The organism is Flavobacterium azizsancarii, from assembly GCF_027980145.1.
GTDB classification, from domain to species: domain Bacteria; phylum Bacteroidota; class Bacteroidia; order Flavobacteriales; family Flavobacteriaceae; genus Flavobacterium; species Flavobacterium azizsancarii.
On sequence record NZ_JAMZNK010000026.1, the window covers coordinates 1 to 57671 of the forward strand.

Annotated in this window: 57 protein-coding genes and 1 pseudogene (1 of these 58 running past the window's edge); 21 read left to right on the plus strand and 37 right to left on the minus strand. The window is 33.0% G+C overall.

The window, feature by feature from the left end:
* Positions 1-156: 156 nt before the first annotated feature.
* Positions 157-1236, minus strand: coding sequence for a glycosyltransferase family 9 protein (locus tag NJT12_RS15110; RefSeq protein WP_271336748.1), 1080 nt, complete (start codon positions 1234-1236; stop codon positions 157-159).
* Positions 1237-1493: 257 nt separating this feature from the next.
* Positions 1494-2288, minus strand: coding sequence for a DUF2797 domain-containing protein (locus tag NJT12_RS15115; RefSeq protein ID WP_271336749.1), 795 nt, complete (start codon positions 2286-2288; stop codon positions 1494-1496).
* Positions 2289-2535: 247 nt separating this feature from the next.
* Here NJT12_RS15115 and NJT12_RS15120 point away from each other — a divergent pair, with 247 nt between their 5' ends.
* Positions 2536-4044, plus strand: a complete 1509-nt coding sequence (locus NJT12_RS15120) for a GH3 auxin-responsive promoter family protein (RefSeq protein WP_271336750.1) — start codon at positions 2536-2538, stop codon at positions 4042-4044.
* A gap of 680 nt (positions 4045-4724) precedes the next feature.
* Here the strand turns inward: NJT12_RS15120 and serB are convergent.
* The 6 genes from serB to NJT12_RS15150 form a co-directional block, all read right to left on the minus strand.
* Positions 4725-5954: a phosphoserine phosphatase SerB gene (gene serB / locus NJT12_RS15125; protein WP_271336751.1), complete on the minus strand. Its 1230-nt coding sequence runs from the start codon at positions 5952-5954 to the stop codon at positions 4725-4727.
* A 276-nt stretch (positions 5955-6230) separates the two neighbouring features.
* Positions 6231-6677, minus strand: a complete 447-nt coding sequence (locus tag NJT12_RS15130; RefSeq protein WP_271336752.1) for a VOC family protein — start codon at positions 6675-6677, stop codon at positions 6231-6233.
* A gap of 57 nt (positions 6678-6734) precedes the next feature.
* Positions 6735-7142: a VOC family protein gene (locus NJT12_RS15135; RefSeq protein WP_271336753.1), complete on the minus strand. Its 408-nt coding sequence runs from the start codon at positions 7140-7142 to the stop codon at positions 6735-6737.
* 175 nt (positions 7143-7317) lie between these two features.
* The gene (locus NJT12_RS15140; protein WP_271336754.1) at positions 7318-7722 is read right to left on the minus strand and encodes an SRPBCC family protein; all 405 of its coding nucleotides are present in this window, start codon (positions 7720-7722) and stop codon (positions 7318-7320) included.
* Between the two features lie 42 nt (positions 7723-7764).
* Entirely contained in the window at positions 7765-8169 is a 405-nt protein-coding gene (locus NJT12_RS15145; RefSeq protein WP_271336755.1) for an SRPBCC domain-containing protein, read from the minus strand.
* Between the two features lie 11 nt (positions 8170-8180).
* Entirely contained in the window at positions 8181-8591 is a 411-nt protein-coding gene (locus NJT12_RS15150; protein WP_271336756.1) for a VOC family protein, read from the minus strand.
* Between the two features lie 143 nt (positions 8592-8734).
* On the opposite strand from NJT12_RS15150, the gene NJT12_RS15155 reads away from it, so the two are divergent.
* On the plus strand, positions 8735-9700 hold the full coding sequence (locus tag NJT12_RS15155; RefSeq protein ID WP_271336757.1) for a GlxA family transcriptional regulator: 966 nt from the start codon (positions 8735-8737) through the stop codon (positions 9698-9700).
* 164 nt (positions 9701-9864) lie between these two features.
* On the opposite strand, the gene NJT12_RS15160 is transcribed toward NJT12_RS15155, so the two are convergent.
* The 8 genes and pseudogenes from NJT12_RS15160 to NJT12_RS15195 form a co-directional block, all read right to left on the minus strand.
* The gene (locus NJT12_RS15160; protein ID WP_271336758.1) at positions 9865-10530 is read right to left on the minus strand and encodes a murein L,D-transpeptidase catalytic domain-containing protein; all 666 of its coding nucleotides are present in this window, start codon (positions 10528-10530) and stop codon (positions 9865-9867) included.
* A 311-nt stretch (positions 10531-10841) separates the two neighbouring features.
* Positions 10842-11060: pseudogene (locus tag NJT12_RS15165) on the minus strand (ATP-dependent Clp protease ATP-binding subunit ClpX); the annotation flags it as partial.
* 101 nt (positions 11061-11161) lie between these two features.
* The gene (locus NJT12_RS15170; protein WP_271336759.1) at positions 11162-12766 is read right to left on the minus strand and encodes a hypothetical protein; all 1605 of its coding nucleotides are present in this window, start codon (positions 12764-12766) and stop codon (positions 11162-11164) included.
* A gap of 148 nt (positions 12767-12914) precedes the next feature.
* A complete protein-coding gene (clpX, locus tag NJT12_RS15175) occupies positions 12915-14147 on the minus strand; it encodes an ATP-dependent Clp protease ATP-binding subunit ClpX (RefSeq protein ID WP_271336760.1) in 1233 nt (410 codons plus the stop codon).
* A 188-nt stretch (positions 14148-14335) separates the two neighbouring features.
* Positions 14336-15010 (minus strand): ATP-dependent Clp endopeptidase proteolytic subunit ClpP, encoded by a 675-nt coding sequence (gene clpP, locus NJT12_RS15180; RefSeq protein WP_271336761.1) that lies wholly within the window; start codon positions 15008-15010, stop codon positions 14336-14338.
* A gap of 248 nt (positions 15011-15258) precedes the next feature.
* Entirely contained in the window at positions 15259-16581 is a 1323-nt protein-coding gene (locus tag NJT12_RS15185; RefSeq protein WP_271336762.1) for a trigger factor, read from the minus strand.
* Between the two features lie 118 nt (positions 16582-16699).
* Positions 16700-17044: a phage holin family protein gene (locus NJT12_RS15190; protein ID WP_271336763.1), complete on the minus strand. Its 345-nt coding sequence runs from the start codon at positions 17042-17044 to the stop codon at positions 16700-16702.
* A gap of 132 nt (positions 17045-17176) precedes the next feature.
* Entirely contained in the window at positions 17177-17941 is a 765-nt protein-coding gene (locus NJT12_RS15195) for an alpha/beta fold hydrolase (RefSeq protein ID WP_271336764.1), read from the minus strand.
* Between the two features lie 215 nt (positions 17942-18156).
* Here NJT12_RS15195 and NJT12_RS15200 point away from each other — a divergent pair, with 215 nt between their 5' ends.
* Entirely contained in the window at positions 18157-19566 is a 1410-nt protein-coding gene (locus NJT12_RS15200; RefSeq protein WP_271336765.1) for a hypothetical protein, read from the plus strand.
* A 51-nt stretch (positions 19567-19617) separates the two neighbouring features.
* Here NJT12_RS15200 and NJT12_RS15205 read toward each other — a convergent pair whose 3' ends face one another.
* The 3 genes from NJT12_RS15205 to NJT12_RS15215 form a co-directional block, all read right to left on the minus strand.
* A complete protein-coding gene (locus NJT12_RS15205; RefSeq protein ID WP_271336766.1) occupies positions 19618-20469 on the minus strand; it encodes a DUF4249 domain-containing protein in 852 nt (283 codons plus the stop codon).
* 3 nt (positions 20470-20472) lie between these two features.
* Positions 20473-22749 (minus strand): TonB-dependent receptor plug domain-containing protein, encoded by a 2277-nt coding sequence (locus NJT12_RS15210; protein WP_271336767.1) that lies wholly within the window; start codon positions 22747-22749, stop codon positions 20473-20475.
* 344 nt (positions 22750-23093) lie between these two features.
* Complete coding sequence (locus NJT12_RS15215; protein WP_271336768.1) at positions 23094-23807, minus strand: pyridoxine 5'-phosphate synthase; 714 nt, start codon at positions 23805-23807, stop codon at positions 23094-23096.
* Positions 23808-23923: 116 nt separating this feature from the next.
* Between NJT12_RS15215 and NJT12_RS15220 the strand changes: the two genes are divergently transcribed.
* The 8 genes from NJT12_RS15220 to murI all read left to right on the plus strand — a co-directional run bounded on the left by NJT12_RS15220 (position 23924) and on the right by murI (position 32380).
* Positions 23924-24583, plus strand: a complete 660-nt coding sequence (locus NJT12_RS15220; RefSeq protein ID WP_271336769.1) for a CBS domain-containing protein — start codon at positions 23924-23926, stop codon at positions 24581-24583.
* Between the two features lie 128 nt (positions 24584-24711).
* Complete coding sequence (locus NJT12_RS15225; RefSeq protein WP_271336770.1) at positions 24712-25599, plus strand: NAD kinase; 888 nt, start codon at positions 24712-24714, stop codon at positions 25597-25599.
* A gap of 173 nt (positions 25600-25772) precedes the next feature.
* Entirely contained in the window at positions 25773-26456 is a 684-nt protein-coding gene (porG, locus tag NJT12_RS15230; protein ID WP_271336771.1) for a type IX secretion system protein PorG, read from the plus strand.
* A gap of 4 nt (positions 26457-26460) precedes the next feature.
* The gene (locus tag NJT12_RS15235; RefSeq protein WP_271336772.1) at positions 26461-27201 is read left to right on the plus strand and encodes an isoprenyl transferase; all 741 of its coding nucleotides are present in this window, start codon (positions 26461-26463) and stop codon (positions 27199-27201) included.
* Positions 27134-29881, plus strand: a complete 2748-nt coding sequence (locus tag NJT12_RS15240; protein WP_271336773.1) for a BamA/OMP85 family outer membrane protein — start codon at positions 27134-27136, stop codon at positions 29879-29881. Before NJT12_RS15235 ends, NJT12_RS15240 begins: the two co-directional genes overlap by 68 nt.
* Before the next feature lie 47 nt (positions 29882-29928).
* Positions 29929-30930, plus strand: coding sequence for an OmpH/Skp family outer membrane protein (locus NJT12_RS15245; protein ID WP_271336774.1), 1002 nt, complete (start codon positions 29929-29931; stop codon positions 30928-30930).
* A gap of 14 nt (positions 30931-30944) precedes the next feature.
* On the plus strand, positions 30945-31448 hold the full coding sequence (locus NJT12_RS15250) for an OmpH/Skp family outer membrane protein (protein WP_271336775.1): 504 nt from the start codon (positions 30945-30947) through the stop codon (positions 31446-31448).
* A gap of 155 nt (positions 31449-31603) precedes the next feature.
* Positions 31604-32380 carry a glutamate racemase gene (gene murI, locus NJT12_RS15255; protein ID WP_271336776.1) on the plus strand — a complete coding sequence of 259 codons (777 nt, stop codon included), beginning with the start codon at positions 31604-31606 and terminating at the stop codon, positions 32378-32380.
* 12 nt (positions 32381-32392) lie between these two features.
* On the opposite strand, the gene bamG is transcribed toward murI, so the two are convergent.
* On the minus strand, positions 32393-33628 hold the full coding sequence (bamG, locus tag NJT12_RS15260; protein ID WP_271336778.1) for a BamG family beta-barrel-assembly machinery protein: 1236 nt from the start codon (positions 33626-33628) through the stop codon (positions 32393-32395).
* Positions 33629-34957, minus strand: a complete 1329-nt coding sequence (locus NJT12_RS15265; RefSeq protein WP_271336779.1) for a DUF4270 family protein — start codon at positions 34955-34957, stop codon at positions 33629-33631.
* A gap of 311 nt (positions 34958-35268) precedes the next feature.
* On the opposite strand from NJT12_RS15265, the gene NJT12_RS15270 reads away from it, so the two are divergent.
* The 6 genes from NJT12_RS15270 (at position 35269) to NJT12_RS15295 (ending at position 40027) form a co-directional block, all read left to right on the plus strand.
* Positions 35269-36033, plus strand: a complete 765-nt coding sequence (locus NJT12_RS15270; protein WP_271336780.1) for a DUF6268 family outer membrane beta-barrel protein — start codon at positions 35269-35271, stop codon at positions 36031-36033.
* 16 nt (positions 36034-36049) lie between these two features.
* Entirely contained in the window at positions 36050-37057 is a 1008-nt protein-coding gene (locus tag NJT12_RS15275; RefSeq protein ID WP_271336781.1) for a Kelch repeat-containing protein, read from the plus strand.
* Positions 37047-37379, plus strand: coding sequence for a DUF4907 domain-containing protein (locus NJT12_RS15280; RefSeq protein WP_271336782.1), 333 nt, complete (start codon positions 37047-37049; stop codon positions 37377-37379). Before NJT12_RS15275 ends, NJT12_RS15280 begins: the two co-directional genes overlap by 11 nt.
* On the plus strand, positions 37380-38486 hold the full coding sequence (locus NJT12_RS15285; protein WP_271336783.1) for a sensor histidine kinase: 1107 nt from the start codon (positions 37380-37382) through the stop codon (positions 38484-38486).
* A gap of 11 nt (positions 38487-38497) precedes the next feature.
* The gene (locus tag NJT12_RS15290) at positions 38498-39208 is read left to right on the plus strand and encodes a dioxygenase family protein (protein WP_271336784.1); all 711 of its coding nucleotides are present in this window, start codon (positions 38498-38500) and stop codon (positions 39206-39208) included.
* 102 nt (positions 39209-39310) lie between these two features.
* Complete coding sequence (locus NJT12_RS15295; RefSeq protein ID WP_271336785.1) at positions 39311-40027, plus strand: LytR/AlgR family response regulator transcription factor; 717 nt, start codon at positions 39311-39313, stop codon at positions 40025-40027.
* Between the two features lie 93 nt (positions 40028-40120).
* Here NJT12_RS15295 and NJT12_RS15300 read toward each other — a convergent pair whose 3' ends face one another.
* Together NJT12_RS15300 and NJT12_RS15305 are read right to left on the minus strand one after the other, a co-directional pair.
* Positions 40121-40639, minus strand: coding sequence for a gamma carbonic anhydrase family protein (locus tag NJT12_RS15300; protein ID WP_271336786.1), 519 nt, complete (start codon positions 40637-40639; stop codon positions 40121-40123).
* A gap of 10 nt (positions 40640-40649) precedes the next feature.
* Positions 40650-41639: a PorP/SprF family type IX secretion system membrane protein gene (locus NJT12_RS15305; RefSeq protein WP_271336787.1), complete on the minus strand. Its 990-nt coding sequence runs from the start codon at positions 41637-41639 to the stop codon at positions 40650-40652.
* A gap of 143 nt (positions 41640-41782) precedes the next feature.
* Between NJT12_RS15305 and NJT12_RS15310 the strand changes: the two genes are divergently transcribed.
* From NJT12_RS15310 to NJT12_RS15320, 3 genes are all read left to right on the plus strand, one after another.
* Positions 41783-42682, plus strand: coding sequence for a NifU family protein (locus tag NJT12_RS15310; protein ID WP_271336788.1), 900 nt, complete (start codon positions 41783-41785; stop codon positions 42680-42682).
* A gap of 151 nt (positions 42683-42833) precedes the next feature.
* Positions 42834-43241 carry a YtxH domain-containing protein gene (locus NJT12_RS15315; RefSeq protein WP_271336789.1) on the plus strand — a complete coding sequence of 136 codons (408 nt, stop codon included), beginning with the start codon at positions 42834-42836 and terminating at the stop codon, positions 43239-43241.
* Positions 43242-43333: 92 nt separating this feature from the next.
* On the plus strand, positions 43334-44146 hold the full coding sequence (locus NJT12_RS15320) for a mechanosensitive ion channel family protein (protein WP_271336790.1): 813 nt from the start codon (positions 43334-43336) through the stop codon (positions 44144-44146).
* Between the two features lie 7 nt (positions 44147-44153).
* On the opposite strand, the gene tsaB is transcribed toward NJT12_RS15320, so the two are convergent.
* The 7 genes from tsaB to NJT12_RS15355 form a co-directional block, all read right to left on the minus strand.
* Positions 44154-44828, minus strand: a complete 675-nt coding sequence (tsaB, locus tag NJT12_RS15325; RefSeq protein WP_271336791.1) for a tRNA (adenosine(37)-N6)-threonylcarbamoyltransferase complex dimerization subunit type 1 TsaB — start codon at positions 44826-44828, stop codon at positions 44154-44156.
* Positions 44829-44923: 95 nt separating this feature from the next.
* On the minus strand, positions 44924-46216 hold the full coding sequence (locus NJT12_RS15330) for an efflux RND transporter periplasmic adaptor subunit (RefSeq protein WP_271336792.1): 1293 nt from the start codon (positions 46214-46216) through the stop codon (positions 44924-44926).
* A gap of 6 nt (positions 46217-46222) precedes the next feature.
* Positions 46223-47608, minus strand: coding sequence for a TolC family protein (locus NJT12_RS15335; protein WP_271336793.1), 1386 nt, complete (start codon positions 47606-47608; stop codon positions 46223-46225).
* A gap of 80 nt (positions 47609-47688) precedes the next feature.
* Positions 47689-48804 (minus strand): efflux RND transporter periplasmic adaptor subunit, encoded by a 1116-nt coding sequence (locus NJT12_RS15340; RefSeq protein ID WP_271336794.1) that lies wholly within the window; start codon positions 48802-48804, stop codon positions 47689-47691.
* Between the two features lie 39 nt (positions 48805-48843).
* Positions 48844-50112, minus strand: coding sequence for an ABC transporter permease (locus tag NJT12_RS15345; protein WP_271336795.1), 1269 nt, complete (start codon positions 50110-50112; stop codon positions 48844-48846).
* A gap of 2 nt (positions 50113-50114) precedes the next feature.
* Positions 50115-51359 carry an ABC transporter permease gene (locus NJT12_RS15350; RefSeq protein WP_271336796.1) on the minus strand — a complete coding sequence of 415 codons (1245 nt, stop codon included), beginning with the start codon at positions 51357-51359 and terminating at the stop codon, positions 50115-50117.
* The gene (locus NJT12_RS15355) at positions 51352-52053 is read right to left on the minus strand and encodes an ABC transporter ATP-binding protein (protein ID WP_271336797.1); all 702 of its coding nucleotides are present in this window, start codon (positions 52051-52053) and stop codon (positions 51352-51354) included. Before NJT12_RS15355 ends, NJT12_RS15350 begins: the two co-directional genes overlap by 8 nt.
* Before the next feature lie 176 nt (positions 52054-52229).
* Here NJT12_RS15355 and NJT12_RS15360 point away from each other — a divergent pair, with 176 nt between their 5' ends.
* Positions 52230-53636: a DUF4403 family protein gene (locus NJT12_RS15360; protein ID WP_271336798.1), complete on the plus strand. Its 1407-nt coding sequence runs from the start codon at positions 52230-52232 to the stop codon at positions 53634-53636.
* A gap of 24 nt (positions 53637-53660) precedes the next feature.
* On the opposite strand, the gene NJT12_RS15365 is transcribed toward NJT12_RS15360, so the two are convergent.
* The 7 genes from NJT12_RS15365 to NJT12_RS15395 form a co-directional block, all read right to left on the minus strand.
* Positions 53661-53951: a hypothetical protein gene (locus tag NJT12_RS15365; RefSeq protein WP_271336799.1), complete on the minus strand. Its 291-nt coding sequence runs from the start codon at positions 53949-53951 to the stop codon at positions 53661-53663.
* Between the two features lie 13 nt (positions 53952-53964).
* On the minus strand, positions 53965-54504 hold the full coding sequence (locus tag NJT12_RS15370; RefSeq protein WP_271336800.1) for a DUF420 domain-containing protein: 540 nt from the start codon (positions 54502-54504) through the stop codon (positions 53965-53967).
* A 2-nt stretch (positions 54505-54506) separates the two neighbouring features.
* Complete coding sequence (locus NJT12_RS15375) at positions 54507-55196, minus strand: SCO family protein (protein ID WP_271336801.1); 690 nt, start codon at positions 55194-55196, stop codon at positions 54507-54509.
* A gap of 12 nt (positions 55197-55208) precedes the next feature.
* Entirely contained in the window at positions 55209-55850 is a 642-nt protein-coding gene (locus NJT12_RS15380) for a hypothetical protein (RefSeq protein WP_271336802.1), read from the minus strand.
* A gap of 78 nt (positions 55851-55928) precedes the next feature.
* Positions 55929-56285, minus strand: coding sequence for a cytochrome C oxidase subunit IV family protein (locus NJT12_RS15385; protein WP_271336803.1), 357 nt, complete (start codon positions 56283-56285; stop codon positions 55929-55931).
* Between the two features lie 18 nt (positions 56286-56303).
* The gene (locus NJT12_RS15390; protein ID WP_271336804.1) at positions 56304-57281 is read right to left on the minus strand and encodes a cytochrome c oxidase subunit 3; all 978 of its coding nucleotides are present in this window, start codon (positions 57279-57281) and stop codon (positions 56304-56306) included.
* Between the two features lie 42 nt (positions 57282-57323).
* Positions 57324-57671, minus strand: partial view of a cytochrome c oxidase subunit 3 gene (locus NJT12_RS15395; protein WP_271336817.1) — the 3' portion only. The gene runs 240 nt beyond the window's last position; 348 of the gene's 588 nt are visible here — the last part of the coding sequence; its start codon lies off the right edge, out of view; it ends in the stop codon at positions 57324-57326.

Sequence of the window (57671 nt, forward strand, 5' to 3'; positions counted from 1 at the left end):
TAAAAAGCCTTATGATTACACCCAAAAGATACAAAAAAAAGAGTAGAAAACTTTTAGCTTCTACTCCTTTAATTAACAATTATTCCTGAAAAGGACTTTTTCAGTGCCCTCCTGTAATAGTAGACGCCTTCTTTCTTTTACTTTATATGGGTATAATTACATAGCATCAGAATAGATACTTAATTTTCCGTTGTTTAAAATTGAATTTATAATTTTAAAATACTCTTTCTTAGTAGACAAATTAACATCTATTGCGATACTGGAATTATCATAAGGTTCATATTTTTTGATGTTTGATACCGAAAATAATCCTATTGTTGGGGTCTGAACTGAACTTGCCAAATGCATGATACCACTATCAGCTCCTATAAATAAATCGGCACTGGCGATTATAGCTCCAATTTCACGAATGTCTTTACTATAAAATGTAGGGGCTTTAAAGCCAATTTGCGAAACATTTTCTACAGGCAATATTTCAATGATATTATAATTTTGATATTCATCTTTGAGTTGTGCATAAAAATTCTCCCACCACTCTTCTGACAAACATTTTTCTCCGGTTGCATACGTAAATATGCAAATTGTTCTCTTAGTATTGTGTACGATACTATTTATAATATTCTTGCCATTAATAATTTCAGCCGACGATAATTTAAGATCGAGCGGAGCTACTATTTTATTACTTTTTGGAAATCGGAGTTTGGTTAAATAATATCGGAAGTTGTAAACGGGGTATTTCGCGATATGGTCGTAATCATTTTTTACATTTTGAGATTCCTCAGCAGAGTCTCCGTAAAATTTATATTTAGCATTAGAGAATTGAACTGCTAAACGTCCTGAAGAAGAGTTTTGATCTACGTTGATCGCAATATCATATTTTTGTCTTTTTATTGAAATCCATACATTAAGATATTTCAATAAATTTTTGAATGGCTTTTTGGGCAGGTCGATTATTTTATCAATATTATCATAGTTCTCGAAAATAATTGGAGCTAATGTTCCCTTAACAAACAAATCGACTTTACAATTTGGAAATATTTCTGTGACTTCCTGAACGAGTGGTGTAATCAATAATAAGTTTCCTAATCTTCCGTTTGGCCTGCAAATCAAAATTCTTTTAATATCGGTTTTATCAACTAAAATGATATCTTCTTGTGAACTTGCTTTTCCAATATTCTTAGTAAGATTGCGCATTAAGCTACGCCTGAAAACATTTATTTTTTTTAAGATACCCATCCTGATAAATAATTTAAGATTATTAAATCTTCCTTTAAATTTTAAAAAAATTAAAAAATTGAACTAGCTCAAAACTAGCTTCTTTTATTTTTTAAAATTAAATTCTTTCAATAAGCAATTATTACAAAATTGTAATCAAATGTATCAACATTCACATCTTCAACTACTTAAATGAGATTTAAAAATACAAAAACTATATCATAAACAAAAGAATATTAGACAGTTAGGCAATAACAATAGACGACTGCCCCATAAACCTAGACGTTAATTGTAACAACATATCCTTCTGAACTTCGAACATTAAAAACAGTTCCGTCTTCAAAAATTAAGTACTGACCTTTGATTCCTGTTAATTTTCCCTGAAAAGACGGAGTCTTATCCAAGTTTAAACTTGCCACTTTTGCCGGATAATTTAACACCGGATAATGCAGCTCATATAAGTCATTTTTTTGCGAGTAGAAATATTCCTTGGCTTCATCCGGAATTAAACTTTCTACTTTTACTTTTTCAGCAAGTAAGTCAAAACTGCCGCTTGTATTTTGGAGCATCTTTCTCCAATTGGTTTTATCTGTATAATGATCTTTTAGAGCCACCTCAGTAATTCCCGCCAAATATCGATTAGGAACCTCTACAATTGCAATGGCTTGTGTTGCTCCCTGATCGATCCAACGTGTTGGAACCTGAGTTTTACGTGTTACACCTACCTTTACTTCACTAGCCAAAGCCAGATATACAACATGAGGCTGCAATTGTACCTTTTGCTCATATTCAAGATCACGATCAGCAATTCCTAAATGAGCTGTACTCAATTCAGGTCTCATAATCCAGTCACCAACAGCGGGACTTGAATAGAAACAATCATAACAAAATCCCTGGCGGAATATCTTTTTCTTCTTATGACAATTTAAACATTCATATCCTGCAAAATTAATCTCAATCTCTTTGTTCAAAAGTTGGTTCATGTTGAGAAAACTATCTTCGAAAACCAAATAATATTGAATTGGGTTTCCTATTTCAGTTTGCATTTTTGTAAGTACGCCTTGGTATGTCATTATATTTTAGATTGCTGATTTTAGATTACAGATTCTTACATGGGTTGCGAATTCTAATTTTAGAATTCAATAGTATTAAGAATCTTTAGTAAAAATAGAATGGTTTTTTTTACAAAAAAACACTATTTTTGATACAACGGCAAAGTTAGTATTTGTCGATCGATATTCAAATTTTATATTTTTTGATTTTCGCTTTAATCGTAAATCTAAAATCTAAAATAAGCAATCTAAAATCTAAAATTTACCCATGCCGTTATCAATAATCAACTCGTTTGCCTCTTGGGTCCTGAAACAAAGGATACATCAAATAGAACTTTTTCTAAAATATCCCAATGAAGTCCAGGAAGAACTATTGCATAATTTATTGACGGCGTCTGAGAATACGGTTATAGGACGACAATATGGTTTTGAATCGATAACATCGTATGCAACTTTTGCTGAAAGAGTTCCTATTGCGACTTATGAGGAATTACAGCCTTTGATCGAGCGTACGCGTCAGGGAGAACAAGGCGTTTTTTGGGAAACTCCTATAAAATGGTTTGCCAAATCTAGCGGAACTACAAATGCCAAAAGTAAATTTATTCCGGTAAGTACTGAGGCGCTGGAAGATTGCCACTATAAAGGAAGTAAAGATTTGCTTTGTTTGTACTTGAATAACAATGAAGATTCTGAATTGTTTTTAGGAAAAAGTCTTCGCCTGGGCGGAAGCTCTCAGATTTACGAAAACAACAATACTTTTTTTGGAGATTTATCTGCTATTTTAATTGAGAATATGCCTATTTGGGCTGAATTTAGCAGTACACCAAGCAATAAAACTTCGTTAATGAGCGAATGGGAAGCTAAAATCGCTGCCATTATAAACGAAACAAAAAACGAAAATGTAACCAGCTTTGCAGGGGTTCCGTCCTGGATGTTGGTTTTAATGAATAAGGTTTTAGAAAATACAGGGAAGCAAAGTTTATTGGAACTCTGGCCCAATCTGGAAGTTTACTTTCATGGAGGCGTGAGTTTTTCTCCTTATAAAGAACAATACAAAAAAATATTACCTAGCAAGGATTTTAAATATTACGAAATATACAATGCATCAGAAGGTTTCTTTGCCATTCAGGATCTGAATAATTCGAGTGATTTGTTGTTGATGCTGGATTACGGAATATTCTATGAATTTATTTCAATGGATACTTTCGGAACTCCTAATCAAAAAGTGATTCGTCTGGCCGATGTTGAATTGGATAAAAACTACGCGATTGTTATTACGACTAATTCAGGATTGTGGCGTTATTTGATTGGTGACACGGTTCGTTTTACATCTTTAAATCCTTATAGAATTCGAGTTACCGGAAGAACAAAACATCATATTAATGTTTTTGGGGAAGAATTAATGGTCGAAAATACGGATCAGGCGATTGCTAAAGCTTGTCAGCTTACCCAAACAGAAGTTATCGATTATACGGTTGCTCCTATTTTTATGCAGGACAAAGAAAAAGGCGCTCACGAATGGATGATCGAATTCAAGAAAAAACCTGCTGATGTTGGTCTTTTCCAGAAAGTTCTGGATGAAACGTTGCAGACTTTAAACTCTGATTACGAAGCAAAACGCCAGAACAATATGACATTGAATCCTCTGGTGATTAATGTCGCTCGTGAAAACTTATTTTATGACTGGCTAAAGGAACGTGATAAATTAGGAGGACAGCATAAAATCCCGAGACTCTCGAATCAAAGGGATTATTTGGAGCAGTTGAAGGAGATGTAAATCTTTTATGTTGCCACGAATTTCACAAATTTTCACGAATTATATATTGCCGGCGCAAGCTCGCGAATGTATAATGTTGCTTTGAATAGCCACTAGCTTCAGCTAGTGATACAAAACACACCTACCATTGGCTTTAGCCAAACTCTTTTGTACCCAATAATTTGGCTAAAGCCTAATTCATTTATATTAATTTCCCTCCAGCTAAAGCATTAGACTATTCAAAACAAAACTTCACGTTGGCGCGAGCGCGATGTCATTAAGCTAAGTACTTTAGAAAATAAATCAATCTCGCAAAGGCGTTAAGACGTAAAATTTAAGCACAATATGTCATTTCTCCTCCGTCGAAATGACAAAAAACTCTAAATTCTGTTTTCTACATCATATCAATATTTCTATTAATTCAGAATAAAACCACTTATAAAAATTAAAGTTTAATTAATACTTCAATCCCACTAAACCGCATGAGGGATAGAAGTGGAAATCCTTTTGTGCCGGTCCCGAGGCTTCGGGAGGCACAAAAGATTAAAACAGATAGCCCGACCCGCCTTTTTCGGCGGGACATGCCCATAAAAAAACCTTAGCTTTATTGAAAAACTAAGGTCTAATTTATTTTGATTGTCGAGTTACTTGCGAAGATTCTTCGTTCCTCAGAATGACAAACTGTATGTTTATGAGACACGTTACATCATATCAATATATCTGTCGTGATATCCTAATAAATATAAAACTCCGTCAAGTCCTAAACTTGAAATTGAGGTTGAGGCACTTTCTTTTACTTTTGGTTTTGCGTGAAAAGCGATTCCTAATCCGGCTAAATTTAGCATTGGCAGATCGTTTGCTCCGTCACCAACTGCAATAGTTTGGTTGATGTGAATTCCTTCTTTTTCGGCGATGGCTTTTAGGTATTCGGCTTTCTTTTGACCGTCTACGATTTCGCCTAAATATTTACCGGTTAACTTACCGTCTTTTATTTCTAACTGATTGGCATGAACATAATCGATACCCAATTCTTTTTGCAGATATTCTCCAAAATAGGTGAATCCTCCGGAAAGAATTGCGGTTTTGTATCCGTAATATTTTAAGGCTTTCATCAAACGATGTGCTCCTTTTGTAATTGGCAAATTGATGGCAACATTTTGCAAAACATCTTCGCTTAAACCTTCTAACAAAGCCATACGCTGTTTGAAACTTTCGTTGAAATCTATTTCGCCATTCATGGCAGATTCTGTAATGGCACGAACTTGTGCTCCTACTCCGTTTAGTTCTGCCAGTTCGTCGATAACTTCAGTCTGGATTAAAGTAGAATCCATATCAAAACACACCAAACGACGGTTTCGTCTGTAAATATTATCTTCCTGGAACGAAATATCAACATTCAGGGTTCTTGAAATCTCCATGAAACTTGCTGTCATGATGATCTTGTTTACAATCTCACCCGTCACGGACAATTGTATGCAAGAACGCGGATATTCTTCTTTTTCTACAATAGATGTTCTTCCTGTTAGTCTTATAATAGAATCGATATTCAGGTTTTGATCTGACATTATTTTAGTTACGGCTGCCAATTGTGAAGCTGCCAGTTTTTCGCCTAAAATATTGATGATGTAACGTTGTTTTGATTGTGATTTTACCCATGTTTCGTAGTCTTCTACAGAAATAGGAATAAATTTAACCTTAACGCCCAATTCATAAGCTTTGAACAATAAGTCTTTTAAAACTGGCCCTGAACTTGAACCGGCTTCGATCTCGAACAAAATTCCCAGAGAAAGTGTGTCATGAATATCAGCCTGACCAATATCCAGAATATTGGCATCATAAGTTGCCAAAACGGCTGTTAAACCTGCTGTCACTCCTATTTTATCATGTCCTGAGACTTTTAATAAAATAATCTCTTTACCTTCTATTGCCATTTTATCTATTGATTTTAAGAAGCGACAAAAATCGGCAATCTAATTTTGATAAAAAAGGATATTGTTTGTTTTTTTGAAAAGAAAAAGCACATAAGAATGTGCTTTTTGAAATAATTTAACAATTATGTTCTGCTATTAAAATAACGTAACTTTTTAGTTGTCTCGAATTAGAAATAATTCATAAAAAGAGGAACTAAATTAATATTGATACTATTTTTTCTTCGCGAATTAAATCATTGTAATTCGTGAATTCGCTGCAAAAAATTATTTCTAAGATTATTTCATAGGTTCTGATTCATCAAAATTTACCATCCAGCTTACGCCGAATTTATCTTTGAACATTCCGAAATATGCTCCCCAGAATGTTTTATTCATTGGCATATAAATTGTTCCGTTTGCCGAAAGTCCATTGAAAATCCTATCTGCTTCATCTGTGCTTTCGACATTGATAGATACTGAAAAGTTACCTCCAAGAATGACATCTCCGGATTGTTGATTACTATCACTTCCCATTAAAATGGTATTTCCAATGGGTAGTGAAACATGCATTATTCTGTTTGCATCTTTATCTGAGACTTCCGGACAGCTTCCGCTTTCGTCTGCGGGCATGTCTTTAAATTTTCCGATATACGGAAATTCACCTCCAAAAACTGATTTGTAAAACAGAAATGCTTCTTCGCAATTTCCGTTAAAAATTAAATAAGGGTTTACTGATGTTGCCATGATATTTTTCTTTATTGTTTTGTTATATTCTTTTCTCTATTCTCTTTATTCTTTTCTCTATTCTCTTTCTTCATGATCCATAAATAAAACATTCCAGCGATGACCGTCTAAATCTGCAAAACCGCAACCGTACATCCAACCCTGACTATCGGCCGGAGGCGCAAAGACAGTTCCGCCCGCTTCTTGTACTTTCTTTGCCAATTCATCCACTTCTGAAATACTTTCGGCATCAATCGAAATCAAAACTTCTGAACTTGATTGTGTATCTGTTAATTTGTTTTGCGAAAAACCGGCAAATAACGATTCTTCAAAAAGCATCACCACAAATTTCCCTTCACCAACGACCATGCAAGTCGAGCTTGGCGTGTCGTGTTCTTCATTAAAAGAGAATCCTATTTTCGAAAAAAAAGCTTTTGATTTTGCCACCTCTTTTACCGGCAAATTCAGCCAAATTTGTTTTGTCATATTTGTTGCTTTTAGATTATTTTTTTTAACCCTATAAGTGATGTAAGATAATTTAAGTTGGGCTAATTTATTTTGCTCGCAAAGACCCGAAGTCGCAAAGTTTTTTAAGTAATTTCTATTTTTTTAAAAGAACTAAAAACCTTTGCTTCTTTGTCTTTTTGAACCTTAAGAAAAACTAATTCTGCTCAACATAACTTTTAAAATTATTCATGATTGCCTGCCATCCTCCGCGTTGCATTTCTTCCGGGTTTTGTGTTTCAGGATCAAATCTTTGGGTGACTTCTACTCCATTTGGGGTTGCTTCAAAATCAATTTTTACTTTTCTCCCATCTTCTAATACATATTCAATTGTTTTGTTTTTTTCTATTAAGGTGTATTCTCCTCCAAAATCAAAACTCATACTGCTATCTTTTGCAGCCATAGTCGATTTGAATTTTCCGCCTTCTCTTAAATCATTTTCAGCATAAGGTGTGTGCCATTCCGGAGATGCAAAACTCCATTTTGTAATATGTTCCGGCAATGTCCAAAATTCCCAAACTTTATCTATTGATGCATTAATCGTGCTTTGTACTGTTATCATTGTATTTATTTTTATTTCTTCAAATTAATTTTTCTGCTGCTATTAGACGCTTTCAACATATTTTTTAAAATTATCAATAACTGTCTGACACCACTCTTTCTGCATACTTTCGGGATCTTCTTTTGTTGGCTCAAAAGTTTCTGTAATTTTTACTTTATTTTCATTTATTTCAAAATTCACTTTTCCTGTTCTGTTGTCGAATAGTTTATATTCTATTAAAGATAAGTTCTCAACTTTAGTATATATCCCTTCAAAATCAAAACTTAGACTTGTGTCTTTTTTATTCATTTTGTATTTGAATTTCCCTCCTACTTTCAAGTCACTTTCTACATATGATGTATACCAATCGTCTATAGCAATATTCCAGTTTTGAATATGTTCTGGCAACGTCCAGTATTTCCAGACTTCATCTATCGATGCATTTATAGTATTTTGTACCGTTATCATATTCTATATAATTAACTCATTTCCGGGATCTCACTTTCATTCATATAGAAAACTTCCCAATGGTGTCCGTCTAAATCCAGAAAAGTTCGATGATACATCCAGCCATAATCTTGTGTTTTCATATATTCTGATCCGCCGGCTTTAATGACTTTCTCCATCATTTCATCGACTTTGTCACGTGCTTCGAGTGAAACTGAGATAATAACTTCACTTGTTGTAGCTGTGTTACAAATTTGTTTATTGGTAAAAGTTTGATAAAACTCTTCGGTTAAAAGCATTGCATTTATATTTTTACCAATAACCAAACAGGTTCCTTTTTCATTTGTGAATTTTGGATTGAATGAGAAACCCAGTTGAGTGAAGAATGCAATTGACTTATTTAAATCTTTTACAGCAAGATTCAAGAAAATTTTTGTTTCCATTTTTATATAAATTTACAAATTATTTAAAGCAAATTTAAAATATTACAGCAAGCTTAATGATACATTAGAAGTCATCTTTAGGGTCATTTAAGACAAAATAATTACTTTTGTGTACAACGTAACTTTGCAAAAACCACAAAATCATGAGTAAGAAAGTAGGTTTAATTGTACCTCACGACTATAAATTATTGAGTATCGCAGCAATTTTAGAAGTTTTCGAAACTGCCAATAAGCTTTCTAAAGGTGACAAAAAATCTTTTGAAATTATGTTATTTCAATCTTCGGAACAAATTAATGAAAAGCTTTTGTTTGGATATGAAGTAAATTCGATTGAAACTTCAGATGAAATGCTGGACTTAATTTTAATCCCTGCTTTTACCACTGATAATATGAATGAAATGATTGCTAAAAACAGGCTTTTCATTCCGTGGTTAAAAAAACAGCACCAATCCGGTGCCGAATTAGCAAGCTTTTGTACCGGTGCGTTTTTGTTTGCTGCTTCAGGATTATTAAACGAAAAATTAGCCACAACACATGTAGATGCCTGTAGTGCTTTTACAAAAGCATTCCCGTTAGTCAAATTAAAACCTGAAGAAACTTTAACGGCTGACGGTAGTTTATATACCAGCGGTGGCTCTACCTCAACATTTCATTTATTGATTTTACTGGTTCAGAAATATTGCGGAAACGAGATTGCTGTTCAGATTGCCAAAATTTTCTCAATAGATTTAAACCGATACAAACAGAGTTATTTCAGCACATTCAGACCCAATCATTTGCATAATGATACGCTGGTTGCCATGTTACAGCAAAAAATAGAAAATCAATATAGTACGATCGAAAAACTGGAAGAAATCACAAAAGATATCCCAACGAGTGCCAGAAATATGACACGAAGATTTAAACAAGTAACGGGAATTCCGCCAATTGAATATTTGCAGAATATTAGGGTTGAAAGTTCTAAAAAATACCTGGAACAAACCCAACTTTCAATTTCTGAGATCATTGAGAAAACGGGGTACAATGATCCAAAAGCATTTAGAAAAGTATTTTTTAAAATGGTGGGAATGAAACCTATTGAATATAGAGAAAAATTCAGGGTACAATAATTTTTTTGAGGAGCAGAAAAAAATCATTTTCAAAACACCAGTTGTCCTGCTCTCCACTATATCTTTTGCTGTGAACCACACAGCAAAAGGATGCCGTTTCGATCAGGGCTATACGAGAAATTTCATTTTCATAAAAAGTTCAGGTAGAAAAGCTGAAACTACGTTTAAGACTTAATAATCCACATTAAAACTTTTTTATTTTCCTGCAAAAGCTTATCAATTTCTTTCATACTTTCATTAGAAACTGCAGGACAGCCCCAACCTTCCGGAGTTCCTTTAGGATAGACTTCATCATTTGAAATGGCTTCCCAGGAATGCAATACTATTGCACGGCTTCTGGCCTTTGAGTTTGTTTTTTCTTTTCCCTGCAAAACATAATTTACTTTTATCCCCCACTGACTTACGCCACGGTCCAAAACAACAAATTTACCTATCGAAGAACAATGAGAATCAAATTCATTACTTATTGACGCATTCTCTTTCGACATTGTTGCGCCCCATTTATTATCGCCACAACCATGACTGACTATATACGATTTGAGAATTTTATTCTCATTAAAGTCATAAACAAAAAATCTTTTTAATCCGGAATGCATTCCTAAATCAATCAGGAAAAATTTATCCTGATTTAGGTTGTTGCGTTTACAATAGAGTTGTGCTTCATTATAATATATGCTGTAATCAATATCTTTAATCTCACTGCGAGGTTTTTCCCTGGCTATTTTTTCTGCCGTTTTTTCTACGTTAAAAACATTTACCTCCTGAACATCTTTCTTTTTATTACACGATAGTAATAGTGCCAAACTTATTACTGGTATTATTTTTTTCATGCTGACAATTTACATAAAAATATAGAAATGAAAATGGCATAAAAAAACCTGCTCAAATAAATGGAGGGCACTGAAAAAGTAACCGTTTATCAAAAGAGGCTGTTTTCAAATATGAAAACAGCTTCTTTTTCTTTGATATCCTCGGATAGGTGACGGAGAACACTTTCGTACAGACGATTCTCAGAGCCTCTATTTTACTTATAAAATTACCTTTTTAACTTTAAAGGACTTTTTCAGTGCCCTCAATAAATGAACAGGCCTTTTTTATAAAATTCGACAAAGTTTGAACTTTGATAAAGTCCTTTCAAGATTTAAGAAGCAATTTCCATGCGCTTCAATAAATTTTTATTCAAAGTATGTTTTGCATAATCCTGATCGATTGTCAAAACTTTATCGTCTGAACTTGGTAATTCGTACATAGCATCTGTTAGGATAGCTTCGCATAAAGAACGTAATCCACGAGCTCCTAATTTGTATTCTAAAGCTTTATCTACAATAAAGTCAAGGACTTCATACGTAATGGTGAATTTACTTGATTATCAAAACAGTTTTCAGCTATCTTTTTTTTGTATAGCAGACACATAGAATTATAACAGTTCTTACTGTCTGTAGGCAGGTCATTTTCTTATACTTAATCTAAATTCACTTTGACAATTACATCACCTGAACTATTATTTGTTTGGTTAATTTCAAACACAATTTCATTTTCAGAGATCTTAAAAAGGCGATGTCTTTGTAACATATATTTTTTAATGTCATAATTTTTAAAGTCCTTATTATTAAATATTTCTCCTCCATTTACACTACCATCTGAATCCGAAATTTTCACAACACTCATATATTCATCATGACCACCAAATGCAGCATCGGGATTTTTATCTAAAGGCAAATTGATGTTATGAATATCGTCTACAAAAATAAAATAGTAATTATTATTTGAATTTACATACCAAGAAGATTTTACATCTACTTCTTTTTTAGGAATTTTATTCAACCAGACAACATTCCCATTAGTTTTTACTTTGGAAACTATTAGATCCATATAAAAATCAATATCACGCCCATTTGGAGGTGCATAAGTGTATTTTTGCTCACCAATAAAAACAAAATCCCCATTTTCGCATATATATACATTTTTTAAGAACACTTTGTATAACCCATTACTTTCTCCCTTTGTGTGGGGCTTATCAATATTTTTTTGCTCCTTTTCACTACGATATTTTTTTAAGACATCTAAAGTAAATTCACTGAAAACCTTATCATAGATTTTTCCCTCAGGAGAAATCTTAAAGCCAACATATCCATCCGTATCCATCACATCAGAAGATCCATCACTGTATGTGCCTCCACAAACCATAAGATTTTTTGGAGTTACAAACAGGCTTAAATTATTGATTACATTCTCGTTATCTTCAATTTTTACAGCATTTATTGTTTTACCTTCAAACTTTATACTACAAATTTCATAATGAAAATTTGCAACAAGATCTTTCTTATTCTTTTTATCATTACGGCTATCATCGTGAAATACTTTTGCTACCCAATAAAAATCACCATTATTATCTAATCTAAAATTACTGCAATTAACTTTATTTTCATTATAAGGTAGTGCAATTTCACTTGCGGAAATTTGATTTAAATTTTCATCAAATACTTTTACACCAATAATCTGACTAGACTTTTTATTCTCAGGATTTTTTATATAATTAACTGCAATACTTTTTTCATTGCTAGATTCTGTTAAGTTAAAATATAAAAAATCGCTATTATAACCTGACACTTTACCATCTACTTGCAACAATAACTTAGGTGCGCCAACGAATTCACATTTATCAAAATCAATTTCCGCACTAAAAACTTGTTCTTTTTTGGCATCTCCATCCCAAGAAGAATAAAAAACAAAATACCTATTATTAAGTTTTATACAGTTCACAAGAAAGTAATTTTTAGCAAAAAACTTTTCAAATCTGTTTTCTTTTATCACTGTCAGTTTTTCAGAATCAATTTTCTTGACCATAATCACTCCATCATAAAAGTTACATGATAAAATTTCCTTCCCATTTGAAAAAGCAAAACTACTTCCTCCTAATGAATTATATAAAGCACCTGAATTTTTACCTGACTTAAAAGGTTCACTTATTTTTTTTGTATATTTTTTCGGGGTGTTGTCTTGAGCAAAAGCTGTTAGACAAGTTAAACAGATACTTAGAAAGTATAATTTTATTTTGAATTTCATTTTGATTTAGGTTATTATTAGTGGTTAAAGTTTATTGTTGAATTTTGACGTAAATTAACTGGAAATTTCTTAAATATTTACTTATAGAACAAAAAAAATCTGCTCCTTTGACAGAGCAGATTTTATAAAATATCTTTTTACTGATAATCTAAGAAGCAATTTCCATTCGCTTCAATAAATTTTTATTCAAAGTATGTTTTGCATAATCCTGATCGATTGTCAAAACTTTATCATCTGAACTTGGTAATTCATACATCGCATCTGTTAGGATTGCTTCGCATAACGAACGTAATCCACGAGCTCCTAATTTGTATTCTAAAGCTTTATCTACAATAAAATCCAATGCTTCGTCAGTAATATTAAATTCAACATCATCCATTAAGAATAATTTTTGATATTGTTTGATTAAAGCATTTTTAGGTTGTGTCAAAATTGCACGCAAAGTTTCTCTGTCAAGAGGATCCATATGTGTCAAAACTGGTAAACGACCGATAATTTCAGGAATCAAACCAAAGTCTTTGATATCTTTTGGAATGATATATTGCAATAAATTGTCTTTATCGATATTATCTACATTTTTCGAAGTTGAATATCCAACTGCCTGACGGTTCAAACGTTTAGAAATAATACGTTCTACACCATCAAAAGCACCACCTGCAATAAACAGGATATTTTGGGTATTTACCTCAACAAATTTCTGGTCCGGATGTTTACGTCCTCCTTTTGGCGGCACATTTACAACTGTTCCTTCTAATAATTTCAATAATGCTTGTTGTACACCTTCACCAGAAACGTCACGTGTTATGGATGGATTATCGCTCTTACGGGCAATTTTATCAATTTCATCAATAAATACGATTCCTCTTTCGGCTTTGGTTACATCATAATCTGCAGCTTGTAGTAAACGTGTCAAAATACTTTCGACATCTTCACCCACATAACCTGCTTCTGTAAGTACGGTTGCATCAACGATAGCCAAAGGAACGTCTAACATTTTTGCGATAGTTTTTGCTACCAATGTTTTTCCGGTTCCGGTTTGACCTACCATAATGATGTTACTTTTTTCAATCTCTACTTCGTCGTCTAATTGCTGTTGCATTAAACGCTTGTAGTGATTGTAAACCGCAACTGACATTACTTTTTTAGTCTGATCCTGACCAATAACATATTGATCTAAGAAAGCTCTGATTTCTTTTGGTTTCTTTAAAATTAAGTCGCCAACAAGTTTAGCACTTCCACTTGATTTTAATTCTTCTAATACAATTCCGTGTGCTTGTTCAATACACTTATCACAGATGTGTGCATTAATACCTGCAATCAATAAATTGGTTTCTGGCTTTTTTCTTCCACAAAACGAACATTCTAATACTACTTTAGCCATTCTTCTTTAGTTACATAAGTCGCAAAGTTACTAAGTTTCTGATATTTACCAATAAATCCTCAAAAACTTAGCAACCTATTAACTTTTTATTTTTGTTTCAAGTTTAAAAAAATGGTTTCAAGTTTCAGGTTTCAAGTTAACAACAGTAAACTTGAAACCTGAAACTTTGAAACAAAATAAACCTTTTTTTAGCTTCTTCTCAATACTTCGTCGATCATTCCGTATTCTTTTGCTTCGTCAGCTTTCATCCAGTAATCACGCTCACTGTCTTTGTGCACTTTGTCAAAAGATTGTCCTGAATGCTGAGAAATGATGTTGTATAATTCATCTTTTAATTTCAACATTTCACGCAAGTTGATTTCCATATCTGTTGCAACACCTTGTGCTCCTCCTGATGGTTGGTGAATCATAACTCTTGAATGTGGCAAAGCCGAACGTTTTCCTGCTGCTCCTGCACATAATAATACAGCTCCCATTGAGGCTGCCATACCTGTACAAATTGTCGCTACGTCTGGTTTGATGTATTGCATGGTATCATAAATTCCTAATCCTGCGTAAACGCTTCCTCCAGGTGAATTTAGATAAATTTGAATGTCTTTTGAAGCATCAGCACTTTCTAAGAATAATAACTGCGCCTGAACGATATTAGCGATTTGATCATCGATACCTGTTCCTAAAAAGATAATTCTGTCCATCATTAATCTAGAAAAAACGTCTAATTGAGAAATATTCAACTGGCGTTCTTCAATAATATATGGAGTCATATTTGTTGGATTCATTGCTGCTACGATTTTGTCGTAGTACATTGCATTTACTCCTTGGTGCTTTGTAGCAAATTTTTTGAATTCTTTACCGTAGTTCATATTTAAGTGTTCTAAGTTTTACGTAATATCTGTTTATACTCTTCATCAAAGGTTGTACCTCTTTCTAAAGGATGTCAATTTGTCTTATTTTTTGTTTTAAAAATTTCAGGTTTCAAGTTTAAGGTTGCTCCACGTGCGTTTCAAATAAAAACTTGAAACCTGAAACAAAAAGTAAAAAACTTGAAACAAAAAAATGAGCGCCAGGAAAAAAATCTCCTGACGCTCAAATATACTTATTTTTTTAGAAATTATTCTCCGTAAGACGCAGCAATAAATTCTTCGTAAGTTACTTCTTTAGTTACCGGATTTGCTTTTTCTTTAAACACTTCTAACAATTTTTCAGCAACAACTTGCTCAGAAAGTCTTTTCACTTCTTCCTGGTTAGATAAAACTCTAGCCACGATTCCTTGAACTTCTTCGTCAGTTGGATTTGTTTGTCCAAATTGAGCCATTTGTTGTTTGATAGCGTTTGTTGTAAAAGCTTTCAAATCTTCAAATGTAATTTGGATATTACTTTGTGCCATTGCTTTTCCTTCGATCAATTGAAAACGTAATCCTTTTTCAGATCTTGCGTATTCAACTTCAGCTTCTTCCGGAGAAAGTTTTTTCTCTCCAACAGTTTGTAACCATTTTTTAAGAAATTCAGCCGGTAAATCAAATTTTGTATTTTCGATAAGGAAATCCTGAACGTCTAATAATAATTTTTGATCTGCTTGCTGCGCGAATTGAGCTTCAGCATCTTCTTTAATTTTAGCTTTCAAATCTTCTAATGAAGCTACTTTTCCTTCACCAAAAAGTTTATCAAATAACTCTTGGTTTAATTCAGCTAATTCAGCACCGTTGATTGCTTCGATAGTAAAGTTTACTTCAACATCTAAACCATGAACATCATCATGACCTACTTTTAAGTAATCCATTAATTGGTGATCATCTGCAAATAAACCTTTTGTGCTTACTGTAACAACATCTCCAACTTTTTTACCAATGAATTTATCAGCAGCAGTTTTATTGAATGTAGATAATGAAATTGTAGTTGTATTGCTGATTCCTTTTTCTTCGTTAGAGAAAGTTCCTGTCAAATCAGAATCTGCAGATACCACTTCTTGTGGAATTGCTTTTCCAAATTGTTTTTGGATACGCTCTACTTGTCCGTCGATTAATTTATCATCAGCAGTAACGATATATTTTACGATATCATTTTTAGCTTCTAAATCAATTTCGAAGTTAGGTACTAAACCAATTTCGTATTCGAAAGTTAGTTCTTCAGCATCCCAATCAAAGTTTTCGTTTTCTTTTGCAAGAGGAGTTCCTAAAAGATTTAATCTTTCAGATTGAACAAAACGCTCTAAAGCCAAATCAACAACTTTTTGAACTTCTTCTTGCTTAATTGATTTTCCGTATTGTTTTTCAACAAGGTCTTTAGGAACTTGTCCTTTTCTAAAACCTTTAACGGTAGCCAAAGGCATTTTTTCGTTTATTCTTTTTGCTACCTGACCTTTATAATCCATGTGAACAACTGTCATTACGATTGTTTCATTCACAGCGTTTATTGCTACTCTTTTAATATCCATCTTCTTCTTTAATTTACATAATAAAATTGGGTTGCAAAATTATAAAATTTTTGCAACCCAACCAAGTTTTTAATCTATTGTATTTGAAGACGTTTAAAACACGCTTTCAATATTTATTTTATTTGTCGTCGCCAAGTATTTTATAAGTAATAGACTGAAGGATAGACAATATAACACTAAACAGCAATGCGGTCCAGAATGAATCGACTTTGAAACCTCCGACAATGTTGGTACACAATAAAATAATAATCGCATTAATCACCAGCAAAAACAAACCTAAAGTTATAAAGGTTACAGGTAATGTCAGGATAACCAATATTGGTTTTATAAAAAGATTCAGTAATCCTAAAACAACCGCAACAATTACTGCCGTACCAAAACTAGCAACATGTACCCCAGTTAAAAAATTAGCGATTAACAACACCAAAGCTGCAGTAACAAGGAGTCTAAGTAATATTTTCATGATTATTGATTTAAAGTTTTAATAAAAGTAAGGAAATTTATATTATTTTTTTACCACAGATTAAAAAGATTAGAAGGGATTTTCAAATCTGTGAAAATCTTTTAATCTGTGGCTATAAAAAATTGAACTTATTTATTGCTTCAAAAACTCAGTTGTTAATTCAAAAAACATTTTAGGGTTTTCGGCATGAAGCCAATGTCCGGCATTTGGAATTGTCTCGAACTTCACGTTTGGAAAATATTGACGTATACTATCAAAATCAGAATCCTGAATATATCCTGAATTTCCTCCACGAATAAATAAAGTAGGTTTATCAAAAGCTAAGCCATCCGGTAAAGCTTTTCCAATTGCTTCTAAGTTATTATTAAAGACTGAAAGATTAAACCTAAAAGCCAATTGTCCCGGTTCCTGCCAATACAAGTTCTTTAATAAAAATTGTCGTGTTCCAAAATCGGGAACATATTGTGATAAAACTTCTTCGACATCATTTCGGCTTGGTTTTACAGAAAAATCAATTGCATTTAATCCTGCCAAAATATCCTGATGATGCTGTTTGTAAAATTTAGGTCCAATATCTGCCACAATCAATTTATCTACAATCTCAGGATGAGTAGTTGCAAAAAGCATGGCTACTTTCCCTCCCATCGAATGCCCAAGAATATCTATTTTATCTAAATGATTCGCCTGACAATATTCGAAAACATCCTGTACCATGGCTTCATAACTCCATTCGTCTGAATGAAAACTACGGCCGTGATTTCGTAAATCTAAAATATGAACTTGAAATCCGGCCTCTACGTATTGTCCTGCCAAAGTTTTCCAGTTATCAGACATTCCCAAAAATCCGTGCATGATGATGAACGGCTTTCCTTCGCCTTCTATTTTTGAGTATAACATTTATATTATGGTTTTAAAACTAATGACAAAGGTAAAAAAGTTCTATATTAATCTGTAAATTAATAAAGTCCACACTCTGGATTTTAGTTGTTTTATTAGAAAAAAGTTTACAAAATACGGTTTCCCGTAAAGAAAGAACAAATATAAAAACTACTTTGCGCCTTCTTAAAATCAAAACGTTTTTTTTGATTAATTATTTAATTTAAACTTTAACCATGATTAAAAAATTCCTTTTATGCGCGGTAGTTCTTTCGCAATTTGCCATCTCTTGTTCAAGCGATGACAACACAGACCCTACTAAGGATCCTACAACAGAAGAGCCCAAAGAACCAGTAAAAGACCCAACTCTTGCTGAACAAATTGCAGAACTTGTTAAAAAACCATATTCAACTTTAACTCCGGCACAGCAAAAACTAAAACTTGAAGCTGAAGCTAATGAAATGCTAGTTCAACTGGACAAATCAAAAAGCTCTAGTGCTCTTAAAGCAATAGAAAATTTACATAGATTATTAGTTATCAATCCTGTTGATATTTTTAACGGAAAAAATGGTAATGAAATAGAAGATATTTTGAATGTTTCTGATGTTTATGGCATTTATACCTGGAATAATTCCGGAAAAATATGGGCTAAAACAGCCTCAACTTCTGAATTAAAATTTATCTTCCCTGCTAAAGAATCAGAAACATCAAACAGCGCAATACTTTCTGCCAAAAGTGTATCTTCTACTGTAAAAATAAAATTTACAGATACAGACGGAAGTTATATTTATGATGAAAAAACCGATAATTACATTCATAAAGAATCAATATATGATCAAATCTTTTTACCTTCATCGGCAGATGCAGTTTTAACAATTAATAACGCTCAGGCTGCAGTTTTTACTCAGACAGCCAGTTATTCTAATGGAAAAGAAGTTCCAAACGAATTTGCGTATAAAATGACTTTAAACGACGGATATGCCTGGGAAATGAGTGGTAAAAAAGGCGCTGAAAACACCTCAAAAGCTGTTTTTTCTTATAATGGAAAAATCTTACTTGACTTTAATGGCGGAAGCAATTCTAATATTGATGGCCTAATGGGTAGTGAGGCCCTTATACAATATAGAGGTAAAGCGAATGGATTAATCAATTTAATGGACAATTTTGTGATTGTAGCAGATATGGATTTAGCTACTGAAGCGGCTGATAAAGTAGCTTTAGAAAAAAGCTTGGTACGTCCTACGCCACTATATGATAATAACAACCCTAATAATGACTACAAGGCATATCACACTGCCTTAAATGTATACGAAAAAAAGCAATCTGAAGGCTTGGCCGCAATTTCTAATAAAAACTTAAAACTAATCTTAGTTTCTAAAAAAGACGGAACTAAAATAGCTGATATTGTTCAACATTCAGAAAAAAGCGGAGACGATTATATTTATAGATTACCAGTTTGGAATGCAGAATACAAATACTGGACATACAGTGAGAAAGGGGAAGAATTCAATCAACCTTATCTTGAAGAAGTATACTACTTAAAATTCAACGACAACACTGAAGTAGCTATGAGCGTTTATTTCTCAGAAGGATTTGAAAAATTGTCAACCAAATTCACTGATTTCGCAGCATCTTTTAAAAAATAAACAGCAATTAAAATTTTACTTAAAGCCGATTTGAAACAATTCAAATCGGCTTTATTTTGTAGGAGGTGTTTTAACAGTTAAAGTACTCTGACCATATCCTGCCCAAATACCAATTCCGCCTTTAATATTCGATTTTAAACTTGTATTTGATGGATAAATTGGATTCTTGCTGTTTACGATTTCGTTTTGCCAGCTGTTCCAGAAATCCAAGGCGTCTTTGTTTTGGGTTCTTAATTTTACATGAATCAAATCCCCATCTGCAAAATAAGGTGTAAATTTAGTTTTAGGAAAAAGCAAAATCCCACGATTAACCTGTACGGTAACTGAAGATTCTTTAAAATTTTTATCATCCAGATTACCATAAAATACAGGCACAAAAACAGGCTCTTCTTTGTCTATTTTTGTAGCAATCTGGTAATAGTTTTTTTCATTTACGGGATCATCAAATTTTACAAAAATATATCCAGTTGTATCTGCAGCATTCTTTTTTATATACTCGGCACTTTTAAGTTTTACTGATTTTGGAATTGTTGTTACGGCTTGAACAACACGATTTAAATATTCTATTTTAATGGAGTATTCTTTTCCCGCCTCACCCATTAGAGTTGATCCAAAATACACAAACGGTGGCACTCTGTTTTTGTCATTTTTAACTCTTAAAACCTCAGATGTCTCACCATCAGAAATAGTGATTTTTGCAGAACGAATAACATGATTCAAAACATTTGTAGAATCTATAGCATCTGTAACAGGAATACTGCTTGACAATAAAACCTGGGCATAATCACCTTCTTCAATCCATCCTTCGACTACAATTTTAGATTCAATACTTTTTTCGCTAAAATCATCTTTAGAACAACTTACAGCAACGAGAGTAAAAAGAAATAATATATATTTTTTCATTGTTTAAAATTTAAACCTCCAGCTTATTGAAGGCAGAATGCGGTACAAGACCTTTTTTTCCTGTTTTACAATTACAGTATTTTTATCATTATTGACTTTAACATCTAAAATCACATAAATTGGATTATCAATATTGAAAGTATTGTAAATCGAGAAATTCAAGGCGCTCTCTTTTTTATTTGTTTTTACGAAGAAATAATTAACAGAAAGATCTGTCCTGATATAATTAGGCATTTGTGCATTATTATATTCTGAATATTCTTTGACGGGATTATTGTTGATAAAATACCAGGAAGTGGGCATCGTAAATCGATTTCCTGAACTGAATATCTGAGTAATACCAAAATTCCATTTTGGATTTAAATCATACATCCCAACCACTGAAAGATTATGACGTCTGTCGTATTTTGCAAAATAAGTTTTCCCATTGTTGAGTTCATCAAAGTTTCGATCAGACCAACTCAGCGTATAACTTAACCAACCTGTAAATTTTCCGTTGTTTTTGCGCAACATCATTTCTAATCCGCACGCTTTCCCTTTTCCAACTAATAGATCATTCTTTAAAGTTGTGATTTCGTTAAACTGCGTTATTCCATACGGATATTCAAGTAAATTTTTCATCGAACGATAAAACCCTCCTAAAGATGAAGAAATATTCTTCGAAATATTTTGATTTGAACCAATCGAAAACTCATCTGAAGATTGCGGTTTTATTCCCTCTGAACTGGCAATCCAGAAATCAGTCGGAATCCCGACGCTCGAAGTAGTTATTAAACTCAAATATTGATATTGCCTGTTGTAAGATCCGTAAAAAGAATACTTTTCGTTTGCGATATAATTTAGTAAAACACGTGGCTGAAAATGTAAATACGAATCATTAGAACCTGAAGTATAGTAATTAATCCTAAGCCCTAACTCAGCATTTAAACGATTCGTAAGTTTTGGTTTTATGGTAGTAAAAACCGCAGCTTCATCAGCATTTATTATATTATTTTGAGTTGTATTATTATCGGTCAGATTTTCAATATTTACTTTTTGAGGCTGTAAATTATGATGTACATACTGCACTCCCGATTCTACAGGAACGCTTTTTATCGAGTAACGAAAGGCATTATTAAATCCAAAATCTTTGACATACGATGAAACACCAAATTCGATTGTGGCTTGTTCCATATTCAATTCATTAGAATATTTACTAAAATAAACAGAGTTACTCATACTTATTTTAGGCGAAAATGTAGTTGCTAATGTTGGGGAAACCGTAAAATTACTCCATTTTAAATCTGTTTTCAAAGCCAGATTACTGTCCTTTATTCTTAATACGTCTCCGCTAATAAAGGCATCTACAGAAAGTAAATTATTTTTAGAAATCTGAGAAATAAAGGTCATATTCCCATCAGAAAAACCATATTTCATATCCTGAACATCTTTATTATTTGAACCCGAATTTAATAATGGCGCTACAACTTCATCGATATAAGTTTTTCTTCCGGAGATATAAAAACCCGTTTTATCATTTACAGGAATAGCAAGGGTAAGTTGCGAAGCTAAAATCCCAATATTTCCCTGAATACCCAATTCAGACGGTATTTTTTTGTTGGGAACTAAAAGTGTTGTTGAACTTAAACGTCCGCCATATTTAGCATTCGAACTTGATTTATCAAATTCTACACCTTTAATATGGTCTGTATTGTAAAAAGGAAAAATACCTAATAAATGTGACATACCATATATAGGAGTGCCGTCGTATAATATGGCATTATGTCCGGGATCTCCACCTCGTACATACAAATATCCGTTTGCATCTCCTGAATTCTGAACCCCTGGCGTGAGTTGTAAAAGTTTAATGATATCTGTGGTTCCTAAAACTGTGGGAACAGAGGACAATTCTTTTAAATTGAACGATAGTCTTCCTCCTGACAAATTAGTAAAACCGCTTTTTTTATCATTGGATATTATGACTTCTTTTAAAAGTGAAATGTCTTTTTCCAGTACAATTGAAATTAAAGTGTCTTTTACAAAATCAAGATGAATTGATTTTGCAAGATACCCAATTTGATTAATCGTTATTTTGACCTGACCTAAAGGGATGTTTTCTGAGAAGCTACCCAGAATATCAGATATTGCGTAGTAGTGTTGATTGTTCACATCTAAAGAAATACTGGCACCAAGAAGGCTTTCGTTTTCAGAAGATTGTATGTTTCCTGTTATAGTGGCTTTAGATTGCGCAAATACAGTAGAAAAACAGAATAAAAAAAAGAATAAAATTGGTTTTGACACTTGATTTTAATAAGAAAAGTGCGAAAGTAAACAATTAAAAATCAATTCTTAGAGGAAGTAAATATTTTTATTTATTGTTTAAAATTCATGCCCCGAAAACTCATTATTATTACCTGAATGCCGCATGAGGTATAGAAGGCAATGTTATTAAGTTAAGCTTTTTTTAAGGACAATTATGGCTAAAAAAATTCGCACAAAGTCGCAGAGTCGCAAAGAAAACAGATGTAAACTTGGCGGCTCTGCGACTCCGCGCGAGATCCATTCGGCAAAAGCATTATAGATTTTCCTTAACTTAATGACATTGAGCTTCGGGACTGCGGGTCATGCCCTATTCATTTTTATTTTTACTTCAGCTTATTCAAATACATATTCACCACATTATCCAAACCAAGATAAAGTGCTTCTGCAATTAATGCATGACCAATAGAAACCTCCAGCAATCCTGGAATATTTTGTTTAAAAAACTGAATATTATCTAAACTCAAATCATGTCCGGCATTAATTCCTAACTCTAATTCATTAGCCAATTCTGCAGCTTTCACATACGGATCGATTCCATTTTTATTTCCTAAATCATATTGATGTGCAAAAGCCTCCGTATACAATTCGATACGATCTGTTCCTGTTTTTTTAGCGCCTTCGATAATATCTAAAACCGGATCAACAAAAATTGAAGTTCTGATTCCGTTACGTTGAAATTCCTGAATCACTTCGGTCAGATAAGACTGATTTTTTATAGTATCCCAACCAGCAGAAGAAGTAATAGCCCCAATTGCATCCGGAACTAATGTTACTTGGGTTGGCTTGCATTCTAAAACCAAATCAATAAAATTATGTTGTGGATTTCCTTCAATATTATATTCGGTATAAACAATTGCTTTTAGATCGCGTGCATCCTGATAACGAATATGACGCTCATCCGGACGTGGATGAATTGTGATTCCTTGTCCCCCAAATTTCTGAATATCGGCCGCCACTTTTAGTAAATCCGGAACATTTCCTCCTCGTGCATTTCTAAGGGTTGCAATTTTATTGATATTTACACTTAACTTTGTCATATAAATAGATAATTAATTCTAGTAACACTATATTTGTTACGACAAAAATACAAAGTAAAACGTAGCAGTTTTTGCTATTTTTTGATTATTTTGCATCAAATATCCTTAAGAGATTTATGACAGAAATTACAAACTATATCACCAATGATTTCAGAGCGATAGATAGCCAGGAAACGATAGCATCGGTTCAGGACTTTTTTGCCGATTTGAATTTTTCGCATTTTCCGGTTTTGGAAAACGGAATTTTCATTGGAAGCATTGCTTCAGATGATGTTGAAACTTTTGACACTGACAAAAAAGTTATTGATTACAAATATACTCTCGAACGTTTTTTTGCCCGAAAATCAATGATGTGGCTAGATGTTTTAGAAGTTTTTGCTAAGAACCATACCAATGTAGTTTCGGTTCTTGACGAAAACAATGCTTACATTGGATATTATGAAATGGAAGATATCATGAAGTTTTTTCAGGAAACTCCATTTTTGAAAGAACAAGGCGGCATAATTATCGTTCAGAAAGGTCTTTTAGATTATTCGATGGGTCAGGTAACTCAGATTGTAGAAAGTAACAACGGAAAAATCCTTGGCTGTTTTGTTTCTGAAGCTGATCTTGAAAATGTTCAGATCACCATAAAGATCGGTATTGGACCAATGAATGAAATTATCCAGACTTATAGAAGATATGGTTATGAGATTATTTCAGAACATCAGGAAGACGCTTATATCAACAGCTTAAAAGAGCGTTCAGATTATTTAGACAAATACCTTAATATATAATACAATTAGAAAATATGCCAATTAGAAAATTAGATAATTTCTTAATTTTATCTAATTTACACATTTTGTAATTTTCTAATTGAAACATTGACACATTATCTAATTGACACATTATCTAATTTTAAAAAATGAAAGTAGCCATTTACGGACAATATTATCAAAATAGTACAGAGCCTATTATTAAAGATATTTTTATATTTTTCAATTCAAATAATGTTGAAATGGTTATTGAAGAGAACTTTTTAAAAATGCTTTATGAAAAGCAACTTATCACAAAGGAATACAAAACTTTTTCAGCAAGTACTTCTTTAGATGATAGTTTTGTAATGTTGATTAGTATTGGTGGTGACGGAACTATTTTAAGAGCTGCTACTTTAGTCCGAAATTCCGGAGTACCAATTTTAGGAATCAACGCTGGAAGATTAGGATTTCTGGCAACTGTACCTAAAGAAAGTATTGATAATTTTTTGCAGTTTGTAATTGATAAAAACTACACTATTTCTGAAAGAACCTTACTCAGTTTAAGTTGCGATCCTAAAAATGACGCTATCGAAGAAGATCTTAATTTTGCCATGAACGAAGTTACAGTAAGCAGAAAAGATACTACTTCGATGATTACGGTAGACACTTATTTGAATAATGAATATTTGAATTCGTACTGGGCAGATGGATTAATAATCTCTACACCAACTGGCTCAACAGGATATTCTTTAAGCTGTGGCGGACCAATATTAACCCCAAATGTAGAAAGTTTGGTTATTACGCCCATTGCACCACATAATCTAAACGCACGTCCGCTTGTTATTCCGGATAATACCGAGATAAAGCTTCGTGTTTCAGGAAGAGAAGATCAATATTTAGTTTCGCTGGATTCCAGAATTGCTTCGGTAAGAAATGAATCTGTATTAACAATTACCAAAACAAATTTTAAAATAAAGATGATAGAAATTCCAGGTGAAACTTTCTTGAAAACGTTACGAAACAAATTACTTTGGGGAGAAGATAAGAGAAATTAAGTCCTTTTATGATTCCTTACTATACGATAATACTACTTTTTCCCGTTCTGCATGTATCGAATCATCATTAAATGTCTCAAAATCATATTACAAATTGAAAAAAAAGCACATTTAACTAAAGGAACGTTGATTCGTATTGATAATTATTATATTTGCACGCAATTTTTAATTAAATGAAGAAAATTTTTAATTTATTGTTATGCTTTTTTCCCTTTATTACACTAAACGCTCAGATTAATGAGATTGGTGTTTTTTTAGGCGGAAGCAACTTTGTTGGTGACGTAGGAAATACAACTTATATTGCTCCTGAAAAACTAGCCTTTGGTATCTTGTATAAATGGAATAAAAGCCCGCGTCATTCGTATCGCTTCTCTTATACACAATCAACTCTTACAGGAAACGATCTCGATTCAGATGAATCGGGAAGAAACCAACGAGGTTATAGTTTTAAAAATACCGTAAAAGAGCTTTCTGCGGGTTTAGAGTTTAATTTCTTTGATTTTAATCTTCATGATTATCATCCAAAAATTACTCCTTATATATATTCAGGTTTGAGCTACTTTATGTACGATGAATTATATGTAACAGGAGGACAAACAAAAAAAGACAAAAGTTCAGGATCATTTGCCATACCAATGATATTGGGAATCAAATCGAATATAGCACCTAGTTGGGTTTTAGCTGCCGAAGTTGGTCTTCGCTATACTTTTACAGATAATATTGACGGAAGTAATCCGAGTAATGGCAATTATAAGCAATTGCATTTTGGAAATTTAAATAATAATGACTGGTATGTGTTTTCAGGAATCACTTTAACCTATACCTTTGGAGAAAAACCTTGCTATTGCGCAGAATAATAAAATGAATTTACTAGACTCTATAGATCAAACAAACTTACCCAAACATCTGGCCATTATTATGGACGGAAATGGACGTTGGGCAAAACAACAAGGTTTTTTAAGAGCATTTGGTCACGAGAACGGAACAAAATCTGTAAAAAAAACAATTACTACTTGTGCTAAACTTGGCATCGAGTATTTAACGCTATATGCTTTTTCTACAGAAAACTGGAATCGTCCAAAACTTGAAGTCGAAGCATTAATGAGAATTTTAATCAATTCATTAAAAAAAGAGCTTGGTACTTTACAAGAAAACAATATCAAACTTAATGCAATTGGAAACCTTGACAAATTACCAAAATCAGCTCAAAAAGAGCTGCTGGATGTAATTGACAAAACAAAAAATAACACACGTCTTACGCTAACTCTTGCTTTAAGTTACGGATCAAGAGAAGAATTGGTAAATGCCGTGAGAATCATCAGTGATAAAGTTAAAAATAATATAATTTCAATAGACAGTATTGACGATTCAATTATAAATGAGCATCTTTACACGCAAAATTTACCTGACGTAGATTTATTAATACGAACAAGTGGAGAACATAGAATAAGTAATTTTTTGCTGTGGCAAATTGCCTATGCAGAATTATATTTTACTAATGTCTTGTGGCCAGACTTTAAAGATCAAGATTTATATGAGGCTATTATTAGTTATCAAAAAAGAGAACGTAGATTTGGAAAAACCAGTGAACAAATTAAATAATATTTTAGTGTTACAAAAAAGAGTACAAATAGTCCTTACCCTACTTCTTTTGGGTAGTTTTTCACAAATAAAAGCACAAGAAAGAGTTCCTTTTGATCAGGGAAAAAAATATATTCTTGCTAAAGTTTCTGTTGTTGGTAAAATAAGCTTCAATGAACAAACTGTAGTTACCTTTTCAGGCCTTCAAAAAGGACAGGAAATAACTGTACCCGGAGAAGAAATAAGTGGTGCTATCAAAAAATTAGGTAAACTTGGCCTATTTGATGAAATATCCTTTTATGTAAATAAAATAGACAATGACAGTATCTATCTGGATCTGAATATTGTTGAACTTCCTAAACTAAATGAAGTAAAATTTGTTGGTATTAAGAAAAACAAAATCGAAGGATTAATTAAGGACAACAATTTGACCAAAAACAAAATTGTAAACGAAAACTTAGTTACGACTACCAAAAATTACATAGAAAACAAATACAAAAAAGACGGTTTTTATAACACCAAAGTTACTATTACAAATACTCCTGACACCATTAATGGGCATCATGTAAATATGCTTGTTCGGGTAGACAAAGGTGATAAAGTAAAAATTAGCAGTATCGACTTCATTGGCAACAAGCAACTTAGCAGTAACCAATTAAGATCTGCGATGAAAGATACTAAGCAAAAAAATGTACTCCGCATTTTAAAATCTTCAAAATTTATTCCTGAAAAATACAAAACTGACTTAGAGAAGGTTGTAGCTTCTTATAAAGAAAAAGGATATCGTGATGCACGAATTATTTATGATTCTGTTACTTATAACAAGAAGAAGAATATGCTTGCCATCAAAATTAAAATGGAAGAAGGAAACAAATACTACTTTGGTAATATTAAATTCTTAGGAAATACTGTTTATTCTGATCAGCTGTTAAATCGTTATTTAGGAATCAAAAAAGGGGAAACTTATAATGGTGTTTTACTTGAAAAACGTATTGCTGACAAAACAAAACCTGACGCAGAAGACATTACAAACTTATACCAAAACAATGGTTATTTGTTCTCTAACATCAATGCTGTAGAGGTAAAAACGGTAAACGATACTATCGATTTTGAAATTAGAGTTACAGAAGGTCCTATCGCTTACTTCAACAAAATATCTGTAGTAGGAAACGATAAAACCAATGACCACGTTATATACCGTGAACTTAGAACTAAACCGGGAGAAAAGTACAGTAAAGAACAATTGGTTAGAACTATTCGTGAAATTGGACAATTAGGATTCTTTGATCCTGAAGCTATTGATCCAAAATTCAAAAATGTAGATGCTGCAGCAGGAACTGTTGATATTGAATATCACGTTGTAGAAAAAGGATCAAGCCAGGTTGAACTTCAAGGAGGTTACGGTGGTGGAGGTTTCATTGGAACCTTAGGATTATCTTTCAACAACTTCTCGGCAAGAAACATATTCAACAAGGAATCTTATAAACCATTACCAATGGGAGATGGTCAAAAAGTAGCACTTCGTTTACAAGGAAGTACTTATTTCCAGACGTATAGTTTATCATTCTCAGAACCATGGTTTGGAGGAAAAAAACCAGTACAATTTAGTTCATCTATCTCGTATAGTAAGCAGTTCTTAAACAACTATGCTACAAGAACTGTAGATAAAAGCAAGAGTTTTAACATCCTGACATTACAAGTTGGTTTAGCAAAACGTCTTACTGTGCCGGATGATTATTTTGTATTATCACAATCTGTGAGTTACCAACATTATGATTTAAATAACTATAATACAGGTTTATTTACCTTTGGTAACGGAGCGTCAAGAAACTTAGCGTATACAATTGGACTTTCAAGAAGTAATAAAGGGGTTAACCCAATATTCCCGACATACGGTTCTGATTTTAGTGTTTCTGCAAAACTTACACCTCCATATTCATTATTTAATGGAGTTAAATACGGAGACTTACAAAATCAAAAAGAATACAAATCACAATATACGGGAGCTCCAACTTCAGGAGTAGATGGTAAACCACTTAACACTGGAGACTACGTTAAAACGGAAACTATCAACGGACAATCAGGTACTGTAAGTGTTGGATCTGATTATGCAAGTGCAGATACTGATCAGGGGAAAGTCGATCAAAAGAAATACAATTGGTTAGAATATTATAAAATTAAATTTAAAGCAGACTGGTATACTAAACTATATGGTAAATTAGTTCTAAGAACATTAACTGAATTTGGTTTCTTAGGTGCTTATGACCAGGCAAGAGGTGATGTACCATTTGAGCGTTTCTATTTAGGAGGAGACGGAATGGCTATGTACTCAATGGATGGTAGAGAAACTATTGGATTAAGAGGTTATGAAAATAATTCCCTAACCCCTGTAAATTCAAGAAATGAGCAAATTGGAGCAACTATTTATAATAAGTTCTCTATGGAATTACGTTACCCAATTACATTAAAATCATCTGCATCTATTTATGCGTTGGCTTTCTTAGAAGCTGGATCATCATATCCAACCTTTAAAGATTATAACCCTTTTGACCTTTACCGCTCTGCTGGTGTTGGTTTACGTGTATTCATGCCTGCATTTGGATTATTAGGTATTGACTGGGGTTACGGTTTCGATCCTCAACCAGGAGAAACAAAAGCACACGGTAAAGAAATTCACTTTATCATTGGACAACAATTTTAGTAGAATTTTTAATACATTTGTTTAAAAATTTAAAATATACTAATGTTATGAGAAAGCAATTTTTATTTATGTTTTTGGCCGTGATTGTTGTAAATACAAGTAACGCTCAGACTAGAACGACAAGGATTGGTTACATTGACATGGAGTATATTTTAGAGAATGTCTCTGATTATAAAGAAGCAAAATCTCAGTTGGAGCTTAAAGCCCAAAAGTGGAAACAAGAAATAGAAGCTAAAAAACTAGACATTACAACTCTTAAAGAAGGTCTAAAAGCAGAAAGAGCTTTACTTACTAAAGAGCTTATTGATGAAAGGGAAACAGAGATTAAATTTCTTGAAGATGAAATGTTGACTTATCAGGAAAAGCAATTTGGAGCTAATGGAAATTTAATGCATCAAAAAGCTTCGTTGGCAAAACCAATACAAGATCAGGTTTTTACTGCTGTTCAGGATATTGCTGAAGCTAAAAATTATGATTTTATCTTTGACAAATCATCTGATCTGACAATGCTTTTCAGTAACAAAAGATTTGACATAAGCGATCAGGTAATACGTGTTTTAAACAGAACTGATAAGAGAGAGCAACTGACTAAAAAACAATTGAAAGATCAGGAAGCTAAAGAAAGTATCGAAAATGCCATTGATGAAAATCCGGCATTACAGGACAGACAAAAAGCACTAGAAGAGAAAAGAACGGCCAGAGAGAAATTAATTGAGGACAGACGATTAGAACAGGAAGCCAAGAAAAAAGAATACGACGACAGAAGGAAAGCAATTGCAGCAGAAAGGGAAGCTAAAAAAAATGGCACGGTTTCTGAACCAGCCAAAACAGATGCAACTAAAACTGACGCAACAGCAAAACCTGCTGCCACATCTACTGAAACAACAACCGCTGATCCGGCAGTAAATAAAGCTGAAGAAAGACAAAAACTTTATGAACAGCGTAAAAAAGAGTTAGAAGAAAGAAGAAAGAAAATTTTAGAAGAACGCGAAGCGGCTAAAAAAGCAAAAGAGGCCGAAACACAAAAAGCAAATACGACCAATAATTAATTAATATTTTAAAAATGATGAAACAAATCAAAACTTTACTAATTGCTGCACTACTAATTTTAGGAGCAAGTAACACAATGAACGCACAAGCTAAGGTAGCTCATGTTGATGTTAGCGAGATCATGTCGAAAATGCCTGCAATGCTGGATGCACAAAATCAACTACAAAAATTAAGTGGTACATACGATGCTGAATACAAAAAAATGGTTGACGAATACCAAGTAAAAATCAAAAAGTATGAAGGTGAAGCTGCAACTGTAACTGATGCTGTAAACGGAGAACGTTCTAAAGAAGTTCAGGACATGCAAAAAAGAATCGTTGATTACAGAGACAACGCTCAAAAAGAATTACAACAAAAAGAAACTGACATCGTAAAACCATTAATGGAAAAAGTAAGAGCTTCTATCTCAAAAGTTGGAAAAGCTAAAGGTTTCCAATATGTATTAGATGGTTCTACTCTTTTATTAGCTGATGGTCCAAACATTACTGCTGATGTAAAAAAAGATTTAGGATTCTAAAAAACAGTTTCCTTAAAATAAAAAAAACTGCTTAAACTTTCAAAAGTTTTAAGCAGTTTTTTTTTACATTAAATTAAAACTAAAAAACCGAAAAATTCGCACATTTCACGTAAATTGGAATATAGATTTATTTCAAAAAACACTAAATTTGCATTATGACGAATAACAATCCTATAGGCGTTTTTGATTCCGGTATTGGAGGAACTTCCATTTGGAATGCCATTCATAACTTACTTCCAAACGAAAAAACTATTTACCTTGCCGATAGTAAAAATGCTCCTTACGGTCAGAGAACCAAAGAAGAGATTGTTGCGTTAAGCAAAAAGAATGTTGATTTTTTACTGGACATGAATTGCAAACTGATCGTTATCGCCTGTAATACTGCCACAACAAATGCAATTCTGGAACTTCGTGCTGATTATGATATTCCGTTTATAGGAATTGAACCTGCAATAAAGCCTGCCGCTAATAATTCGAAAACACAAGTTATTGGCATTTTAGCCACAAAAGGAACACTGAATAGTGAGCTATTTAATAAGACAGCAGAAATGTTTCAAAACACCAAAATAATTGAACAAGTTGGCTATGGACTTGTTCAGCTTATTGAAGATGGTAATCTGAATTCGCCAGAAATGACGCAATTATTAGAATCCTATTTGCAACCCATGATCGATGCTAATATTGATTATCTTGTTTTAGGGTGCAGCCACTACCCCTACTTAATCCCTCAGATTAAAAAAATCCTGCCGGAGCATATTCATATTATAGATTCCGGAGAGGCTGTAGCAAGACAGACTCAGAATATTTTGCGTGAAAAAGTTGGTTTTACAGACCAGCAAAAAAGTGATCCTGTATTTTATGTCAATTCGAATCCTGAAGTTTTAAAATCAATCTTAGGTTATAAATATCCTGTAATCGAAAAAGACTTTTAGATATTAGGTGTCCTAGTCTATTTTTCGTTTGATGAACCAAATCCCATCCAATGATAAATTAAGTGATATTTTATGATAATTTTCTTTGATCAAATTATCCGAAACCCTTCCTTTTTGTCCGTATGAATATGAAATATGCAAAGCCGAATACGTATTATCTATTGGCAAGGTAAGTCCAACAGAAATCGCTGCGTTATTCACCCTTTTTCCGTCAACCTCAAGATAGCCGGTATCAAAATTCACACCTGTTGCATATTGAACCCTATCCCAATATTTTCGAATATTCTTTTTACTACTATATGTAAATCCAAGTGCAAATCGATCCTGGTTCACAAAATTTCCATATAATTCAGATTGATTACTATCACTCCATAAACTCTTCTCATAATCCAGTGTCATATTCAAATTGTTTTTAAAGCGCTTACTAATCCCAACACCCATTTCTAAAGGCATATAATAATCATCTGTATCAGAAGCCACATTAGACTCTACGGTTGTTACGACCTCATCAGTAATTGTTTGAACCGTTTGAACTTTAGCCGCCTTAATTTGAGTTGGAAGCTTAAATGTTGTCGCAATAGTAAATGTAGAATCAATTTTATACTGTGCTCCTAATGTCGCTCTTACACCATTATAAGTTGTCTTTTTTTGAATACTGGTAATAGAATTCATTATCAAAAAATGTCTATCATCAGTGGTATTTCCAAACAACACAGCTGCGGATGCTCCTACAGCTAATTTTTTCCCGAATCGGTATCCGTATGAAAAATCAAAATTATTTAATCCTCCTGAACCTACGGCAGTTAAATAATAAAAATCCTGACTATTTTCTATTGGTAATTTTAAATTAGAAATTTTAAATGCAGCACTTGAATACGGTCGAAGCGAAACACTAAATCCGGAATTTTTAGTAACCGGAAAAGCAAGAGCAATATGTGAGAATTGAAAGTTATTACGGCTTTCACTTTTTGAACCACTTTCGTAAGTTGTTGAAATCGCTTTTCCACCAATATCAAACATAAAGTGATTTTGGGGCAAATAGCCCAAAGATGCCGGATTTAGATTATTTATAAAAGTATCTGAAGGTAAAGCCATTCCTGAGGAACCAATTGAAGGAATTACTCCAAAATCAGCATCATAGACACTACCAACTCCGTATAATGAATAAGGAGAACTTGAAATACTTTGAGAAAATGAAGTTAGCGACATCAAAATGGCGCCACCTAAATATGCTATTTTACTTTTCATTTAATAGGAGATGTAATAAATTTTAATTTGGATTTTATTGTTCTCATGTTTCTGATCTCCTAAAACAACGCGGTTTACGGATTTAGAAAGCCCCGGTAATGTTAGAATGAGAGAAGATCTGGAATCAGATTGCTTCAGCATTTCTTTCTGTAAAAAAGCACCAATTGGAATTGTATAACCAACATTCTCATTAAACTCATCACTTTTTTTATTCAGAGTACCAAAAATCGTTTTGCCCGCAGAATTTACTAATGAGGCACTAATTCTATTTAAATTATCGCCTACATAAACCTGTAGGGAATCTGCTAGAGGATATTTTTGCGAATAGGTATTATTAACGGCTCTCAGGAATATCTGAGCATCTACAATTGCTCCGTTTGCTGAAATATGTTTGAGCTGTTTAATATTGGGGAAATCAATCCTGCAGGCTACTCCTGTTCCTGACTGAATAAATCCCTGCCGGTTTGTTAATGAGCTTGACAACTTACCAGTCGAAATAGGTAAGTTTTCAAGTAAGGTTCCGGTTTTATCTGATGAAATTGAATTGAATTGCTTTCCGGCATCCAGAATCGTAAAATCTATAATAAAAGGAACTTCTTCTGCCCCTGCCTGATACTTTGAATAATACATTCGTATCTTACTTGTTGCAACATGAAAACCCGTAACGCTGGATGAATTAGATGTTGATGGCACCAAAACCAAACCCTTTAGATACTCAGTAAAAGTATCAAAGTCTGTAATTTCTTTTTTCTTTAATTTCTGAAAAAGTGCCGCACCAAACACATCACTCATTTTAATATTAATAGAGTCTTTTTCGGTTGGCCTTGGCTTGTATGAAATTGTTCCGAGGCTTTCATCACTATAACTTAAAGTCGAATTATTATAAAAACTATAATCATCAGTATTGGGTCTTACCCGTTGAGTCACTCGATGAATATCGAACGTTTGCACCTTTGTAGTATCACCATAATAATAGTTATCATATTTTAGAATCATTGCAATCGAATCAAAAACATAATTGGTCGTTTCTGTATCAGATCCACTACTTTTTAACAGATATGATTCTCCTGATAATTGAAAATAGCTGTTCGATTTTACCTTCCCATAAATTGGATCTTCATAATTCCCAATCAAAATTCGATTTTGATTCGAAGTAACAAGAGAATCAAAATTAATCGTAGACATTTCGACTGTCAGGGTATCAATTAAAATAACTTTATTACCAACAGCCAGATAATCAGATCCAACAACAAATTCGCCGGCATCAGCATCTGTTCCGCATGAAATTGCGGTCACAGCCAAAAACATCATCAATATAAACTTGTGCATAATCAATTTTTTGAACAAATATAAAATGCACTCTTCTGCACTACACTATAACATATACAGTCACGCCTTTTTACCCTATAAACAGCAAAAAACGATCTACAATAGATAAATGCTCCTTAATAATTCATTCAACCTTAAAAAAGGCTGTTTAGTCTATCAAAAAGTGGCATACATATATCTTCTTTTTTTTAAAACCATTACCCTCCTACTTTTGAACCAATAAACAAGTAATGAAAACAAGGTTTTTAATTTGGTCGATTTTTTTGATTTCAATTTTCAACATGAAAGCTCAGGAGAGCTTTTCAGTTAACATGAATGTAAAAACAGAACCAACTGACAAAATTGATTTTAACGAAACCAATATCGGTATATCGTTTAACAAGAAAATAGGCGTAAAAAACAAGATAACAAACACACTAGAGTATTCGAATCTGAAAGTGAATTATGAAATAGACCATTATAATAATCCGTATGAGAATTTGGATCGATTTAATCAGATTAAAAACAAGGTTGAATTTTCTCATGAAATTTCAAATGCAACAAGTCTGAATTTTTCAATTACCCCGACAGTAAATTTTCAAAGCAATTTAGACATGGATGCATTTTCAGTTTTGGGAAGTTTTGAGATTAAGCAGCGTTTAAATTCAAATACAATTATCAACATTGGGGCAGCCAGAACAACTGTTTTTGGATCTCCTAAATTCATGCCTGTTTTGTCTCTAAACTATCAAATAAGCAATGCAAGTTCTTTGATGATTGGATTTCCGGATTCAAAGATTTCATATTCTAATAATATCCGAAATAAGTTCAGTCTGAGCAATAGCTTCAATGGTAATTTTTATCATTTAGATTCTCAAAGCGATCTAAATACGAACGCCACAAAAGTTAGCTTATCACAAATGACGTCAGCGCTTGAATACGAAAGAAATGTCGACAAAAACTGGTTTCTAAATTTTAAAGCTGGGTATGATTTTAATAAAAAATACAATCTGATCGATAATGACAATCATAAAGTATATGATTTTAATACCGGTAATGGTTGTGTTTTAGGAATTGGCATCAAATACAAACAATAAATAAATTTAATACACTATGAATAATTTTAAAAAAGGAATATTATTCTCGGCATTGTTTTCCGGTCTTTTTTTTATAGGCTGCAGTAACGACAATGATGATGATGATTTAATGGGGAACTGGGTAAAAAAATCAGCATTTGACGGACCTGCCAGATCTAGTGCAACCAGTTTTGTTATTGGGGATTATGCTTATGTAGCGACAGGTTACACGGGAGATGTATATTTAAAAGATTTATGGTCATATAATTCTTCTGGAGACTATTGGGAACAAAAGGCGGATTTTTCAGGAGTTGGAAGAAGTTCTGCATCTAGTTTTACGCTTAACGAGAAAGGTTATGTTGGTCTTGGATATGATGGAACAAATAGATTGAAAGATTTTTATCAATACGATCCTACCAGTAATAGCTGGACTCAAAAAACTGATTTTGCCGGAACAGGCCGCTTTGGTGCGGTAGGTTTTCAAGCGGGAGGAAAAGCTTATTTTGGAACTGGATATGATGGGAATTACCTAAAAGATTTCTATCAATACAATGACCTGACAAACTCATGGACATTGGTAAATGGATTTGGAGGAAACAAAAGACGTAATGCTACCACTTTTGTAATTGGTGATAAAGCTTATTTAGTAACAGGAAGCAACAATGCTGTTTATCAGGAAGATTTCTGGGAATTTGATCCCGCTACTGAAGTATGGACCAGAAAACGTGACATCAATAAAAATACTGATGACGACTACACTTACAATGACGATTATGCAATCGTTCGTTCGAATGCCTCTGGTTTTTCAATGAACGGATTAGGTTATGTTGTGGGTGGAGAAAGCATAAAAACAATCTGGGAATACAATCCTGCAACGGATTTATGGGTAGAAAGAACTCCTATGGAAGGTGCTACCAGAACAGATGCTGTTGGGTTTGCAATCAATAATCGTGGTTTTTATATGCTGGGCAGAGTGGGTTCTACTTACTTTGATGATACCTGGGAATTTAAACCTCTAGAAGAGCAAAATGACAATGACAATTAACATTCAAAAACAATTCTTCTGGGGTAAAATCCAGAAGAATGTATTGCTTGCGATACTTATTTTACAATTTTTAGCCTGTGCGAAAAATGAAACTTTTAAAATCGAAGCCTTCAAAACTACGTCAGGTTGGGGTTATTCGATCGCTACAAAGAACAAAATCATCATCAAGCAGGCTATTATTCCAGTCATAAACGATAACAAAAGTTTTTCGACAGAAAGTGATGCTTTAAAAGTAGGTCATTTAGTTGTAGAGAAACTCAACAACAACATATCACCAACCATAACCAAAAATGATTTAATTTTATTAAAAATTAAATTATAAATGACACTAGACATTATCAAAAATACAAGCTCAAATAAAATTCTATTCCATAGTATCATCTGGTTATTCTTTATCCTGACTTCATTAATTGAATTTTATGAAAGTCCGTTTGCGATCAACAATGATTTTTATGTACAATGGACTACTGGAATTATTTTGTTTTATCTGAACTATTTTTATTTGGTACCTGTCTTGCTTTTAGAGAAAAAATACTGGCTTTATTTTACTTTTGTTTTTGCTGTGATCCTGCTGTTTATGATTATCAGAATTAATTATTTTATTCCTGAAATTAAGTTTGCAAGGACACGAATGATGCCGCCTCCGGAAGAACTTAAACTGTTTTTAAAAAACAAAAGATTCAAACCAATGTCGTTGGCAACAAGGCCACCTTTATTCTTTAAAATTGGCCCTTCATTTTTCTATATTTTAATTATTACCATAAGTGCCGTTATTAGAACGCTTACAGAGTTTTATAACAATCAGCAAAACAAGTTAATTGCCGAAACACATCGAACAAATACTGAATTGATCTATTTACGCAAACAAACTAATCCGCATTTTTTATTCAATTCATTAAATAGTATCTATTCTCTGGCACACAAAAAATCTGATTTGGTCCCTGATGCCATTGTTACATTATCAGAATTGATGCGCTATATGCTGTATGAAACTGACAATAAAACGGTGGCTTTAGAAAAAGAAGTCAATTATATTCAGAATTATATAGAGTTACAAAAGCTCAGACTTAACAATATCGAAGATATCTTTATCAATGTTCATGGCGATACCAGGAACAAGTTTATCGAACCCTTGTTATTGATTTCGTTTGTTGAAAATGCTTTTAAATATGGAACGGATTACAAAGGTGCCGCCCATGTAAAAATCAAAATTTTTATTCTCGAAAACACGCTTGATTTCTGGATCGAAAATACGATCGAAAATTATGTTAAAGATCCTGAAAACTCGGGAATTGGACTTGTTAATATTCAAAATCGACTGGACTTGCTTTATCCAAACGCTCACGAACTTAGCATAACACAGGACAATCAATATTACCGTGTACATCTGAATTTAAAATTAGATAAAATTCAAACTGCAATAAATTAATTAAGCTGACTATGGACAGAAAAAAATTTATCCGAAATAGTATTTTAGGAATTGCTTCGTTAGCAACAGCTTCTAAACTATTAGAATCCTGTTCTAAAAACGATCATGATGATAGCGGCTCCAGCTCTTCAGAAGACGGAAGCTGCACTGTTTCCCCATCAGAAACAAAAGGCCCATTCCCTATCAAAACCCCAAGTCAGTTGGTTCTAGAAAATATAAAATCAGACCGAATTGGAGTTGCTTTACTTATAAACTTAGTAATCGAGAATAAAAATAATAACTGTTCACCACTATCAGGCGTTTTAGTTGACGTTTGGCATTGTGATAAAGATGGTAATTATTCTGAATATGGCGGGACATCAATGCAGCCAAAAGATTATACATCGGTTCATTTTTTGAGAGGAAGACAAACCACCAATTCAAAAGGAGAAGTTTCGTTTATTTCGATTTTCCCGGGTTGGTATCAGGGCAGGGCACCTCATGTGCATATTGAAGTTCTAAGCACTAACGGCGCATCACTTTTAGTAACACAAATTGCTTTTCCTGAAACCGTTTCGAGTACTGTTTATTCGAGCGAAAACTATGTTGCACACGGTCAGGCCGACACATCAAACACAAGAGACAATGTTTTCTCAGATAGTTTAGCCGATGAATTAGCGACGCTAACAGGCAATCTTACAGACGGTTACACACTAAGCAAAACCATCACGGTAAACACATAATTAAGGCTTAATCAGTATTTTATGATAATTTTAAAACTTAATTTACTGGTTTAAAACTACTTTTGACTGCCAAAGCAAAATTTAAATTCAAAACCTTAGCAAATGAAATGTGTAATTATAGACGATGAGCCTTTAGCAGTTGAATTATTAGAAGATTTTGTTCGAAAGGTAGATTCACTTGAACTGATAAGTACTTTTAATAATGCTATTGATGCTGTTTCCTTTATCAATCAGAACAGTGTCGATTTGATTTTTCTTGACATTGAGATGCCTCATTTTTCAGGAATTGATTTCCTGAATACAATCGAGAAAAAACCTTTAGTAATTTTTACAACAGCTTATTCTGATTATGCCGTTGAAGGTTTTAATCTTGGAGCTGTTGATTATCTGGTAAAACCAATTCCATTTCACCGCTTCTTAAAATCAGTTGTCAGAGCGCAGCAGGTTTTAAATCCGTCAACAAACATCCAAGCCATTTCTGAAAGTACTACTGCACCTGAACTGGAACAGGATTTTATGTTTGTAAGGGCTGAATACGAAAATGTAAAAATGAATTTTTCGGATATTTTATTTATCGAAGGTTTAAAAGATTACGTCAAAATTTACACCACAGATAATAAATTCACATTAACTTTAATTAGTTTAATAAAGCTGGAAAATTTACTTTCAAGCAAAGGGTTCTCCCGAATTCACAGGTCTTATATCATTAATATAAAACACGTAAAATCAATACAAAAAAATAAAGTTTTGATTAGCGACAAACGAATTCCGATAAGCGAAAGCTATAAAAATTCTTTTTTCGAAAGAATCAATTTATAAATCGTCAAATTCCAATAAACAAAAAATCCCAAATTCCAATAAGAAGTCAAACATCTTTGGAATTTGGGATTTTTTTATTTTGGAGATTTTAGCTTATTCTTCGTTTTTAAACCAACCTGAATACATGACATAATTGTTCGAAATACGTTCAATTTCGCCTGCAAAATCTGATTGATCAATGTCTTTTACTTTCTTTGCCGGAACGCCCGCATAAATAGTCCCGGAAGCTACAACTGTATTTTGTGTAACAACTGCACCGGCAGCTATAATCGAATTACTTTCTACAACACAATTATCCATTACGATGGCGCCCATTCCTATCAGAACATTGTCATGAATAGTACATCCGTGCACAATTGCATTATGTCCTATAGAAACATTATTACCAATAATCGTAGGATGTTTTTGATAGGTACAATGAATAATAGCTCCGTCCTGAATATTAACCTTATTTCCTATCGATATAAAATTAACATCTCCGCGGATAACAGCATTAAACCAAACACTGCAAGAATCCCCAAATACAACATCACCAACAATTGTGGCATTTTCAGCAACATAACAATCCTCAGGAATAGAAGGTGTTTTTCCGTTTACAGATTTAATCAGCATAATAAAAATTTTAGTTAATGGCGGGACAATTACAATCGTAACGTTCCTTTTTACAAAATAAATTGATTCCTAAAGTAATTTGATGGTATCCTCCAGTATCAAATTTCACATTGCCTGTCACTTGTGAATACGTGTAAGCAAACATAAAATTATTATAATTTAAACCTATTATAGGTGTAATGTATTGCAATTTCTGACCCGATACACCACTTGCTGTACTGTATTGTGCACCATCAAAACTTCTTCTGTAAGACAATGCTGCCCACAAACTTCCAAAATCCATATTTTTGTAAGCTTTCATGTTGAAATCAATTGTTTTCTGCTTCGTTTTATCAAATATCTGAAGCAAAATCGATGGTTCCCAGGTAATATTCTCTCTTTTACCAAAAACATATCCGGCACTAAAAAGAAACTTTCTTAAGTTATCACTTTCATAATCCGTATACAACTCTCTTCTGGTTTCCAATAATCCCTGTACAGTAGCATGGGCATAAAAATCAAGATAATTATAGGATGCTCCAAAATCAACATTGAAATAGGAATCTTTTTGAATAGAACCAAAAACGATTGGATCAAAAGTCCCTCCAAATTTGGTTTCATCCAGCTGGCTTTGAATTAATCCCCCGCTAATACCAAAAGACAGCTGATTTAAATCGAGTTCATCTCTCGAAAACATGATATGATGAGCATAAGTAAGCTTTACTCCTTTTTGCGAATGGTAACCATTTTTATCATTAAAAATAATAATTCCGGCTCCTGAGCGTTCTCCCACTTTTCCGTTAAAAGTTAAGGTTTGCAATGCCGGTGCATCATCCTGACCAAACCATTGTTTTCTGGCTGTCAATCTTATTTTTGCACAATTGGCAGCGCCCGCCATCGAGGGGTGAATCAGGTAGTAGTTATCTGATAAATAATCAGAGTAAACTGGAATTCCTTCTTGCGAATATGAATAAAATGTTGTTATGAGAAAAATAAATAAAACCCTGATTTTAAATTCCATAAAGGCAATTTTGTTTAAATATTTTTTAGACTCTCATAATTTAATACGATTTATTTGAAAAGAGTCTTAATTATTTTATTAAAAAATCAAATATAGGTATTAGTAGAAAATAACTTTACTAAATTTGTGAAAAATTACAAATCATGACAAAAATCACCATAAAAGAAACTCAAAATCCAGCTATACTAAAGTTTGAATTTGAAGATTTCATTACAAAAAATCAAAACTTCGAATTTAAAAATATTGATGAAGCCGAGGCATCACCATTAGCACAACAATTATTTTATCTTCCATTTGTAAAAACAGTCTATATCTCAGGAAATTTTATCGCTATCGAAAGATATAGTATTGTTGAATGGGATGATGTAAAAGATGCTGTTGCTGAGCAAATTACTTCATTTGTAGATAAAGGCGGTGTTATTATAAAAGTGGATGAAAACCAACCTAAAAAACAACCTATTACTGTTTACGGGGAAACAACACCAAATCCTGCTGCATTAAAATTTGTGGTTAGCAGAATGTTGACTAAAAATGCTATTGAATATAAAAACATAGATCAGACTGCTTCTTCGCCATTGGCTAAGGAATTGTTTAAATTTCCTTATGTAAAAGAAGTTTTTATTGATGAGAACTATATTTCGGTAACTAAATATGACATCAACGACTGGGATGAAATTACATTGGAAGTAAGAACTTTTATTAAGCAATTTATCGAAAACGGAGGAACTGTTTTGGATGAAAACTTAATCGAAGTGGCAACTAAAAATGATATTACTAAAGATGAAGCATTTGACAAACTAGATACTACATCGCAGCAAATCATTAATATTCTGGAAGAATATGTAAAACCGGCAGTTGCGGCTGATGGTGGAAATATTGCTTTTGACTCTTATAATGAAGATGACAAAACGGTAAAAGTAATTCTACAAGGTGCTTGCAGCGGTTGTCCGTCTTCTACTTTTACTTTAAAAAGCGGAATCGAAAATATGCTGAAAAGTATGTTAAACGATGAGGCTATTAAAGTGGAAGCTATAAATGCATAAAAATTTATTTTAGTAAAATAGGAAAAGCGTTTGCCATTTGGCAGGCGCTTTTTTCGTTAAACGTATATCTGCCTAATTATCAATAAATTATTATCTCATTCTTATTATAAAAACAGTTAATATTGTATTCTAAACTAATCAATATAAAACCATGGGATTATCTTCATTTTTTAAGAATTTATTTGGCACGGCCAAAGATTCTGCTTCTGATTTGGCAACACAAGCCGAAACTACATTTGAACAAGTTAAGGAAGCTGCTACTCCTTACATCGAGAAGGCAGAAACTTTTGCAGAAGAAACTATCGCAAAAGTAAAAGAAGCTTCTGAACCAATTCTTGACAATGCATCAGAATATGCACATAATGCTAAAGAAATTGTAAGTGAATATGTCGAAAAAGCATCAGATTCATTAAGTGATGTAATCGATTCTGTAAAAGAAAAGGCAAGTGAACTAACCAGTGATACTAAAGCAGTTGCTTCTGAAACGGTAGCTGATATTAGCGCAAAAACTGAAACTACAGCTGACCAAATTATTGATCCTATCCCTGTTAAGGAATAGAAGCTCATTTTTTCTTATAAAAATAAATAGTTCTATATTTGCAGTATTAATATGCCTTCTCCTTTGGGAAGGTTTTTTTTATTCGAAAAAACATGAACATGAATCCTGATCAGGTTAGCAGCTACCTCACTAAATTTATTGACGTACTGGTGGATTATTCGCCTAAATTAATTTCGGCTTTTATTATTTTATTTGTTGGTATCTATGCCATCAGATTAATAAACAGAATTATCACGAAAGTGATGGTCAAAAGAAATTTAGATCCTACCTTAACAAGGTTTCTTTCGGACATCTTAATATGGGCACTCCGAATTTTATTATTTGTAACAGTTATTGACAAACTTGGAATCGGAACTTCCTCATTTGTTGCCATTTTAGGAGCAATGGGACTTGCGGTAGGTTTATCATTGCAGGGTTCCCTTTCTAATTTTGCCGGAGGAATGCTAATTATCGTTTTCAAACCTTTTAAAGTTGGAGATACGATCGAAGCCCAAGGTATTGCAGGAACAGTAGTAGAAATTCAGATCTTTGTTACCAAGATGCTTATGGGTAACAATCAAACCGTATTTGTGCCCAATGGCGCTTTATCAAACGGAACTATCATCAATTATTCTATGCAGGGAGAACGAAGAGCCGATTTTACATTTTCAGTTTCATACGAATCTGATATCAAAAAAGCAAAAGAAGTCCTTCTGGGTGTTTTAAACAGTAATCCTAAAGTGCTTAAAAATCCGGCACCGGAAGTTTTTGTAAAAAACCTAACGGCAAATTCTGTTGATTTTGCAGTGCGCCCGTGGGCAAAAAAAGCAGATTACGGATCTGTCTTTTCTGATACTTTAGAAAATTGCAAAATAGCTTTAGACGAAGCCGGAATTTCATTTCAGCCGTTTACAATTGAAAAATAAAATTGGATTATTGTTTTTTTGATGGAGGTGCCATCATAAAATCTTTTAAATAATAAGGTTCAAAATAAGCGACATCTACAGTGTCGCTTTTTTGGTATTTATTGTAACTGATTTTACTCATTGCAGCAGCAGAGGGATATTTGATTTCTTCTAAAAATACAAAGTTTTCTCTAGTTAAAACAGTTTTACATTTCTCAGCACAATCACCCACAAAATAGATTGTTTCGGTAAAATCCTTAAAAGAATCTTCTGTAATAATTTCAGCCTCAATTGGTCTTTCAATTTCTAAATCTGCAGTAAAAATTTCACTATACACTTCCATTCTTCTTGCATCAATCATCGGAATAATTTTACCTTCGGCAACATTTGCCTGAGAAGCTAATGTCTGCAAAGTATCAATTGCGATCAAAGGAATATTTAATGCATAACATAATCCTTTTGCTGCAGATACTCCAATACGTAAACCGGTGTAAGAACCCGGTCCCTGACTTACTGCAACAGCAACCAGATCCTGAACTGTAATTTCTGCCTCTGCAATTACTTCTTCAATAAAAACATGCAATTTTTCAGCATGAGAATATCCTTCTTCGGCAATTTCTTTACATATAATTGTTTCTCCGTTTTTGGCAATGGACACGGAGCAATTTTTGGTAGCAGTTTCTATATTGAGAATAAAAGACAAAGTATTTATTTTTTTTAATTAATTATTTGTATCATCCTAAGTGTTCCATAATCTCGGAACTCTTAGGATGATACTATCTTAAAGATATTTTTTATTTATTTCTTAGGTAAATCTGCTTTTCTAAGCTTCACTTTATCGCCGGAATTCAGTTCTTTAGAAACTGTTGTATAAGGTCCGGTAATCACGACATCTCCAGGTTTTAATCCTGACATCACTTCAATATTGGTATCATCCTGAATACCTGTCTTAATGATTCTAATTTTAGCCTTATCACCTTCTTTTACAAAAACACACTCAAATTTCTTATCGCTTTTGGGTGTTACTTTTTTATCATCGCTTGGTTCTTCAATCTTAACATTCTTCACAGCGGTGGTATCAGATTTTACAACAACGGCACTAATAGGCACTGCCAGAACATTATCTTTTGTTTTTGTAATAATATCAACAGTTGCTGTCATCCCAGGCCTAAAAGGCGAATATGTATCAGGTTTACCTTCTAATAAATCCTGATATGATTCTTTTAAAATACGAACTTTAACTTTAAAATTGGTTACCTGATCTGATGTCAGGGTTGTACTTGCTGAGTTCGAAATACTGGTTACAGTACCTTTAAACTTCTTTTTTAAATAGGCATCAACTTCGACATTTGCTTCATCACCAATTTTAACTTTTACAATATCATTTTCGTTAACATCAACTTCAACTTCCATGTTGTTTAGGTTCGCTACTCTTAAAAGCTCTGTTCCTGCCATTTGTTGCGTTCCTAAAACGCGCTCTCCTAATTCTACATTTAATACTGAAATTGTTCCATCAGCAGGTGCATAAATTAAGGTACGTCCTAAATTATCTTTTGCTTCAGTAACAGATGCCGAAGCACTTTGAACATTAAAATAAGCATTTTGTTTTGTCGCTTTTGCTACTTCATAAGTAGAAATTGCTTTATCCCAATCTGATTTTGAGATTACGCCTTTATCGTATAATGTTTTATTACGCTCATAACTTGCTTTCGCTTCCTTGTAACTAGCCTCAGACTGTGTCAAACCAGCTTTGGTTCCTGATAAATTAGCAAGAGATCTGTCTAAACCTGAAGTATACAAATCCGGGTTTATTTTAACCAGCAAATCACCTTTTTTAACCACCTGGCCTTCTTTTACATTCAAGGCAATAATTTCGCCTGAAACCATAGAAGAAAGTTTTACTTCGATTTCAGGTTGAATTTTTCCTGTTGCAGAAACGGTCTCCACAATAGTTGAAGCTATTACTTTCGATACTTCTACTTCTTTCCCTTCATCTTTATTTCCTATTACACCTGCTTTCGAAAGACTAACTAATGCTATAATAAGAACTAAAGCACCACCAAGTAAGAAATAAATTGTTTTTTTTGACATAATAAATTATTTTGTGATAATTGGGACAATTGGAATTCCAAAATAGAATTCAAGTATTTTTATTTTAAACATGTAATCGTATTTTGTTCTGATAACATCTGACTGTGCATTGGTTAACAATGTCTGAGCTTGTGTAAAATCGAATGAATTCATCAAACCTACATCGTACTTTTCTTTTGCATAGTTGTAAGCTTGTTGTCTTGCTTCTAAAGTTACAGTTGATGATTCGTAAGTATTCAATGCTCCTTTTGCATCTGTAAAAGCAGTGTAAACGTTACGTTGCAAATCTAAACTTTTTTGTTCTAAATCTATTTTAGATTTATCTAAACTTACCTTGTTTCTTTCTACATTATTTCTAACTGAAAAGCCATTAAAAATAGGAACATTTAGCTGAAAACCAAAATTGTGTCCTTTGTTATCACTAAACTGATCTAAAACAGAATGTGGTCCTGCATAAACTGGGTTTCCACTCCCATCAGTTCCGATAAGTCTATCGCTGTAACTTGCACTTGTACTAAATTGATAAAAACCCCTAAGTGTTGGCTGAAAAGCACCTTTTGCAATAGCAACACTTTTCTCTGCAATTTCAAGATTCGTTTGTGCCAGCTTCAATTCTGTTCTTATTTCTTTTGCCTTATTGTAAATATCAGTTGGAGTTTGTGCCAGAATATTATTTTCATCCTTGGCAGTTGTATCATCTACAACATCAAAATCCGTAAACTCTTTTAATTGTAAAAGCTGTGCCAAACTTAATTTAGAAATTAACAAACTGTTTTCAGCAATAATTATACCTTGTTGATCAGTAGCTTCAGTAGCTTTCAAATCATATAGATCACCACGCGGAATTGTTCCTGCATTCACCATTTCCTGAGAACGTGCCAAACGTTTCTGATCAATCAATAATTGTTCTTTTTTTACTTTTAAGTTTTCTTTATTAAAAAGGATTTCCAAAAATGCATTGGCCACATTTAGCGAAATATCTTCCTGCATTTTCAGCAATTGATATTGCGATGCTATAATAGAAAGTTTTGCTCTTCTATAAGTGTTTTGATTTTGCAAACCTTTGTAAATATCAATACCTGCATTAGCTCCTAATGAAGAATATTGTGTCGTTTGAGTGGTAGCAATATTGGTCACGGGATTAACGTTCAAACCAATATTCCAGGAATGAGAAGCAGTTCCGCTTACTGCTGGAAGAAAACTTCCCAATGCTCCTTTTTTATCAATCGCAGCATTTTTAACATCTAACTCTGATAATTTTATAGTAATATTATTATCTAATGCATAACGCACACATTCCTCTAATGTCCATTTTTTCGATTGTACCTGAGCTGATAAACCAAGCCCAAACAAGAGGGCAAAAACAAGACTATTATATTTATTTATTTTCATATATTTTGAATGAAAGCATAGCAGAAGATGCTACGCAAATTTAACATTTTAAACCCCAAAAACTCTTTTATACTTTCAAATTATTTTTTCTCTCCTTCATTAATCAATCCCTGATTCCAGATCTTAATTTTATCCGAAGATGTAATTCCGCTTTTAACCTGAACATAAATTCCGTCGCTAACACCTAAAACTAAATCTCTTCTTTGAAATTTCTTCGAAGCGGTTTCAATTTCAACATATGGCTTTTGAGTTTTTTTATCAAATTGAACTAATGATTCTTTTATTGCTAAAACCTTATCCGCTTTCTCTAAAATAATAGAAGCATTTGCACTCAAACCGGCTCTGATAAAAGTTGCGTCTCTATTTTCTAATTTGGCTTTTATTTCAAACTGAATAGCACCATTTTCTACTACTCCTTTTGGAGCTATATCAGTCAAAACTGCTTCGAACTTTTTATTTTCGATCGCTCCAACTGTAATCTCAATTGGCATTTTTTCTTTGATTTTACCTACTTCAGATTCATCAATTTTTCCAATAAAAATCATTCTTCCAACATCTGCAACACTTGCAATTGTAGTTCCTTCATTAAAGTTATTACTTTCAATAACCTGATTTCCTACTTTTACAGGAACTGCTAAAACCATTCCTGTTACTGTAGAACGAATTAAGGTATTTGCATAATTTCCCAGTGAGGTTGTTGTACCTGTTTTTACGATATCTAAACTTTGTTTCGCAGCCAGATAGTTTTGTTTTGCCTGTGTATAAGACAATTGGGCTGCATCAAAATCATTTGCAGAAATTACATCTTTATCAAATAAGGTTTTTTGTCTTTTGTAGATTTTTTCCTGATTGTCTAAAGCAATTTTAGCCGTTTGTACCTGATTTTGTGTACTGCTTACATTAGACACATTAGCCACAACTCTAATTTTGGCAATCATATCGCCAGCTTTGATTTTTTCTCCTGCTTTGATATACACTTCTTCGATAATACCTGAGATATTAGGTTTGATGAGAACTTCTTCATCAGGCTGAATGTTTCCGGTTGCAATTGCCGTTTTTACGATCGTTTTAACCTCTGCTTTTTCAGTTTGAAAAACAATTGGAGATTGTTGATTTTTAGCGTACAAATAATATAGTGCGCCAAAGAAAACTATAGCAATGAAGATTAAAATGGTTACGGTTACTCCTTTTTTCATTTTGTTTTTGGTTTAATCGATTATATTTTGATTGATAATTTATTCTGTTCGTAAAGCATCTACGGGCTTTACATTAATTGCGGTCTGTGCCGGAATAAATCCTGCCAGCAAACCAGACCCTACTAATATTAATAATGCAACAAATACTACTCTTAAATCTACGCTTGGGTTAGCAAACATGGTATTATTTCCTGCAGGCATTGAATCTAAGAACATATTCAGGACAGCTACAACTCCAGTTGCTACAGCAACACCAAACATTCCTGAGATAATAGTCAAAAAAATAGATTCAGATAAAATCTGACCACGAATTGCTCCGGGGGTAGCTCCTAATGCTCTGCGGATTCCGATTTCTTTGGTACGTTCTTTAACTACAATCAGCATAATATTGGAGATTCCGATTACACCAGAAATCAAAACTAAAGATCCTACAAAATAAGCAATGAAATTTAAGATATCAAACAAACTTTGTACTTTTCCAAATTGTTCGTACATATCATAATTTCCAATAGCACGATCGTCCTTTGGATGTATGGAATGAAGCACTTTCATCTGATCTAAAATTTTTGGTTTCAAATCTGTAATCGAAACTTCATCTATGGCTGTAAGAGCCATCCAGCCTACTTTGTCTCCATAATTAAAAGCTTGCTGAAAAGTAGTAAAGGGCACAAATATATTCTTTTGCTCTTCCTCTGCATTCCCACCGGTTTGTTTAGAATTATAAACTCCCACAACCATAAAATTGATTCCGTTAATTTTTATATAAGTGCCAACAGCTTCTTCTTCTTTTCCATAAAGGTCACTGATAACCCCTTTTCCAATCACCGCTACTTTTCGTCTTTCGAGAATATCCTGTTGATTTACAAAACGTCCTTTTATAATATCCATTGGCTGTTGCTTGATCAGTTCAGGGTAATCCCCATAAACAGCAAAGGCAGATGTTTTTGTACCACGTACCACATTATTGGTTCCGCTATTAGAATTTCCCAATTGGTTTCTTGGCGAAACATATAATAAATCCGGAAAAGCAGCTCTCAAGGCCGCAACATCACTATTTCTAAAATCATAACGGCGTGTTTTAGGCAAACCTTTATATGCTTTTGATGTGGTCTGACTCCACATAAACATTGTATTAGTTGCTATTCCGTCAAAATCTTTTTTCACTCCATTCTCAAGCCCTTTTCCCACAGCAAGTAATATTACCAGAATAAAAATTCCCCAAAATACTCCAAATGCAGTTAGGACCGTTCTGAATACGTTGGCTGTTAAAGCCTCTAAAATCTCGTCCCAATTATCTTTCTTAAACATAATTATTCGTCTCTAAGTGCTACAATAGGTTTTATTTTGGCCGCTCTGTATGCTGGGAAAAATCCAGCAAGTGCCCCTGCAAAGACAAGTAATGCCAATGTTGTTAATGCAACACCGAAATCTACCGAAGGATTTACAAAATATTCACTTTTAATCATTGGGCCTACAAATTCTAACAATAACAAACTTGCCAATAATCCAACAAAACCAGCAATCGTGGTAATAAAAATAGATTCGTGAAGTATCATCGAAATAATAGAAATCGGCGAAGCTCCCAACGCTTTTCTGATTCCAATTTCCTTCGTTCTTTCTTTTACTATAATAAGCATGATATTACTTACTCCTACAACTCCGGCAATAATAGTGCAAATACCAACCCACCAGAAAAATAATCTGATATAAAGATTTAAATCATAAAACTTTTTTCCTTCTTCTACAGAGTTGTAAACACCAACTCCGCCATCATCAGTGGGAGCAACTGTGTTTCTACTCTTAAGTAAGTCCTTTAAATCCTGGGTGAATTTTTGAGATTGTGCTAATGCCGCATCATAGTTATCTGTCTTTTTTAAAGTAAAAAACAGATTACTTATCTTATCTCCTACTCCAAAAGCTCTTTGCACGGTCGTTTTGGGTAAATAAGCTCTTGCTTCCTCTCTTTCTCCGCCGGGATCTGTAAAAACCCCTACTACTTTGAAATTGACATTATTAATTAAAATCTCTTTTCCTAAAGGGTCAGCATCTTTAAACAAATCTGTTTTCACTTTCATCCCAATAGCAGCTACTTTCTCATTATTAGCAAGATCTTTACTATTGACAAACCTTCCCTGAACAATAGTAATATTTTCTACACCTGCAAAATCAGGATCAACTCCTCTGAACTGATAACTTCCAGATTCTTTACCATAAGAAAACGCACCACCCCAAAAGTTATAGGTCGCGGCTCTCAAATCTAATTTATCTTCAAATTTTTGTACAGATTCTTTATAATCACCATCTCTAAACTGAACTTGTCTCCCCGGATTTAATCCTTTGTATGCTTTTGTTGTAGTACCGGACCAAACGATAATAATCCCAACAGCATCCTGTTCGAATTGTTTTTGAATTCCGTTTTGAAGTCCCTGACCTGCACCAAGCAAGATTACCAAAATAAATATACCTGAAGCTACAGAAACTCCGGTAAGAAATGTTCTTAACCTGTTTTTGGAGATTGCCTCAAATATTTCCTGCCAACGCTCAATATTAAACATAAGATGAAGCTCTAACTTGTTCTACCATTTTATCATCGATAATCAATCCGTCTTTCAGGACTACATTTCTTTTGCACATTGCAGCAATATCCGGTTCATGGGTAACAATCAAAATTGTTTTGCCCTCATCATTAATTCCCTGGATAAGCTCCATAACTTCATACGAAGTTTTAGTATCCAAAGCTCCTGTTGGCTCATCTGCCAATAAAACTTTAGGGTTCGAAGCTAAAGCTCTTGCGATTGCAACACGTTGTTTTTGACCTCCGGAAAGTTCATTTGGTAAATGATGAGAATGTGTTCCCAGACCCACTTTTTCTAGATATTTCATCGCAATATCATAACGTTCTTTTCTCTTTACACCTTGATAATACAAGGGCATAGCAACGTTATCAAGGGCAGTTTTATAATTTATTAAGTTGAACGATTGAAATACAAATCCTAAAAATTTATTTCTATATCTCGAAGCTATCGTTTCATTTAGATTTTTAATTGGTGTATTATCTAAAATATAACTACCAGAATCTGCTTCATCGAGAATTCCTAAAATATTTAAAAGTGTCGATTTCCCAGATCCTGAAGATCCCATAATCGCAACTAATTCACCTTCTGCGATATTAAAGTTAATCCCTTTTAAGACATGCAATTTTGAATTTCCCATTTTATAGGACTTATGTAAATCTTTTATTTCGATCATGGTATTGTTAAATTTTAAAACAATAATAACATTTTTATTAAGTAAAATATGATAAGAAAACGTTAATAATTTCGTTTAGTTATTACAATAAGACTCAATTATTTATCAAATGTTACACTTTTTTAAGATAATATAATTGTTTTCTTAATTTTGCATCACTAAAAAAAATCTTAACAATGAAGTTTTTTTCAATTATCTCTTTATTCACGGTACTTACTGCTATAAGCAGCTGTTCTACATCTCAAAAATTAGAAACCTTAAAACCGGAACCGGACGACGCAAGTCCTTTAGTATACGAAGCAAATCCTTCGTTTATCAATTTACCCATAACAATAAAACTCAGGGATATTGAAAACCAAACCAATTCTTTACTGAATGGTTTGATATATGAAGATAACAACATCGAGGACGATGATATCGAAATGAAGATCTGGAAACAAGCACCTATAAAAATTCTAAATGACCCAGCGAATCCGGATAAAAAAATAAAAACAATTTTGCCATTAAAAGCAACAATCAAATATAGAATTGGTACTAAACAATTGGGCGTTGAACTTTATGATGTCAGAGAATTTAACCTGAATGGAGTAATTACTTTATCAAGCGATGTAGCGCTGACGAACTGGAAATTAAATACTAAAACTGCTTTCAAATCATTAGACTGGAGCGAAAGCCCGACAATGCTAGTCTTTGGAAAAAGTATGCCAATAACTTATCTTGTTAATCCGGCAATTTCTATTTTTAAATCTAAGATTGAAAAGAAAATAGATGAAGCGATCGAAAAATCGATGGATTTTAAACCGAATGTTTTAACGGCTTTAGAAAAAATCTGTACTCCTTTTCAGATGAGCGATACGTATGAAAGCTGGTTACGAATTGTTCCTGTTGAAATCTATTCTACAAACGCAAAGCTTAAAAATGATTCGTTTTTATTGGATATGGGAATGAAATGCAATATGGAAACTATTGTAGGCAAACAACCGGAATCCAAATTCAGCGCCAGTAAAATTATTTTGAAACCTGTTACTAAAATCCCTAATCAGATTTCGGCTAATATTGCTGCAATTTCAACTTATATTGATGCTTCGAAAATTATGACCAAAAATTTTGCCGGACAGGAATTTGGATCAGGAACCAAAAAAATAACGGTCAAAAATGTATCTATCTGGCATAAAAACGGAAAAATGGTAATTGCGCTTGATGTTTTGGGCTCTATAAACGGAACTCTTTATTTAAACGGGTTTCCACAATACAATCCTCAGACTAAAGAAATTTATTTCGAAAAACTTGATTACGTTTTAGATACAAAAAGCAGATTAATGAGAACTGCAAGCTGGCTTGGACAAGGCTACATATTAAGAAAAATGGAAGAAAGCTGTCGTTACTCGATACAGCCTAATTTAGAGGAAGGTAAAAAAAGCATGGCAACTTATCTTAAAAACTACTCTCCAATGCCTGGTGTTTTTGTAAATGGAAAAATGGAAGACATTCAGTTTGATAAGATCCAACTAACCAATCAGGCGATTATCGCTTTTATTAAAATAAACGGAACTGTGAATGTTTCCGTAGATGGATTGAAATAGAACAAAGAAAAAAGCAGAATAAAATTATTCTGCTTTTTTCTTTTTTGACTGGTACATTCTATAAATCAAATAACCAATTACTGCTACAAGCAAATAAGGGACGACCATCAAATAAACTATACCGTTATTTACTGCTTCTGCTTTTTTTATGTTTGAATCTCCTCCAAGTGCTGCACGACACATGGCGCATTGAGCATTTGCTGCAAGAGAACAGAAAATAGTCAAAAGAACGTAGAAGCATTTTGTTGAGAAAAAATTCACTAATCCGCTTCTGTCTTCCATCTTATTTTCCAATCTATTTTCTATATTCTTCATTCTGTTTTCTAATTTAAGCATAATAAGGAGAAATCATTAAGTAAACTACAACACCTGTAACCGCCACGTACAACCAAAGCGGAAAAGTTATTTTAGCTATTTTTTTATGTCTGTCGAAACGTTTTGCAAGTGCTCTTACATACGTTATTAATACTAATGGAATTATAGCAATCGATAATAAAATATGTGTTATTAAAATAAAGAAATAAACATATCGTATCGCGCCTTCTCCACCAAATTTAGTAGAATCTGCAGTCATATGATACGCCACATACATTACTAAAAAAGCAACTGACAATGCAATAGCAAAAGTCATTAAACGTTCGTGAAGCTTTAATTTTCCATTTTTAACAGCAATTACTGCCCAAACTAAAACTATAGCTGTAATACCATTTGTTGTAGCATAAATTGGCGGCAAGAACGAAAGTGGTTCTACATTAATACCAAAATCTTTTAATTTGATTCCGAATAAGATTGCTACTACAACCGGAATAATAATTGAAACCGCAACAATAAGCTTGCTGTATTTTTTTTCTAATGAATGATCTTCCATTTCTATTCTGCTAATAATATTTTAATATCTTCCTGAATATCCCTAACTCCTTTTTTGTCCAGTCCGTCATAATAAATATTCGGATTTCCAAATTCATCTTTTCTGCAACGTATGTTTCCGTCTTTATCAATTAAGGCAAATAAACCTGAATGCTCAAAACCACCACTTACTTTATCATTTTCACCGGCATAAAGATTAAATCCTTTGTTAGACAAATCCATAATAGTAGCTTTATCGCCTGTTAGAAAATTCCAGTTAGAAGATTTTACACCCAATAATTTAGCATGATCTTTTAAAACCTGTGGAGTATCATGTTTAGGATCGATCGTAATAGAAACAAGACCGAAATTTGGATTACCAAAAAAAGTTTTCTCAATCTCCAACATGCTTAAATTCATCTTAGGACAAATTGACGGACAAGTTGTAAAGAAAAATTCCAAAACATACACTTTTCCTTTATAGGTTTCATTAGAAACTTTAATGTTATCCTGATTTGTCAATTCAAATTTAGGAGCCGGACCAATTGTTATTAGTTTCGCATCTGCTGTAGAATTTTTTAATCCAACATTATCCAAGCGATTTCCTTTAACGACATCTCCATTTTTTATTCTGTCTACAATTTTAGGCACTGCATAAATTCCGAAGATTAAAATAATAAACGAAATTCCGATATATGATTTATTTTTAAACATAATATATAAAGATTAAAGTTCTTTTGTTGCGTTGTGATTCTTTTTCAAAGCTGCGCGATATTCATATAAAATGATTTTAAAATCATCTAACATTTCGTTGCTTAATTCTGACGGATGAAAAGTATTGTATCCTTCCTTGTATTCATCTTTATCTTTTCGTCCTCTTAAATTTCTTTCTTTATCAACGATGTAAACATTCGAAGTTCCAAGATTCTTATCTAATTTTTCTCTAAGATGCAATTGATCATAAAACACGCTGATTTCTTCCGGAGAAGCAAAAACAAAATGCCAACCTGAAACATCTGTAAAAGCACCTAATGATTCTAAAATTTTCTCAGCATCTTTTTCAGTTCCTAAAGGGCAAACCACTACAAATTGCAAATCTGTAAAACCATTATAACGCTGATAGATTTTCTCATTTAGATTGAAAAAATTTCCTCTGTTTTTTAAAATCTCAGTTCCTGAAAAACCAAGAATAGTAATTTTATTATTTAAAGTTACTTTTTCTCCTTTAAGGGATTTCCAATTACCAAAGTCGGCAATTTTAGGAGTGATTGTTGGAAGTTTAGTAAAACTATTTACACCTGAAGCAAAAAACAAATAGGCTACAATTGGCAAAACAAAAAGTACAAAGAGAACTATATTTTTTTTCATTGTATTAACGGAAATTATTGAGGTACAAAAATAAAAAAAGCTCCGTTAAACGGAGCCTCTTTTCGAATTAATATCATGTTAAAAATTCCATTTAATAGTAGAATCTTTAAAAACCCCATAAATATAATGTCCTTCTGTTAGCAGAATAAACAATAAATATAAAACTAGGAAAATAACTGGTGAAACAACTGACCATCTAAGGCTGCTTTTTTCACCTTCCATGTGCATAAATGCCCATACTATATAATATGCTTTGAATATTGTTAAGATATAAAATATCCAGTTCAACAAATTCAAACCTACAAAATGATTGAATTCAAGAAATCCAGGTTTAATAATACCCAAAATAACTTCTACTGTAGTTACTGCTGATAATAGAGCAAAAACAAACCAGATTCTTTTTGTATTTGATACGTATTCGTGATCGTGTGACATAATGATAAATCTTAAAAATTAAACTAAGTAGAAAACTGTAAATACAAATACCCAAACTAAATCGACAAAGTGCCAGTATAAACCAACTTTCTCTACCATTTCGTAGCTTCTTCTTTTTTCGTAAGTACCTAATAATACATTAAAGAAAATAATGATATTAATGATAATTCCTGAAATTACGTGAAATCCGTGGAATCCTGTAATAAAGAAAAAGAAATCAGCAAACAATTTACTTCCGTATTCGTTTCTTGTCAGGTTTGCACCTTCTACAACATATTTTGCTGTACTTAAACGAGCTTCAGATTCTTCCCTTGACAAAACTGTTTTTTTCTTTTCAGCTGTAAGATGCTCTGTTCTTATCAATAATTCAGGGTGTGCTTTAAAACCAGCCTGAATATCAGCTACTGAATATGTTGGCACTGTTTCAGCACTTTCCATAAACCATTTTCCTTTTGCTCTTGTAAGTTCTTCCGGTTGGTTTGGCAGTGTTACAGCAAAATCTGCAAGCGCTACTCTTTTACCATCCTTATCAACAAACTGCAATAAGCTTCCACCTACTGTTTCAACAGCTCCATATTCACCTTTAATGAAGTTTTTCCATTCCCATGCCTGAGAACCAACGAAAATCATACCTCCAATAATTGTTAAGAACATATAGATCGCAACCTTTGTTTTCTTTAATTGATGACCAGCATCAACAGCTAAAACCATTGTTACAGATGAGAAAATCAAAATAAAAGTCATTAAGGCTACATAATACATCGGAGCCGAAACACCGTGCATAAATGGGAAGTGAGTAAACACTTCATCAGCCAAAGGCCAGGTTTCGATAAATTTAAATCTAGAAAAACCATAAGCTGCCAGAAATCCAGAGAATGTCAGGGCATCTGATACGATAAAAAACCACATCATCATTTTACCATAACTTGCTCCTAATGGCTCATTGCCGCCTCCCCAAGTTTTTTCGTTGTTTGCAGTAGTAACTGTCGCTTCCATAAAAGATATTCGTTAAAAAGTTCCCAAATTTACGTTTTTTTCTTATTTAAAGAAATATAAAAATAAAAATAAATATACCCATAATAAATCCAAAAAGTGCCAATACATCGCACCTAGTTCTATACCAAGAGTTTGAGTCGAATTGTATTTTTGTTTAAAATGATTATAAATTATAATTAAAAGTGAAATCAACCCTCCAGCCAAGTGTAATAAGTGAGTTACGGTAACTACATAAAGAAAAGTTGTAGTAATTGAACTACCTTCTCCTGTAAAATAATAACCGCTTTTTACAATTTGTCCAAAACCTACAAACTGTAAAACGATAAACAAAACACCTAAAGCCAATGTTCCTAAAAGAAACGCTGTTGTTGCAGTTCTATTGTCTTTTTG

Coding starts and splice junctions, on each gene's coding strand:
- NJT12_RS15335 (WP_271336793.1), bottom strand. CDS start 47,608: ATGAAAATAAATAAATATAATAGTCTTGTTTTTGCCCTCTTGTTTGGG.
- NJT12_RS15340 (WP_271336794.1), bottom strand. CDS start 48,804: ATGAAAAAAGGAGTAACCGTAACCATTTTAATCTTCATTGCTATAGTT.
- NJT12_RS15240 (WP_271336773.1), top strand. CDS start 27,134: ATGAGGCTATTATTAGTTATCAAAAAAGAGAACGTAGATTTGGAAAAA.
- NJT12_RS15200 (WP_271336765.1), top strand. CDS start 18,157: ATGATTAAAAAATTCCTTTTATGCGCGGTAGTTCTTTCGCAATTTGCC.
- NJT12_RS15135 (WP_271336753.1), bottom strand. CDS start 7,142: ATGACAAAACAAATTTGGCTGAATTTGCCGGTAAAAGAGGTGGCAAAA.
- NJT12_RS15315 (WP_271336789.1), top strand. CDS start 42,834: ATGGGATTATCTTCATTTTTTAAGAATTTATTTGGCACGGCCAAAGAT.
- NJT12_RS15160 (WP_271336758.1), bottom strand. CDS start 10,530: ATGAAAAAAATAATACCAGTAATAAGTTTGGCACTATTACTATCGTGT.
- NJT12_RS15280 (WP_271336782.1), top strand. CDS start 37,047: ATGACAATTAACATTCAAAAACAATTCTTCTGGGGTAAAATCCAGAAG.
- NJT12_RS15285 (WP_271336783.1), top strand. CDS start 37,380: ATGACACTAGACATTATCAAAAATACAAGCTCAAATAAAATTCTATTC.
- NJT12_RS15300 (WP_271336786.1), bottom strand. CDS start 40,639: ATGCTGATTAAATCTGTAAACGGAAAAACACCTTCTATTCCTGAGGAT.
- NJT12_RS15245 (WP_271336774.1), top strand. CDS start 29,929: ATGAGAAAGCAATTTTTATTTATGTTTTTGGCCGTGATTGTTGTAAAT.
- NJT12_RS15150 (WP_271336756.1), bottom strand. CDS start 8,591: ATGGAAACAAAAATTTTCTTGAATCTTGCTGTAAAAGATTTAAATAAG.
- NJT12_RS15190 (WP_271336763.1), bottom strand. CDS start 17,044: ATGAAAATATTACTTAGACTCCTTGTTACTGCAGCTTTGGTGTTGTTA.
- NJT12_RS15225 (WP_271336770.1), top strand. CDS start 24,712: ATGAAAGTAGCCATTTACGGACAATATTATCAAAATAGTACAGAGCCT.
- NJT12_RS15380 (WP_271336802.1), bottom strand. CDS start 55,850: ATGAAAAAAAATATAGTTCTCTTTGTACTTTTTGTTTTGCCAATTGTA.
- NJT12_RS15145 (WP_271336755.1), bottom strand. CDS start 8,169: ATGATAACGGTACAAAATACTATAAATGCATCGATAGATGAAGTCTGG.
- NJT12_RS15390 (WP_271336804.1), bottom strand. CDS start 57,281: ATGGAAGCGACAGTTACTACTGCAAACAACGAAAAAACTTGGGGAGGC.
- NJT12_RS15120 (WP_271336750.1), top strand. CDS start 2,536: ATGCCGTTATCAATAATCAACTCGTTTGCCTCTTGGGTCCTGAAACAA.
- NJT12_RS15350 (WP_271336796.1), bottom strand. CDS start 51,359: ATGTTTAATATTGAGCGTTGGCAGGAAATATTTGAGGCAATCTCCAAA.
- NJT12_RS15365 (WP_271336799.1), bottom strand. CDS start 53,951: ATGAAGAATATAGAAAATAGATTGGAAAATAAGATGGAAGACAGAAGC.
- clpP (WP_271336761.1), bottom strand. CDS start 15,010: ATGAACTACGGTAAAGAATTCAAAAAATTTGCTACAAAGCACCAAGGA.
- NJT12_RS15170 (WP_271336759.1), bottom strand. CDS start 12,766: ATGAAATTCAAAATAAAATTATACTTTCTAAGTATCTGTTTAACTTGT.
- NJT12_RS15155 (WP_271336757.1), top strand. CDS start 8,735: ATGAGTAAGAAAGTAGGTTTAATTGTACCTCACGACTATAAATTATTG.
- clpX (WP_271336760.1), bottom strand. CDS start 14,147: ATGGCTAAAGTAGTATTAGAATGTTCGTTTTGTGGAAGAAAAAAGCCA.
- NJT12_RS15295 (WP_271336785.1), top strand. CDS start 39,311: ATGAAATGTGTAATTATAGACGATGAGCCTTTAGCAGTTGAATTATTA.
- NJT12_RS15110 (WP_271336748.1), bottom strand. CDS start 1,236: ATGGGTATCTTAAAAAAAATAAATGTTTTCAGGCGTAGCTTAATGCGC.
- NJT12_RS15205 (WP_271336766.1), bottom strand. CDS start 20,469: ATGAAAAAATATATATTATTTCTTTTTACTCTCGTTGCTGTAAGTTGT.
- NJT12_RS15355 (WP_271336797.1), bottom strand. CDS start 52,053: ATGATCGAAATAAAAGATTTACATAAGTCCTATAAAATGGGAAATTCA.
- NJT12_RS15360 (WP_271336798.1), top strand. CDS start 52,230: ATGAAGTTTTTTTCAATTATCTCTTTATTCACGGTACTTACTGCTATA.
- NJT12_RS15185 (WP_271336762.1), bottom strand. CDS start 16,581: ATGGATATTAAAAGAGTAGCAATAAACGCTGTGAATGAAACAATCGTA.
- murI (WP_271336776.1), top strand. CDS start 31,604: ATGACGAATAACAATCCTATAGGCGTTTTTGATTCCGGTATTGGAGGA.
- NJT12_RS15375 (WP_271336801.1), bottom strand. CDS start 55,196: ATGTTTAAAAATAAATCATATATCGGAATTTCGTTTATTATTTTAATC.
- NJT12_RS15345 (WP_271336795.1), bottom strand. CDS start 50,112: ATGTTTAAGAAAGATAATTGGGACGAGATTTTAGAGGCTTTAACAGCC.
- NJT12_RS15115 (WP_271336749.1), bottom strand. CDS start 2,288: ATGACATACCAAGGCGTACTTACAAAAATGCAAACTGAAATAGGAAAC.
- NJT12_RS15290 (WP_271336784.1), top strand. CDS start 38,498: ATGGACAGAAAAAAATTTATCCGAAATAGTATTTTAGGAATTGCTTCG.
- NJT12_RS15275 (WP_271336781.1), top strand. CDS start 36,050: ATGAATAATTTTAAAAAAGGAATATTATTCTCGGCATTGTTTTCCGGT.
- NJT12_RS15270 (WP_271336780.1), top strand. CDS start 35,269: ATGAATGTAAAAACAGAACCAACTGACAAAATTGATTTTAACGAAACC.
- NJT12_RS15320 (WP_271336790.1), top strand. CDS start 43,334: ATGAACATGAATCCTGATCAGGTTAGCAGCTACCTCACTAAATTTATT.
- NJT12_RS15235 (WP_271336772.1), top strand. CDS start 26,461: ATGAATTTACTAGACTCTATAGATCAAACAAACTTACCCAAACATCTG.
- NJT12_RS15265 (WP_271336779.1), bottom strand. CDS start 34,957: ATGCACAAGTTTATATTGATGATGTTTTTGGCTGTGACCGCAATTTCA.
- NJT12_RS15140 (WP_271336754.1), bottom strand. CDS start 7,722: ATGATAACAGTACAAAGCACGATTAATGCATCAATAGATAAAGTTTGG.
- NJT12_RS15130 (WP_271336752.1), bottom strand. CDS start 6,677: ATGGCAACATCAGTAAACCCTTATTTAATTTTTAACGGAAATTGCGAA.
- NJT12_RS15330 (WP_271336792.1), bottom strand. CDS start 46,216: ATGTCAAAAAAAACAATTTATTTCTTACTTGGTGGTGCTTTAGTTCTT.
- porG (WP_271336771.1), top strand. CDS start 25,773: ATGAAGAAAATTTTTAATTTATTGTTATGCTTTTTTCCCTTTATTACA.
- NJT12_RS15220 (WP_271336769.1), top strand. CDS start 23,924: ATGACAGAAATTACAAACTATATCACCAATGATTTCAGAGCGATAGAT.
- NJT12_RS15215 (WP_271336768.1), bottom strand. CDS start 23,807: ATGACAAAGTTAAGTGTAAATATCAATAAAATTGCAACCCTTAGAAAT.
- NJT12_RS15250 (WP_271336775.1), top strand. CDS start 30,945: ATGATGAAACAAATCAAAACTTTACTAATTGCTGCACTACTAATTTTA.
- NJT12_RS15305 (WP_271336787.1), bottom strand. CDS start 41,639: ATGGAATTTAAAATCAGGGTTTTATTTATTTTTCTCATAACAACATTT.
- NJT12_RS15370 (WP_271336800.1), bottom strand. CDS start 54,504: ATGGAAGATCATTCATTAGAAAAAAAATACAGCAAGCTTATTGTTGCG.
- NJT12_RS15310 (WP_271336788.1), top strand. CDS start 41,783: ATGACAAAAATCACCATAAAAGAAACTCAAAATCCAGCTATACTAAAG.
- serB (WP_271336751.1), bottom strand. CDS start 5,954: ATGGCAATAGAAGGTAAAGAGATTATTTTATTAAAAGTCTCAGGACAT.
- NJT12_RS15195 (WP_271336764.1), bottom strand. CDS start 17,941: ATGTTATACTCAAAAATAGAAGGCGAAGGAAAGCCGTTCATCATCATG.
- NJT12_RS15385 (WP_271336803.1), bottom strand. CDS start 56,285: ATGTCACACGATCACGAATACGTATCAAATACAAAAAGAATCTGGTTT.
- bamG (WP_271336778.1), bottom strand. CDS start 33,628: ATGAAAAGTAAAATAGCATATTTAGGTGGCGCCATTTTGATGTCGCTA.